The following is a 51,997-nucleotide window of genomic DNA, read 5'->3' on the forward strand; positions in this document are numbered from 1 at the left end:
ACACGGCCATCCGGGAGCGCGGTCGCCTCAACAATGAGGTCTCGGCCGCCATCATCAAGCTCGGCGAAGGGCTCATCAAGGTCGAAGGCGTCAACATCGAGAACATCAACTTCTCCGATGCCGTCGAAGCGGCTGCCGAACAGCGGGCCCAGGCCGAAATGCTCGTCCAGACGGAGAAGCAGAAGCTCGAACGCGAAAAGGTTCTCGCTCAGGTCGCCGTCACGCAAGCCCAGGCCGCGGCCGACAGCCAGCTTGCCACCGCAAAGGCGAACGCCGAGGCCGTCCGGCTGAACGGCGAAGCTGAAGCCGCAGCCATCAAGGCCAAGTCCGACGCCCTTGCGCAGTCACCGAACCTCGTCGAGCTGACGAAGGCGGAGAAATGGAATGGCCAACTGCCGACGACGTTCGTTCCCGGTTCGGCCGTTCCTTTCCTGAATATCAAGTAGGGGCGGGCAGCAATGGGTATTCCGCGCACTCTGCTTAAGGCCGCGCTCTCCTTTCTCAAGGGAGACGCCGGCGGGCCTGAGTTCTTCGCCGGCGAGAAACTTGTCGCCGATCGACCGGTCATCCTTCCGCCGGTGCCGGAATACCCGGCCTGGATGCATCAGCCGGGGCAGGACGAGACATTCGATGCCAGGTTCCTGCATCCGACAACGATCAGCAGCCATCGCCGCGTCAATCGCGTCTCGGCGATGGTGATCATCGGAGCGCTTATCGCAATGCCGCTCATCAATGCCCTGATGGGCTAATTCTTCGCTTCGAAGGAGCCGCGTCGCAATGCGCACCCCGAAATACCGATTCCTGACCTTGGAAGAGGAAAAGACAGCGTCGGTCGAGCAGCTTGTCCTATCCCACCGGCCTCTGGTTATGCACATCGCCAGGAATTTCTCCCGCTATGGCGCCGATATCGAAGACCTCCGGCAAGAGGGAAATATTGGTCTCATGATTGCGGCGTCCCGTTTCGATCCTTCGAAGGGCTATCGTTTCTCCACCTATGCCTTCTGGTGGGTTCGGACCTTCATGCGAGACGCTGTCATCCAGTCGCACTCGGTAGTTGGCCATTCGATGTCGAACGACGCGAAACGAAACTTCTTCAAAGGACGCGCGCACCGGGACGTATCGACTGAGCACAGGGTTTCCGAGGCCGGCCTCACCGTCGGCGATACCCTTGTCTGCCCCCAGCCGGCGCCAGACGAACTAGTCTTTGAGATCCTCGAAGCAGAAAGGGCGACCAAGGCAGTCCGCCGCGCCATGCGTGCTTTGAAACCTCGGGAACGGGAGATCGTGACGGTCCGCCACATGAGAGAGCCCAAGGAAGGGCTTGAGTCCATCGGCAATCGACTAGGCATTTCCAAAGAGCGCGTTCGACAGATCGAGGCGAGGGCCTTTTCCAAGCTTCGCGATTGTCTGTTGGATTTTCAACGTTCGAGAGCATTTTGAATGGATAGCGAGATGAGAGATACCTTCTGGACAAAACTCACAAAGCTCTTCGGAATCCGTAGTTTTCATCGGGGAGGCTTCGTCTCCGGCGATGCGGCTATGGGGCAAAAAAGCCAGCCCGCCGGGGTAGTCGGTCTCCAGCCTTACCATCATGGCGGAGTCATTTCTGGCGGCCCGGTCACTCCTCTACAGATCCTCAGAACGGAGAGCCTGCTTCCGTCGGGGAGGGTTGAGGCATTAGGGCAAAACCTGCAGGCGGTTATGAATGCTGCGCCAGGCGAACTGGCATCGATCGAAATGATGCGAGAAAGTGTCATTCGGCGCGCGATTGGTCCGACGATCCTTCTCGGCTCTGGCACATACTTTGACTTCGAGGCGCCAGAACTCTCCGAGATTACAATCGAGGACGTGGCCTACGGACTCGCATTTGAAGGGCGTTGCGCCGGTCAGTGTTTCAGCCGGATAACAGGTCGCCGGGTATTCTATTCGGTGGCCGAGCACTGTGTTCGTATGAGCTGGGTCGTCCCGGAAGATCTAGCCCTTGAGGCACTGATGCATGAAGTCGGGGAGGCTGTTTGCGGCGATATGACCGGGCCGCTGAAATCCATGATCCCGAGATTCAAGTCCATCGAAAAACGGTGTGAAGCAGCGATCCTCGACCGCTTTGGAGTTTCCATCGATCATCCGCTGGAAATCAAGATCGCTGACACTCGTATGTTCGCCACAGAGCGTCGAGACCTTCTCCCATGGCGAGGAGAGGCATGGTCCGCAGAAGATCGCAGCCAACCCTACGACTTCGAGATCGTGCCGTGGGCGCCTGAGGTGGCCGCTGAAGAGTTTCTTCGCCGATACCATGAACTGAGAGGGACTTGCCGTCGTGACTGACCAGATCGAGACAACCGAGTTGATGCGCGCGCTCGCGAAGACACTCGACGGAATCCTGAACCCACCTGGAGGGCGGAAGACTATCGGCTTCGCTCTTTTCACGTTTCCGATCGATGGGCCGGAGGGGGCCCGCACCAACTATGCCTCGAACTGCCAGCGTGCCGACATGGTCATCGCGTTGAAAGAAGTGGTGGCGCGTTTCGAAGGGCAACCTCATCTGCCGGGCCGGGCATGATGCGCGGTTGCCTCCGAACGAGCGACCGCAAATGAGCATCGAGCGGGTGACGATCACGGTCTGGCGGGTTTCCGACGGTCGCCACTACCGGAGCAGGCAATACGCGATCTTCAAAGACGCCTTGGCGAGGTTGAAACGCAAGCCTCGACACGAGCCAGACGGTATCCGAGACGAGCTTCGCGGCGGTGAGCACCACCAGACGATCTTCTATTCCGACGAGCAGTGGGCGCACTTCACCGAGATCGCGCGCCGATATCAGCGCAGGTTCGGTCGCAGGACACGAAAATGACCTATCAGACATGCCGCGGGTGCGTTCATGGCGCCGGCTTTTGCCAAGCCCGCGAGAACATCAAAGCGAAGGTGAAGGGCCTCGGCATCACGTCGATCAAGTGGAAGTGCGTATGGCGCCGCCCGGTCTACCTGCCTGGCGATGCTGTTTGGGCGAGGCTCTTCATCCAATACGAGGAGCAAGGACATCCTTATGGCATTGAGGAACCGGTCTTTGGCGACTTCCCCGCGACAGTCATCAAGATGCTCGGCTCGAAGGTGCTCCTCTTTGTCGAACCGCAGGCCCCTGACTCTTCGGAAGAATACGTGTTCGAGCCGAACAAGGGCGGCAACGGCCATGTGAAGATCCCAATCGGCCGGACGCGCCTCCGTGACGCAGGCCGAGAACCGATCTGCCCAGGATGTTCCTGGCTGACACGGCTGAAGGGGCACGAAGAATATTGTCGGTTCACGCCAAAGGATCTCATTGCATGATCAACGAACTCATCGCCGCGGCGAAAGACTCGCTCGGCCTGCGCTCCATCTGGCTCGACGACGAGGAATACGAGAAGATTGTCAGTGCGGTCGTTTCGAAGGTGCTCAGCTACGAAGAAAGCGACAGCCGGTTGCTCGCGATGGCTGCCTCAAGGCGCCTGAGCCGACTGATCCGGGTCTGCAAGGCCATCAAGTGGACCGATCTCGGAGCGCCGGCCGTGAAGGACGCAGCCACGCAGGCGGCTCTGCATGAGCTGGCGTGTTTCCTGTTGCAGGATGCCCTTGAGACTAAAGCGATCGATGCAGGCCAGCACGAGGCGCTTCAGCCCGGCGCGTTTGCGGTGCAGAGGGAAGACGGCACTTTCGAGCCGATCGCGACCATCGTCGACGTCGTAGTCGAATTAGGTGAGGGCAATCAATGATCTCGGCTGCCAGGCACAACGAACTCGTCGACTTCATCATGTATGGCTCGGAGGCGTTCGAGGGACGGAAGAAACTCGAGGATGCACTCGTCCAGAGGTTTCCGGAGATCACCTTTGAGGATCTCGACAAAGCGATGGCGGATGCCGCGGATCGGGAACGGGAGTTGGCTGCCGAGCTCGACGCAGAGGCCGAAGCACTGGCCGAGTTCATGCCGCTCTTTGAGGGGGAGCCGGAAGGTGCCCTCATGGGGGAGGTGGCAACCCGGAAGGCGATCGCCGGGGATCCTCTGGCCTTGAAGTTCCTCATGATGTGCTCGATCGATGACGACGACTAAGCGGACGCTTCCAGCCGATCGAAGTGAGTGGACGCCAGAAGAAACCAAAACCTTCCTCCGTTTCTATGCCGAAGTGCTGGCGCGCGAAGCTGCTGCCCGAGCCTCCAACCAATGCGAGTTCTCCGCCGAACTGCAATCATGGTCTGACAAGGCGCGCCGCGAGGCTGACGCGATTGATCTTCGGCCACCTCAGATGGAGCTGTTTTGATGAGTCTCTTTCGACTGAGGCCAGAGGCGCAAGAGCGCGCGGAAGCGGCGGCGGAGTGGCTTCGAGAGAGCCAGGACCAGTTCGTCAGAATGTCGAATGCGAGCCTCGTGGCCACCGCGAAATTCTACGCCCGGCAGATGGAGCCAATCCGGTTCGCACCCGGCGAGCCCGTATACGATGCCACCATGTGGCATGTGATTGTTCCGGAACTGATCCGGCGCTTGGAGGTGAAATGAGCAGCGTGGAGAAAGCCGGGCATCTCGAAAAGGAGATGCGGCGCTTGCAACAACGAATTGTCGAGCTATTCCAAGAGTGGAGGCGAGACCCATCCTCGTTCGAATATTGTCGGACTGTGATCTCGACTAGAAGCGACTTTCCGGGCCTACGGTCGCCAGCGTTTGATGACGGCTGCGCGATGCTCGACGAAATCGCCAGGACCACATGCGGGGAGCGCTGGGAGTACGAAATTCATCGCACCGCCTGCGGCGATCCCATCTGCATGCTTACACGCTTTATCGGAGGCCGACATGACTGAAGTGACTGGAAAGGATCTCATCGACGCCGGCGCCAAGCCCGGACGATGGTTTCCTGAGGCGATTGCGACAGCCAATAAGCTGATCGCCGAGGGTCTCGACCGAGAGAAGGTCATTCCGGCAGTGATCACCGAATATCAGCCTGCGCCGCAATTACCTCTGCGTGACGTCGTGCCAATGTTCCAGATGAACATCCGAGCTGAAAACCCCCATGAGGCGGCTAACGTCTCAGCGGTCTTCGACACGATGGAAGAACTGATGAGGACGCCCGTTGTCACGGCCGGCGCCGTGATGCCTGACGCCTGCCCAGCGGGGCCGCGCGGAACCATTCCGGTTGGAGGGGTGGTGGCATCCAGGGCGATCCATCCGGGCATGCACTCCGCTGATATCTGCTGTTCAATGGCTCTGACCGTGGTGAAGGGTGCAAGCCCGGCCGAACTGCTCGATGCTGTCCACCGCGTGACCCACTTCGGACCAGGTGGCCGGAAGGTTGGCGTCGGGAACGTGACGGAGCTCGACATCAACAATCCGTTCCTTCGTGACGCTCGCACTCTGTCTCCGACGCACTTCGGGACTCAGGGCGATGGCAATCACTTCGCCTACGTCGGCACGCTTCGATCGACTGGCGAGACCACGCTTGTCACCCACCATGGTTCTCGCGGCCCGGGCGCCGCGCTCTACAAGGCTGGAATGAGGGTTGCCGAGCGATATCGCCAGCAGCTTTCACCGGACACCTTGAAACAGAACGCGTGGATTCCGGCGAACACGCGCGACGGCGAACTCTATTGGGAGGCGCTTCAGGCGATCCGGCAGTGGACGAAGGATAGCCATTTCGCGATCCATGACATGGCTCTCCTCGAGAGCGGCGGGCGCGCGGGCGCACGCTTCTGGAACGAGCACAATTTCGTCTTCCGGAAATCGGATGGTCTCTTCTATCACGCGAAGGGAGCCACGCCGGCGTTCGATGGGTGGGCGGCCGACGCAACGGACCTGACCATCATCCCGCTGAACATGGCAGAGCCGATCCTCATCGTCCGCGGCCGGAACGCGGATAATGGGCTTGGTTTCTCGCCGCACGGCGCTGGCCGGAACTTCTCCAGGACGCAGCACAGGCGCCTGATGGAGGGGAGGACCGAGGCCGAAATCTTCGCCGAGGAGACGAAGGGGATTGATGCCCGGTTCTTCATGGGCATTCCGGATATCTCCGAGCTCCCGAGCGCCTACAAGAATGCGGCGGCGGTCCGTGCCCAAATTGATGAATTCGGGCTTGCAGACGTCGTCGACGAGGTTATCCCGTATGGCTGCATCATGGCCGGCGATTGGGAGAAAAACGCCCCTTGGAGGAAGAAATGAGCATCCGCACAATCGTCCGGATGAAGTTCGGCAGTCACCTTTATGGGACAGCCACGCCGGAATCGGACTTGGACTTCAAGAGCGTGTTCGTGCCGTCGGCGCGGGCTATTCTTCTGCAGCAAGCACCGAAGACGCTCAGCAACGCGCGGCCGAAGGCCACTGGCGAGAAGAATTACGCCGGCGAGGTGGATGAGGAGCAAATCAGCCTCCAGAAGTTCCTCCAGCTGGCTGCCGAAGGGCAGACGATGGCGCTCGATATGCTCTTCGCTCCAGAATATGCGATCGAGGGTGAGCCGGCATGGGAGTGGCGGGAGATCATCGCGAACCGGCACCGACTCCTGACAAGGAAATCGGCAGCCTTCATCGGATACGCTCGCACCCAGGCAAACAAGTATGGGATCCGGGGATCGCGTGTCGCATCCTCCCGCGCAGCCCTCGCCATGCTGAACGGTGCGATCGAAACTCACGGCGCCGCCGAAAAGCTGGCCGTCGTCGGCGCAAAGGTGAAAGCGATGGTCGGCTCCTATCAGCACATGTCGATCGTCGAAGACGTCACTCCGCACGGCCAGCGGGTTGAGCAATGGGAGGTCTGCGATCGCAAGATGCCGTTCACGGCCTCCATCAAAAACGCTCGAGACATCATGCAGCGGGTGGTCGATGAATACGGCCGGCGGGCTTTGATGGCCGAGACGCAGCAGGGAGTAGACTGGAAGGCGCTGTCCCATGCTGTCCGGGTGGGGGAGGAGGCTGTCGAGTTGCTCTCCACCGGTCATGTGACCTTCCCGCTGCCCAAAGCGACGCATATCGTCGATATCAAACTTGGAAAGCTGCTCTACCAGGATGTTGCTGCCGAGATCGAGAGCTTGCTCGAGCGTGTCGAGCAAGCTGCGGCAGAGTCGACTCTGCCGGAGGAGCCTGATCATGATTGGATCAGCGATTTCGTCGAATATGTCCACGAGGCGGAGGTGCTTCGTCGCGTTCCGCGGGCATATCCAGTGTCGCGTTTCAATGCCGAGTGAGGTGAACCCATGAAGATCGACAAGCGCGCGGCAGATATGGAGAAACACGCCTTACGGTTCGCCACGACGGCGCATGGCGCCCAACTGCGCAAGTACGATGGGCAGCCGTACATCGTGCACCCCGTCGCCGTCGCGGAGATCGTTCGATCTGTGCCGCATACCCCGGAGATGATCGCCGCGGCGCTGCTTCACGACACGGTCGAAGATACTGACGTCACCTTGCTGGACATCAAGGAAAGCTTCGGCGCCACCGTCGCGACGCTGGTCGCGTGGCTAACTGACGTCTCGACGCCCTTTCACGGCAATCGAGCCGCAAGGAAAGCGCTCGATCGCGCGCACACCGCTCTTGCGCCGCCGGCGGCCAAGACGATCAAGCTGGCGGACCTCATCGACAACTCACGATCGATTGGGTCCGCTGATCCGCATTTCTGGACGGTGTACCGAGAGGAAAAGAGGCTGCTGCTCCCGCTCCTGATGGAAGGCGATGCGACACTGTGGGCGATGGCCTCAGAGCTTGTGGCGTAAAACGGCGGCATTGATAGATGTTGCTGAAAGGCGTGCAGGATTTACCGCGTTTTCGCCGACACATGCGAGATTCAATAGAAATTAATTCGGCATGGTCGAAATCGACCCGAAATGCATGTCGCGTAACGTCCGATTTAATCTCGGCTACTTCATCAATCAAAATTAAATTCGAACCTGCTGTTGCGCCGCCGGCGAAACACGACTCAAATCACCCTCGAATCTACTGGTTTCCACGAGAACCGAATCAACGATCCACAAAACTCTGGAGCGTCGCCAAGCGGTAAGGCGCCGGGTTTTGGTCCCGGTATCGCTGGTTCGAGTCCAGCCGCTCCATCCAGGACACCGCCATGATCTTTTCGATGTCACCTTCTTCGAGCAGTCAGTCGTCCCGATAACGGGTTGATTGCGCTTGTGCGGAAGGTGCCGTCGAATGGCCGGCAACTGGTCTTGAAAACCAGGGTAACCTAACGGTTAGGGGTTCGATCCCTCCACCTTCCGCCACGGTATCGTGGCAGAGAGGTAATGCAGCGGCCTGCTAAGCCGTAGGACGGGCAACCGTTCCATGGGTTCGATTCCCATCGATACCGCCAAAGTTTCACGAGCGCCGGCACACTCCCCGGCCGCGACCAAGGCCCGTTTCCGGTTGAACGGTTTGGATGGCGATACTGAGAACCGGCAGGCAAGGCGCTCCAACAGGAGGTCACAAGCCTGATAGCGAGGCGCGGAACGGGTCACATACCGGTCTACGGCGCGGAGTGGGGAAGCCCCAGCCTCGAATCAACCAGCACCTCAGAGATTGAGCGCCTTCTTCTGTTCTTTTTTTGATTCGTTGATACGCGGCCTGTTGCGCGTGGTGAATTTGGCGAGTTCGGCGTAAACATCACTGGTTGGTATCTTCAGGCCGTGCGCGGCCTCAGTGAGCTCTATCACCGCAATGTAGTTCGCGAGATTCGCGGTCATCAGGGTAGATGCTGGCTTTGGTAGCAGCTGGTTATTGATGCCGTGCGATGCGGCTTCGAAGAAGTCGAGCGTCGATTCAAAAGCGCTTTTATATGTTTGCGAGTCCGTGGCGTCTCGGATAGCGGCGATATGCGATCGCGTGCGGTCGAGGAAATCGTAAGTTATTTGAAGGCTGTGCGCGTTCGCGGCGAGGGTGTTGGCGCGAGCGCTATACCAAAGCACGGCGATCGCGCCAACCGCAGTCAAAATCGTAGCCGCGTCAACTACGGAAAGCTTCGAGAGCCATTCGATCATTTCTTTTCGGACGCCTGGGGCTGAGGAGCCGGAGCGGCTGCCGGAGCCGCAGGTTCCGTCGGCCTGTTTTGCAGCGCCGCAGCCAAAGCGCTGGACGAAAAGGACTTTTGCTCCATCTGCGCAGGATTCATCGGGCGTGTTTCGCGCTCAGTCATCGGTTTGATGCCCCTATCTGAAGTTGAGGGTCAATAGAACAAATCTCCTCGCTGACGGCAAGACGGCGGAAGTCAAAGCGTAGATTTGACAACGCGGCACCAAAATCAACCCGAGCTCGGCGGTAACCGGGCCAACAAAGGAGAAGGCCGATGACGGCACGAGTCAGAGCAAAATTCACCTGCACGGGCAAGGAGGGCAACACGGTATTCCTCCAATCCGTCTATTCCGAAGACGTCCAGTCCGAGGACGGCCGTTTCACGACAGCGACCCCTTGGGGCGAGCTTCGAATGAACGTCGATAATCCGAGTGCGGCGATCCAGTTTCAACCTGGCAGGTCGTACTATCTCGATTTCACCCCAGCCGACTGAGGTCGCGTCGCCGGAAGGGTTCTCTTCCCGGCCTCCATGAGGTGTCGCATGTTCGATTGGATTGGCTGGTGGCTGGCGCCGTTCTTCATCACGGTGCTCGCTTGGATCTGGCATTTCTGGATCAACAGGGAGAATCCGTTTGGCTTCGCCCGTGGGTTCCTTGCCGAGATGCTGATCTACGTCGTGACCGGCGCGCTTGCGCTGATCGTGACGTTGCTCGCTTGGCTGGTTTTCCTCCTGCTGGCGTGATGATGCGCGAAACGGTCGTAATCATAGCAGGCGGCCCGTCCGTCACGGTCAATGATGTGCGAACGATCGGCCTCGCCCGCGCCGCGGAAAGGTGCAGCGTCATCGCGGTGAACGACGCCGTCTATCCGTGCTGGTTCGCCGACCATCTGCACGCCTGCGACGCCCGGTGGTGGATCGAGCATTTCGGCGTGCCAGGATTCGCGGGCGCAAAGACGTCGCTCGAGGCTGTTCCGTTTGATGACGTGATCACGCTGACGAATACGGGCATCGAAGGCTTCGATCCCAATCCAGGAGCAATCCGGTCTGGCTCGAATTCGGGGTATCAGGCCGTGCACATCGCGGCGAAAGCGGGCGCGCGACGTATCGTCCTGATCGGTCTCGACTACACCGACGACGGCGCGCGGATGCATTGGTTCGGTACCCACAAGCCGGGTTTTGACAAACATTCTGATGTCGTCGGTTGGCGCCGCCACCTCATGAAACTGACAGACGAGCTCGGCACGTTTGGCGTGACCGTGGTCAACGCTGGTTATCGTTCAACGTTGTCTTGGCTGCCGAGAGTGGATCTTGCCCTCGAACTCGCGTGAGCGACAGTCCGCAAACAGGAGCATTTCCGAAGTGAAAGCCGCCGTCTACCGGGTTCCAGGGCGGAGCCATGAGGACCACCTGACAGCGATGGCGCGCGGCTTGAGCACGCACGGCCTCCGAGTTGAATACTTCGAGGCGGCGCCGGCCGCCGACGCTGACTTCGCAGTGGTCTGGTCCTGGCGCGTGGGTCTGCGCATCCGGCCTGTCTTTTCCGGGCCGATCCTCGTCATGGAGCGCGGCTACCTTGGAGATCGTTTCCATTGGACGTCTCTCGGCTGGGATGGACTCAACGGTCGGGCTCGTTTCGCCCGCGTCGATGACTCGAGCCGCTTCGATGAGCATTTCGGTGGGATGCTCGCACCTTGGCGGCCGGGCGGTGGCTACGCGTTGATTGCCGGCCAGGTCGTCGGCGATACCGCGCTGATCGGGATCGATATCTTGAAGTGGTATCGCCAAATCGGAGTAGAGCTCTGGAGGCAGGGGTGGGACGTCAAGTTCCGCCAGCACCCTGTCGAGGTTCAGCGCGGCGTCGCGCCGCCTCACGTATCGTTCGCAGAGCGCCTCGAAGGTGATCCGACGGCGGCGTTGAGCGGGGCCGGCCTCGTCGTGACCTACAACAGCAATTTCGCCACGGACGCTCTCATGGCAGGCGTGCCGGTGCATGCGCAGGATCAAGGATCCATCGTCTACGACCTCGCCTCGCATGACCTGCAGGTGGTGAGGCCGGATAGGAAAGCTCGCCTCGAAGAGCTGGCGTGGCGCCAGTTCTCGCGCGACGAGATTTCCACTGGCGCCGCATGGGAAGTGGTGAAGGAAGCGATGCACGCATGACGCAACTTGGTTTTCGTTCAACGGGTCGCGGCCCCAATGCCGTCGACTACGAGGCGATGAAGAAGAACGCCTTCCACGACCAGGACATTCTGATCGTCAACATCCGAGACAGCAAATTGCCCTGGCAGGATCGAGAGCTGCTGGCCTCGATCGGCGAGCGCCTCTACGGCAGGAAGCGCGCAAGGGTGCAGCATGGCGGGAAATCGGAATAGCGGCGGGCAGAACCGTCTCTCTGATGCAGAAAAAAAGCGCCGCGGTACGTTCCGTCCGGACCAGTCGGAGGCGGTCTACGCCGCGCGCAAAGCGGAGAACGTCGTCACCGGCGTCTTCTTCTCCGAGATCCCCGTTCCGAGTCTGCCACTCGATGAACACGGCAGGGCCACCTTCCAGAAATGGGCGAAGCTTCTCCTCGATCAAGGGAAGCTGACTTCGGTCACCTCGGCACACTGCGAGTCGCTCGGCTTCATTGACATGCTCATCAACCAGAGGGTCACCGCCGGCAAATTGCCGACGGCCGACAGTCTGAAGCAGCGCACCTCAGTAATCAGGATGCTCGGAGTTGCAGAAGACGCGCCAATCATCGCGGGCAGCACGAAGAGCAGGTTCGAAGGGTCAGGATTCAGTAATTCTCGGTCTTCGCCGTTCCGATTGCGCCCATATCGAACCGCTGATCCTGGAAAACTCTGAGACCGGCGAAGTCGAGGAGATCCCGAATTACCCGGCCATCGCCGAGCTCTATGCGCAGTGCGTGGCATCGGGGAGGCTGCCGACGAACCGCTTTATGGTGGCGGCCGCAAAGCGCTATCTCCGTATGCTCGAGATGGCCGAGAACCCGAAGTGCGAGTTCTACTATTCGCCTGAGCATCTGGTAGACTTCTGCCGGTTCGGCGAGCGCCTGCGGCATTTCGAGAGCGGCAACTGGGAGATCAACCAGATCGATGCGGACGGGAACCCCGATCCGAGCATCATTCTCGAGCCCTTTGAGATCTGGATCGAGTCCTGCTGCCAAGGCTTCCGACGCCGTCTCAACGGCACGCGACTGGTGGAGACTGCGCTTGAACTGATCCCGCGAAAGAACGCCAAATCGCTCCGTGCGACTCGCGCCGCGCTCTACGAGCTTTGCTGCTCCGGTGGCCTGGCGCCGGAAATTCCGATTGCTGCCGCCACGGCGAAGCAGGCGGACGACACGCTCTTCGGCGACATCGTAAAGATGGTGAAGAACGACCCGGAACTCGTTGAAGAATTTAAACTTCGGGTCACGAGCGATGAGATCACGAAGGGCGAGGGAAGGATCTTCAAGCTCTCGTCACAGGGCGAGCGGCTCGACGGCTTAAACCCGAGCCTCGCACTGTTCGAAGAAGGCCACGCCGGCGCCGCCAGCGTCTATAAGGTCGTGGACTCGGCCTTCGGTGCGCGCCCCAATGCTCAGCGCCGAATGATCACCACGGCCGGCTACCGCCCTGAAGGGCCGGCGTTCGACCTCATGAAGCAGGCGGAAATGGTCCTCCTCGGCGGAATGGAGGATTACACCTTTTTTGCCGCGGTCTACACGCTCGACGTCGACGACTACCAGAATAGGGAGACCCGGGCGATTGAATGGGATCGCCTGCTCACCAACCCGGAGCTCATCGCCAAGGCCAACCCGATGTATGGGGTCAGCCTTGATCCGATCAAGATCAACGCATCCGTCGCGCAGGCCTTTAAACTGCGCCCAGACAAGCGGGGCGAGGTGGCGCGCACCCGGTTCAATATCTGGACCGGCGCCGGCACGACGCTGATTGAAGCCGCTGCTTGGGCAGCCTGCTACCAGCGCGGACTGTACCTATCGAGCTTCCACGGCAAGAAGTGCTGGATCGGCGTCGACTTGGCTGAAGTCCTCGACATGTGCGCCATCTCGCTCATGTTCGAACTGCCAAACGACACGCTCGCGGTGTTCGTCCAGTATTATCTGCCAGAGTTGTCGCCGACGGCCGAACTGCCCGATCTGGTCGATAATCTGTCCCTCTGGGCGGACGAGAACTACCTCTACCTCACGGAAGGTCCTTTGGCCGACCATGACCTGGTTCGAAGCCACGTCGAGCAGTTCTGTGAGATGTTCGATGTTCAGGTCATCGCCTGCGACCCGCGGCAAGCGCACAACACGGTCCGGCACCTTTGGGATGGGAACCTTCCGGTGAAGGTCTACCCCAACAATAAGGATACGATGACGCCGCCGACAGACGACATCATCGGCCGCGTCGCTACTCGCCGCATCTTGCACGACGGCAACCCCGTCCTCGCTTGGAACATCCAGAATGTCTACGGCGACCGGACAGGCAATGGCCAGATCCTGCCGCGCAAGGACAAGAAGGACTCGCCGCGGAAGATCGACGGGTTTGTCGCAACCTGCTTCGCCAATGGCTGCCGGATGAACCCTGATGAGGCGAAGCCTGCTGCCGAAGAGCAAGCGGCAACTGCCGATCCATACCAGCATCGCGGCCTGATCGGGTTCGATCAGATCGATCAGACGGTAGGTGACAATGCCTGAGAACTCGACCGATCTCTCCCTCATTGCGGGCGAGCACCAGCTTGAGCTCTTCGAGAAGAGCCATGGCGACACGATGACCATGACGCAGTTCTCGGAGTGGGTGGAGAGCAATCTCGCCGGCACGGGTGTCGTGGGCGCGCTGCAGATCGGCGCGCTGATGCTCTGCTGCGACGTCATCGCGCAGGATCTTTCGAAGGCGACCTTCCGCTATCGCCAGACGCTCCGGAACGGCACGTCCAGGATCATCGAACCGCGCCAGAACGAAATGGCGGCGTTCCTCAAGCTTGAGCCCAACCGGCGCCATACCTGGCGCAACTTCATGGAGATGATGGTCTACTGGTCGTGTCTCACGGATAACGCCTATGCCGGCATCATCCGCGCGAACGACGGTACGGTTCTCGAGTTGATCCCGTTCCAAACGGGGCGAGTGCAGGAGCGGATCAGCGGGCGCGAGGTCTTCTATGAGGTCACTGCCTCCACGATGCAGGAGCAAGCCCTCCTTGGCAGTGTCTCGCGCACGTTCTCCGAAGAGGACATGATCCACGTCCGAACCCGCATGCTCGACGGCATGGATGGCTTCTCGACGCTCGCCGCCGGCCGCGAAACCCTGAAGATCATGAACAATCTTTCGGACTACCGAAAGAACCTGTTCGGGGACGAGGGGCAGATGCGGGGCGTCTTCACCCGCGAGAACGAAGAGCCCATTCCTGATCTCATCTTCCAACGGCTGAGGCAGCAGTTCAAAGAGCTGCTGAACAGGTTCCGCAAGATCAAGGAACCGATTGTTCTTGAAGGTGGAATCAAGTTCGATCAGATCTCTTCCAATCCTCAGGAGATGGAGCTGGTCAAGGAATTCGAGGCACAGATCAACGAGGTCTGCCGCCTCTTCCGCATGCCGCCGCATAAGATCTTCCTGATGTCTGGCTCGAAGTACGAGAACCTCGAGACGCAGGAGAAAATGTACGTCGGCGACACGCTCATTCCACGCGCGGAAGCCTTCGAAGCTCAGTTCGCGAAGTCGTTGCTCAGCCGTGTCGATCGGCTGTCCTACTTCTTCCAATTCGATCGTGCGGAGATGACTCTCCGGGACACGAAGGCGGAGACCGAACGAACCATCCGGGCGGCCGAGCGGGGCATCATCCTGGTCGATGAGGCCCGAGCCGTCTTCGGGCTCAATCCTCTGCCAAATGGGGCCGGCCAAGTCCGGCTTCTGCCGGTGAACATGTCACTCATCGACAGCAAGAACCAGGTGGTGATCGGCGGCGCGTCAACGCCAAAGGATAGTGCATCCGACAACAAGCCGGACGAGGACAAGGCGGACGAAGACGCTGATCAATCAACCGAAGAAACGCCCCCAGAGAAGGCGGTTGGCCTCCGGGTCGTGAAATAGGAGGCACATGATGCTGAAATTCAAAAAGGCATCTGCAGACGAGGTTCGCGCGAAGCGCAAGGATCACGTCAAGGATCTTTCGAGCGGCACGGCCGTCCTGAAGGGGTTCAAGGCGCCGCCGTCGTGGAACGACGACACGCGCAGCGCCAAGTTCATCATGTCGTCGGAAAGCGTTGACCGCTATCGCGACATCGTCGTCCAGGGCGGCATCGATACGACGGCGTTCGAGAAGAACCCGCAAGGCCTCTTGTTCCACAATAGCCGGTCATGGCCAATTGGGCTCTGGTCGGACATCACGAAGGTGCTCACCGGCCGGCCGAAGCGTCTGGAGGGGGTTCTCAATTTCCTTCCGGAGGGGACCGATGAGGACGCGGACCGCGCCGCGCGGCACGTCAAGGCTGGCTCGATGCGGACGGTCTCCATCGGGTTCATTCCCGACTGGAGCGACGTCGACTTCATCCTCGATGAGGATGATGATTGGACGGGCGGCTTCAGGTTCAACAAGTGCGAACTGATCGAGTGCAGTCTCGTCCCCGTTCCAGCGCAGCCAGATGCGATGGTGAAGGACGCCGGCGGCGACTTCCAGCTTGCGCGGGATCTGATCGAGGACATCCTCGACACCTACACCAAGACGCCTGAAGGGCTGCTTGTCCCGCTCGATGCCTATGGCGCCAAGCATCGTGAGCTTAGCGGCAACCGCTCGTCGATCGTCGTGGAGAAAGCCCTCCTGCCTACGGTCAAGCACGTCGAGCGCAGCGCCCTTGCCATCAAGGCGAATACCGACGAGGAGGCGAGGGAATATGTTGGCGCGAAGGTCGCTTTCGATCCCGCGCATCCCGAGAACAAGGGTTCGCCGTTCGATGACGTACTCGCGAAGGCAACTGGCGAGGTCATCGGCAGTTGGATCGTCGACGACGGCGAATTCAAAGGCGTCCACGGACTCGCCGTCGAGTTTCTGACCAACGACTACAGCGGCATGTTCCGCGGCATCAAGGCCGAGCGTTTTGTCCTGGTCAAGGCGGCAGAAAGTGACGAGCCAGACGAAGAGCATAAGGCGATCGACGAAACCGACGGGCTCTCTGAAGAGGCCGTCGCCGGGCTGATCGAGCGAGGGATGGTCTTCCTCACTGAACGCAAGGTTGGCGACAAGACTCTCTCTGGCGCGATCATTGCGAAGTCCTTCGAGGAAGCCGAGGAGATCGCCGCGGCCCGCGGTCTGGGCGAAAAGGTCGTCGGGGAGAAAGTCGCCACGATCGATAAGGCGGTCGAGGTCGAGCAGGAACCCGAGCCGAAAGACAGCGCTTCAACGGAAGTCCAGCAGCTCTCGGTGAAGCTCAACGTCACGACCGACATCGCGGAAACGACCAAGCAGATCGAAGCGTTGGAAAGCATCACGGACCGCGTGATCGCGAAGATCGGCAAGATTTTCGGCTTCCACAAGGCGCCGGCCGCTACGGAAAGGCGAGATCCCGAGCTTACCGTCGAAGGTGACGAGAAGACTCCGCCGACCGAGGCCGAAATCGCTGAACTCAAGGCACGGGCCGCCGCCACGCGCGCGCGGCTCATCGCCAAAGGAATGATCGCGGCGGAGTAACCGTCACGACACGCAACTCCCTACCGGGCACCCCGAAGGGACACAAGCTGCCGAAAGGCGGCTTTTTTTATGCCAACAGGAGAAACAATCCATGAACATGGCACAGCTTCGCGCCCGGCTGAAAGAGCTGAACGGCGAACTCAGCGTCCTCATACAGAAGGACGCTCCCACCGCCGAAGACATGGCGGCGATCGAGCAGAAGCTCGCGGAAATCGAGGGTGTCGAGAAGGACATCAACACGCTCGAGCGCGCGACCGCCGCACAGGCACGCGCCAGCCAGCCGGCAAATGCACCGGCAGGCACCGAGGAGCGCACGGTCCCAGCGCAGGTGAAAAAGAACCTCTCCGCCGCCGAGAAGGTTGGCACGCTGGTCTTCTCCATGGCCAAGGCGCACAAGATGTACGGTAAGGGTACCGAACACGTCTTCAAGACCATGGAAGACGCCGGTTATGCGGCCGTCGCTGAAGAGTTCACGACCGCCCGCGCCCTGAACTCGTCCGCTGCCGCCTCGGGCGGCGTTCTGGTGCCGGAGGACATGTCGAGCGAGATCATCGATCTCCTGCGTCCCCGCACCACGTTCCTCCGCGGCAATCCGCGCAACGTCAGCCTGGTGTCCGGCTCCTACAAGCTGCCGGCGGCTGCCGCTGGCGCCACCGCGCAGTGGCGCGGTGAAGGTGACGCCATCCAGGCGAGCCAGCCGAGCTTCAAGGACATCAACCTTGTGGCCAAGTTCCTCGACTCGCTCGTGCCGCTGACGAACCAGCTGATCCGCTGGTCGCTCGCCGATGTTCGTTCGTGGGTCGAACGTGACATGTCGCTGGCCATGGGTGTTGCGCTCGACGGCGCCGCATACTTCGGTCCGGGTACTGTCCACTCACCGCTCGGTATCACCCGCATTCCGGGCGTTCACCGTGTCGGTGCTCTTGGCGGCACTGCACCCTCGATCGCGGAAATCGAAGGCACCGCACGCGGCCTTGAACTCTCCATGGAGAACAAGGACCTGATCATGAACAGCACTGCCTGGGTCATGGCTCCGCGCACCCTGCGCTTCCTGTCCGACCTTCGCGGTAACAACGATCAGCTCCTGTATCCGACCCTCCAGGGCGAGAATCCGGTCTGGCGCGGTCGTCCGGTCTTCAAGACCACGCAGGTCAAGATCAACGGCGGGGCCTCCACCGACGAGAGTGAACTGCTCCTCGTCAACTTCGACGACATCTACTTCGGCGAGGGCGCCGGCATCAGCTTCGCCGTTTCGACCGAAGCCACCTACGTCAAGAACGGCAAGACGATCTCGGCGTTCCAGAACGATCTGACGCTCATCAAGGCGTCGATGGAGGCCGACGTCGACGTCGCCTACACGGAAGCCGTTGCGGTGGCCGAAAAGGTTCGTTGGGGCGCGTAAGCGCCCCTCTGACCCTCCAAGCAAGGAGCAGGTGATGAAAGTCGTAAAAGCGACCGGACTCGTTCCGGTCCATACCGCCACCGACAAGCGGGTGTTCGGGGTCTATCCCGCGCAGGCTGCCAAGGGCATTCAGGACGGCACCCTGATCGCCGTCGAGATCCCCGATGACATCGAGACCTTCGAAGTCGCTCTTGCACCGGCCCCGGCCTCTGCCCCGGCCGAGACTCCGGAAGACGCCGAGGAGGTCAAGATCCCGGATGACTGGGAAGCGCTCCATTGGGCAACGCAGGTCGTCATCGCAAAGGGGATCCTCAAGGCAGAATTGCCGGACCTCTCCGACAAGAAGCCTGCCGACGTTGCGCGCGACATCATTCGAGATGAACTCGCTCGTCGCGCCTCTGGCGCCAAGTCTCCGGACGGCTCCGGCGACACCACCCAAACGACCGGCAACGCCGGCGAGAACGCATAAGGAGATCCTCAGTGCGCGATAAATTTCTTCTCGGCGGCTCCTATAGCCGTTCCGACCGGCAGTTGGGCAGCGTGACTGCCGAAACCGAACAGAACGGCGAGTGGGTCGGGCGCCTCGGCGACAAGGGTATTGCCCTTTCTGCCAAGCTCATCGTCAGCTACTCGGCGGTGCTGTCCGCTGGCGAGACTCTCACGCTCGCCGGCAATTTCCAGGATGCTCTTGATGCCGCCGGCACGGGTGCTGCGGACTTTGGTGAAGCAGTGCCTGCCACTGTGGTCGCCACCGGTGACTCGGGCGGCTCGACGGAGGAGGGCACCGCCGAGATTGACGTTGACCTGTCCGGCGCCCGGGAATTCGTCCGCTCCCAGGTTACCGTCGCAACGTCCGGAGCCGGCACGCTGGCCTATAGCGCGGTCATCGTCTTCTACGGCGATCATCGCCAGCCGAATACCAAGGCCATCGCCGCGGTCGGCACGGCGGACAGCATCTGAGCCGTGCGCTCGGCAGGGAAGGGCGGTTCAGTCCGCCCTTCAAATTCCCGGAGGTGGCAATGGCTACTGACAAGGCTGAGAGTGGGCCGAAGCCTGCTCCGCAGGGTAAGGATACCCCGCGCGTGACGCGTGACATGGTCGTCGGCCGGCGCGGCTCTTACAGCACCCGGTGACCCATGCTCGATATCGAGATCATTGAAGGGCCAAGTGATACTGGCCTCAGTGTCGTCACCCTGGATGAATTCGCGCGTCATCTCCGCCTTTCGGCGAGACTGCGGACGAATCCCGACTGGATCCTGAACATGACGGACGCCTTGAATGAGGCGGTCGACAAGCTCCACGGCCTATCCGGAGAGCTCAATCGGATGGTGCTCCCCTGCAAGGTGAGGCGCTATCTGCGTTCTTTCCCTTCGACGGGCCGGCCAATTCTGCTTCCATACCCAGATGTGATCTCGGTCGAGGCGATCACCATCGAAGACGGTGGGAGCCCGGCCAACGATCTGCCTGCGGCCGCCTATACGGTGGAGAAGGGCAAACTGATCCCAGAAATCCACGCGATAGGCTCTTGGCCGAGTGTGGTGGCAGGTCCGCGCGCGGTTTCCGTCACCTATCGCGCCGGCTATCGGGAGTACCCCTTTCGCCTGAAGCGACTGGTCAAGACGTTGGCGGCGCATGCGCTGGAGAACCCAGAGGCTACGATCAACGAGCCTCGGCAGATGGCGGTCAACCGCAAAGTCGATTTCGGTGTTTCTGACGACCGAGCGGCTCTCCGAATCCCAGTCAGTTACGATGACTGGATGTAGCGAAGTTGCCGGGCGCCGGCGAGGAATGATGCATGCGCATTGGCAGCCAACGTTGTCTCTTCACCGTGATGCGTCGCGTGCAGGTCGGCGTCACCCGAAGCAACGAGCCGAATTTTGTCTGGCAGGATTGGCGGCCAGACGTTTTCGGCGAAGTTGCGGTCAAGCGCGGCAAGGAGCAGTTCGATCCGGTCGGCAAGAAGCGGTACGCTGAGGATGTTTGGCAGTTCCGAACCAGGTACGACGAGGTGGCCGGCATCGATGCAACGATGAAGGTCAGTCACGAAGGCAACGTCTACGACATCAAGGCCATCCTGCCCGACGGCCAGCGGCATATTGACTGCCTCATTGAAGCCACCCTGCAGGATGGAACCCTCGGCGGAAAGCCCGTCACAATAGCGATCACCGGCGCTATCGAACCGGGCATTGTTGGGCAGGCTTATCCCGGCTTGAAGATCAGCGTGGCTGGCGGCATGGCGCCATACTCCTTCATCGTCGAGAGTGGGGCCATTCCGCCTGGTCTTGAGCTCGGTACCAACGGCGAGCTCGCCGGCACGCCGACGCAGGCCGGAACCTATTCCATTTCGTTGGATGTGGTTGACGCCAACGGCGCGCACGAATCCTTCCCGACTTTCGAACTGGTGATTGGGGATCCCTGATGTCGTCGATCATCATCGTGAACCGGCTGCTGTCACGTCATCCAGGAGTGTCGGGCTTGGTGCAGAACAGAATCTACCCGATCCAGGCTCCGCAGATGGTCGATGGCCCGTACATCGTCACGAACGAGACCTCCATCAAGGACCATCCGACGACGGAAGGCGCGGGCGGCTACTACAAGGATCGTGTGACGATCGAGACGATCGCTCCGAGCGGTGATCTGGCGCTCGAAATTGCTCAACAGGCGATGGTTTGTTTGGACGCGGTCCTTGATCTGAAGGTTGATCGGTACAGGGACGTCACCTGTCTTTTTGCCGGCGTGGGCATGACCGACTCGAATGATCGCAACAATGAAGCGCGGCGCATCCTTCGACAATATTTCGTGTGGTGGAGGCTTCCCTGATGGCGCCGTTCCGAAAATCCGGAGTCACGGGTGACAAGGAGCTTGTGGCCAATCTACGCGAACTCGCGAAGGGCTTCACGCCGGCTGAGATTGACGCCGCAGCGACCCAGTCGCTTCGGCCTATGCTGGCAAAGACGAAGAACAGGCTGAAGAAGGCTCGAAACTTCGTCGGGAAGTATCCCGGGTTCCCGCAGCCGAAGGTACCACGTTCTGGTGGCCACGTTGACGAAGGCATCGTGGTGCGCAAGCAGAGGGTCCAGCGGAAGAACAAGCGCTCGTATCGTCTCGGGGCGACGCGGCGCTCGCGGTATCTTCTCCATCTCGTGGAATTCGGCACAGCTCCTCACTTCCAGCCCAACTTTCGCGGCGGGTGGCAACACCCGGGCGCGCGGGCACATCCCTCGCTCATTCCCTCGTTCGATGAGGAAGCGAGCAAGGTTCCTGGCACATTCGGGAGGCTTATATGGAGCACGATGGCCAAGAAAATCTCCAGGATGAAGAAGGCGCCGCGACGCCGGCGCTAACCCTGGACGAACAGCCGCAACTGCGGCGCCGGCGGGCTTCGAAGGCCGAGCCGGCACCATCAAGAGACGTTGGTGACTGGAAGTATCGGCCGTGGAACGGGATCGACCATTGGGTCAATCCGGCGACCGGCGCCAGCACCTTCAATCCGAAAAACACCCGCTAACGCACGAGGCCGACGGCCCCGTTTAGGCAACCGGAAACGGCGGCCTGCGTCCGCGCGCCTTCACGGCGCCAACGACCAACAGGAGATTTTCCCAATGAGCCAAAAGTCGACCGGTAAGGCCGGTATCGGCGTCACCCTGCAGCGCGGCGACGGTGCCTCACCCGAGGTGTTCGCCACCATGGCGAACGTCACCCAGATCTCGGCCGGCGGCGTGACCGTCAACATGATTTCGGCCACCCACCTCGATTCCCCGAATTTCTATGCGGAATTCATTCCGGGCCTGAAGACGGCTGACGAGTGGACCGCGACGATGCAGTGGGATCCGTCTGATCCAACCCAGAACGGCACCACCGGTCTGCGCAAGCAGATGGAGGACCGCACGAGCGCCACGTTCCGCATGAACACCGCCGCGATCGGCCTCGCGGAATCGCTTTATGCCGAGTGCTACGTCCAGCAGATCGGCAATATCGAAATCACCCCGGAGGGCATCATGACCCAGCCGGTCACGTTCCGGCCGACCGGCGCGCCGTACATGCTTCCGAATACCCCGTGAGGTGATCTATGTCCGACGCTATCACTAACCGTCATGCGGGTACGGTCGCCCTCCCGGAGGCGGGCGAGGGCGTCTATCTCCAGTTCGACGTCAACGCCTTCGAACAGCTCGAAACCGCCTTCTCAGCACAAGAGGACCATATCGCCCACATCATGAAGGGCATGGTCCAGATGAAGGTCAGCGTCTTCGCCAAGGTTCTGTCAGCAACGCTCAAGGGCGAGACATCGAAGGTCATGCCGTATGGCCTGAAGTGGGAAGAACTCACCGATCGCGTCATGGATGCGCTCTGCCTCGCCATCCACGGCCGAACTGCAGCTGAGCAGAAGGAAGTGGAGATCGAGGAGATCAACAAGCGCATGATGGACCGGCTTCAGGGAATTGAAGCCCACCCCCAGGCGGCGGCGATTCTCTCCTTGATGTCTGCTGGTCAGCCGGTGCCAGAGCAGGACTCAAACCCGGAGAAATCCGCCGCCTAACTCCCCACGACCTCCTCCGTTTTGCAAAACATGTCGGCATCCGCCGGCAGGAGGATCAGGTCCACGCTTCATGGCTCACCGCCATGCTTACCGGCACGGCGACTAATGCGCCGAAGAGCTTCCCCAAATCTCCCGACGAGTTGCTGAAGAAGGCGACCCCTGCCGAGCCGATGACGCCGAAGCAGTGGGCGACGATGATTCAGTACCTGAGCGGAGGGAACCGGACGAAGCCGAAGAAGAAAAACAAGGGCTCCGCCCCGAGGCAGTGAGACATGGCGACTGAAGTCGGCAACATCCACATTGGTCTTTACGTGGATGTTGGCGAGAGCCGGCGTTTCACGGACGTAGCGAACATCGTCGAGCGAAGCTCAATGCGGATGAACTCCGCGTTGGGCAACACCTCGTCGGCTGTTCGTTCGCTCCGTGGGCACATGAGCCAGACGATGCAGTTCCGGATTGCGCAGAATTCACTGCGCGACCTGACTCGTGCCACGGACGCTGCCACGCAACTGCGCGCCGCAATCGTCGGCCTGTCGACCGTCGCCACCGGCAGCCTGACCGGTGCATTTTCCGCGGCCTATCTGATCAACCTTGCTGACAAGGCTCGGCTGCTCAACAACCAGATCCGAACGGTCACGGACACCTCGTCGAATTTTGGGGCGGTCCAAGAGTCGCTCTTCGACGTCTCGCAGCGCACGCGCTCGTCGTATGAGGCTACGACAGTCCTCTATTCGCGCATGGCGCGCGCGACTGAGCATTTCAGCTTCTCCCAGCAGAAGCTGCTCCGCACGACAGAGACCATTCAGAAGGCGTTCGCAATCGGTGGCGCCACGCCACAGGAAGCGCAGGGCGCTGCAATCCAGCTCTCTCAGGGTATCGCATCCGATCGTTTCTCGGGCGAGGAATTCCGATCCGTAGCTGAGAACGCCCCTGTCCTCCTGCAAGGTATTGCCAAGAGCTTGGGCGTGAATATCGGCAAGTTGCGCGAAATGGCGCACGCCGGCGAGCTCACCGCTCAGACCGTCACGGAGGCAATCCTTCAGTCAAGCGATGCGATCGACGCGGCCTTCGCCAAGATGACGCCGACAGTCGCACAGTCTTGGACGCTGCTCGACAATGCGCTGATCCGCTATGTCGGCGAGGCCGATCAGGCATATGGCGTCACCAAGACGATCGCCTCGGCAATCCAGGGACTGGCCGATAATCTCGAAGAGGTGATGTATTGGATCACCCGTGTCACGGGTGGTCTAGCGCTCGTCTACGGTGCCCGAAAGGCAACCATGGCGACGCAAGGCGCGATTGGTGGCGTTCGCGCCGGCAACGCAGCCGCGCGCAATGTCGTCACCGGCATCATGGACGAGAGCCAAGGCATCTCGAACCGCTTGCTCGCCATCGAGAAGGAGCGGGCCTCCGTCACGTCTCGAGTAGCGAGCGCCAACGCCGCAGTCGTTTCCAGCCTTCAGCGCCAGGTTGAGGAAGGCAAGAAGCTCGTTCGGGACAACGCGCTGCGCGTTCTCCAAACCTCGGACGGGTCCAAGGCTCAACTACAGGCTATCGCCCGATACGAAAAATCGATCGCGAACCTCGAAACTCGCATGCAGCGCCTTTCGGCGGTGCCGGCGGCTTCGTCACAATCGGCCGCCGTGCAGAAGCAGTTGAAGGATCTGGACGCCGAGCGCGCAGTCCTCATTGAGCGGCAGGTGCTGAACACCGAGAAGCTGACGGCGGCCCAGAAGCGCCTCAGTGTGGCGCGCCGTGGCTGGGATGGGTTCGTCGGCGCCTTCGGCGGTGGATGGGGTCTCGCGATCACGGCGACGCTGGCGATCGCTGGCGCCGCAATGGCGAAGTTCGCCGCTGACGCACAGCGCTCCGCGGAAGAGTCCGCTCGGATCACCACTCAGCTCAAGGACCTCGGCTATCTCGCCCAGGACGCTGCCACGGCGATGGACGGCTTCGCCCAGAGCGTCGCCGGCCGGCAGGTGTCGAAGCTTCAAACCGAACTGCAGGATCTCCAGAAGGACGTCGACAAGACCGTCGAGGCGCTTCGTGAACTCGACATCTCCACTAATGGGCTGTTCGACAAGATCAAGTTCCCTGAGTTCGACGCAAGCGTCGATGACGCTTGGAATGCGCGCACGGACTACGACATCAATCGCGGCAATGCCGCGACCGCGGTGGGCGAGGCGCTCGCGAAGCTTCGCGACGAGATGATCCAGACTAGAGGATTGTCTGCCGAGCTCCGCAAATCCTTTGAAGAGATTGCACTCGCCAATCCTGACCTGTCTTCGATCGTCCTCTCCTTCATCACAATGGGCGAACGCCTGAATGCGCTGAAGAAGGCAACTGACGACTGGCGGGAGTCGATCAAGAAAATCCGCGAGGACGCCGACAAGCTTCCTCAGGAGAAATACTGGAACAGCCGGACGGAGGCCGCTGAAAACCAGAGGAAGATCGCGGCGGCGCAAGAGCTCGTCGTTACCCATCTCGTCGACGAGGCGAACCTATCCGACGCGGAACGTCGAATTCGCGCGATCATGGATAAGATCGTCAAGGACATGGAGAAGGCTGGCGCGGTCATCAACAGCGCCGCAGTTCGCGCCGATGCAGAGCGGATCTATTCGTCGGAGAAGACGAGCGAAGCCGTCGACGGTTTCACCGACCGTATCATCAAGGGGGAGTCAGGCGGGCGAAAGAAGGCTCGGCCTCTTAACGCAGACGGGTCGCAGCGTTCGACTGCTTACGGGCTTGGTCAGTTCATCGAAAAGACCTGGCTCGACCTCTTCAAGAGGTACTTCCCGGATGAGGCGGCGAACCTCTCGAGGTCTCAAATCCTCGAACTCCGGACGAACACAGAGAAGTCGCGCGCGCTCATCGATGCCTATGCTCGTGAGAATGCGGCCGTCCTTCAAAAGGCCGGCCTCAGCGTCGATGAGGTTGCTCTCCAGCTTGCCCACTTCCTCGGGCCCCAGGGCGCGGTGAACGTTCTCAAAGCTGCTCCGGGGACCGCTGTCAGCAAGGTGCTTTCGGCGGACGCCATCAAGGCGAATCCGGAAGTCCTCGGTGGCGGCGCCACGGTCGACGACGCCATCGCCTATGCGCAGCGCCGGGCTGGAATGGATACGGATGGCACCCGCCGTCTAGACTCCCGCGACGCGTTCAACAACGCCCTCGGCCAGCAGCAGAAGATGCTGGAGGCGCTGATCGCGGAGACCGGCATCCGCTCGACGCTCAACCCGATGGTCAATGACTACGGGAAAGCGCTCTCCACCCTTGAGGCCGCGCAAAAGCTTCTGAACGAAGCCCAGGAGCAGGGCACGGCCGCCGGTCAGGAACTGAAAGACGTCCAGCAGCTTCTGAAGGGCGACTTTAGCGCGCTCACGCCTGAGGCTCGGGCCCAGGCCGAGGCCATGCTTCTGGTGGCCACCAAGATGGGTGAGGCGGCTGCTGCCGGCAAGCAAGTCGAGGAATCTCAGGAGCGCCTGCGAGAACGCTTCCAGATGTCCTCCGAGCTCGGGAAGGACATCTTCCGAGGCGTCATCAGCGACCTGAAGGATGGGGCATCTCTAGGCGACATCCTCTCGAACGTCTTCGACAAGCTCATCGACAAGATGATTGAGATGTCGCTCATCAACCTGTTCGATGGCACCGAGGGCAAGGCCGGCGGTGGCATGCTCGGCGGCATGTTCAACGGCTTCTTCGAGTGGTTGGGCTTTGACGACGGTGGCTACACGGGCCACGGCGGCAAGAAGGAAGTCGCCGGGCTCGTCCACAAAGGAGAGGTAGTCTGGTCGCAACGTGACGTTGCCCGTGCGGGTGGCGTTGCAGCGGTGGAGTCTCTCCGCCGCGGCTACGAGGACGGCGGTCCAGTTGCCGTCCAGATGCCGTCGACCCCGCAACAGTGGGCCGAACGCAACCAGTCGATCCAGATCACGATGCCTATCAACATCGATGCGGCCAATGCGGACGCCGCCGGCTTGGCGCTATTGCGCCGGCAAGTGGAGGCTCTCGAGCGAAGCCTTCCCAACCGCATCGTCCAAACTGTCCAGAACGCAGAGAAACGCGGGGGGCTGTGATGACCATTCAGTTCCCCCGCGATCTTCCGGCCGTGGGTTACCAGCAGTGCGACTTGATTCTTCGGGACGGCGTCGTGGCTTCTCCATCGGGAAGCGCGCCCGCCGGCCGAATGCTGATCAACTACACCCAGGTGTCGCCGACCGTATGGGAGGCGACGCTTGGAACGGTGCCAATGACCTTCGACCAATTCTCGGAGTTTGAAGCTTGGTGGCTCACGCTCCGTGGAATGCGCGCCGCGCGCTTCCGGCGGCCTTTCAATGGATATCCTCGTGCTCATCGCGAAAATCACGCGCCGGCCGAGGTGACTGGCCTGCTCGGGAGCGTAACGAACGGCAACGAGCTTGTGGTCAACGGCGTCTCCCCGGGCCTCGTGCTCTCGGTAGGCGATCAAATCGGCCTTGAGCGGCTCAACCGGTTCTACCTCGGTCGCGTCGTTGAGGTTTCCGGCTCGGGCACTACGAGGAACCTCACGGTCGAGCCTCCGCCATTTGCGACCGTGTCTCAACCGAATGCGGTCGTTCGGTTTGTCCGCCCGGTGCTCATCATGCGGCCGGTACCCGACAGCTACGAGGTCTCCGTATCCGGTGACTTCCTTTACAGCGTCACCTGTAAGCTGATGGAGAGTGCGTAATGCTCTCAAGCGAGGTGAAGGACCTCTATGACGCCGGCCGCATCGCGACCAGGCAGATGATCAGGTTCGACTTCGGTACCGGCACCTATGGTTACATCGCCGACAAGGACGAATTCACCCATGGGGGCCTCACCTATCAGCCGTTCGGCCTAATCGAGGTCTCCGATCTCGGCGGTGGTGTTGGCACTACCGCCGACGGCAACTTCACCCTTCGTCTGGCAGCGAGTGAGGAATTTGACCTCACGCCAGAGATGCTCACGCAGATCGAGGACGAGGACTACCGAGACCGTCCTGTTCGCGTGATGGATGCCCATTTTCATCCAGACACTGGAGCTCTGCTCCAGGTCGAAACGGTTGCTCGTGGCTACATCGACACGATGGAGCATTTCGAGAGCCCGGAGGGTGGCGCCTACATCGAGGCCGCCTGCGAAGGCCGGCAGCTCGACTACACTCGTAAGAACGGCCGATTTCGAACGAACGCTGATCAGAAGAAGCGGGACGAGGGCGACATGTTCTTCGAGCATTCGGCTCTCTCCGGCCGAATCGAACTGATCTGGGGGCGCTCCGGTCCTTCCGGCGCACAGCCCGCCCCAAACCGCACTTCGTGGCAGGGGACCGTATCCCGCGGCTTCCTTGGCTTGTTCAGGCGCTAAATTCTCAACTCGATAGGTATTCCTATGAAACGCAGGTCATTCCTAGCGGCGCTCTTCGCTGCGCCTATTGTGCCGGCCTTGGGCAATCGTCCCGTTGGCCAGATTGATACCTCCGCACCGGTGGTCTCGCCAGACCTTCATAAAGAGCTCGGCGAGTGTTCGCAGCGACTCTCGATGAGGATCGCAGATCTGGGAAAGGTGAGGGCAGGGGTATTGTCGTCGCGCGACGGCAGTTTCGTCCTCGACCTTGGCGCCGGTCGGCTTTCGTTCCGCTCCTGACATGCCAAGGCATCTCGATTGGCTCAAGCGCCTTCACGATGTGATCGCGCGACACCAGGCGTTGCCAGCAAGCTTCGGAATTTCGGATTGCTTCGTCATCGCCGATGACTCGGTCGAGGCCGTGACCGGCCGACGGATGTTTCCTGATGCGAGGGGATACACGACCCCTGCCGGCGCCGCCAAACAGTTGCGGCGCCACGGCTTTGCATCTCTCCGCGAGGCATTCGCGTCGAAGTTCCAGGAAGTGCCGGTCCTCATGGCGCAGCGCGGAGACATCGGCGTCTACGACAACGATGGCGAGATATCCGGCGGCGTCTTCACCGCTGTCGGCTTCATGACGCGCGGCGCCGAAGAGATCGTCTTTCTCCCGCCAAGTGCAGCGCTCGCAGCTTTCAGGGTTGAATAATGGGTTTTCTTGGTCCGCTCATTGGCGCCGTCGGGACCTTTATCAGCAGTCTCGGCGTCTTCGGCAAGCTCGCGCTCGGCATCGGTCTGCAGCTCATCAGCTCCAAGATCCAGAAGAACCGTGCGAAGAAAGCTCAACAGCAGGCCGGTGGCGTCCAGTTTGAACGCCAATATGGGGAGAACGTTTCGCGCCAGGTGGCGCTTGGCCGCGTCGGGATTGCCGGCCATGACGTCTACGTCAACACCTATGGAAGCGCGAACAATTATCTGCAGCAGGTCTACGCGCTTTCTGATTTCCCGTGCGATGGCCTCGTTAAAATCTGGGCTGGCGGCAAGGAAGTACCGCTCAGCGATCAGGGCGGCGGCTTCTATACGGTGACGAGCGGCGACTACGCCGGCCGCATGTCCTTCCAGTTCTATGACGGCACCCAGACGTCTGCCGATGCCAAATTGATCTCTGGCTCGAACCCCGGCGGTCGCTGGACGGAAAATCACATCGGGACTGGTATCTGCTACCTCGTGGCCTACCTGACCTACAATCAGGAAAAGCTGGCTCAATTCCCGGACTTCTTCTTCGAACTGCGCGGCGCTCGACTTTACGATCCGCGGCGAGACTCGACGGCGGGCGGTAGCGGGCCGCATCGCTGGGGGGACTATTCGACCTACGAGTTCACGGAAAATCCCGTGATCATGGAGTACAACTATCGCCGCGGCTTCGCCGTGAACGGTGACGTGTTCCTGGGCATGGAGATGTCGCCGCTTGATCTGCCGGTGGACCGCTACGCGATCGCCGCCAACATCTGCGACGAGATTACCTCCTACGGTCCCCGGTATCGCTGCGGCGTGATCCTTGATGCGGATCTGGAGCATCGCGACAACATCGAAGGGCTGATGCAATCCTGTGGAGGCATCATCGTCGATAACGTTGACGGCTCCTGGCCGCTCATCGGGACCGAACAGCCCATCGTTGAGGTCATCACGGACGACGATTTGGTCACGGCCGAGCCGGTGCGCTTTCGCCGTTTCAAGTCTATGTCCGACATCGTCAACTCGGTCCAAGGCACGTACCCAGAACCGTCGAACCTCTGGTCGCCCGTTGGCTACGACACGCAGACCGATGCCACGCAGGTGGCCCTTGATCGCCGTTCACGCGACTTCAAACTCGATTTTCCTGCCGTTCCCTACAAGGCGCAGGCCAATCAGTTGGCGGCGATCTATTACAAGGAGAACCGCTTCGAGCGAAGCGCCGAGATTGTGCTTCGACCGCGGTTCCAGACCATCAACGGCGGCGATTGGATTTTCTGGGACTCGCGCAACGAGAAACGGCGCGGCATCTACATGGTGTCGAGCAGGTTGATCAAACCGCTTGGTAGTGACGGGCCGCGCAACGTGGCGCTTAAGCTCGTTGAGCGTGACGGCTCTATCTATGACAGCGTCGGTGTTCTGCCGCCTGTTGTGCCATTCCCTCCCGGAGAGCCGGTCTACGTGAACGAACTGCCGGACTATGCCGTCATCCCGGTAATCGCCACCGGTGCCGACGGTCGAACGTATCCGGCATTCCGCGTGTCCTGGTCGACCATCGTCGATCCGACCGTGGTCACGGTCGAGGTGCGTTGGCGGATCAAGACAGAACCCACGAACATCTTCACGCGGTCGGTCGCGGCGGACGCAAACATCGCGTTCGTTCAGGAGGGCATCGTCAGCCTGACGGAATACGAATTCCGGTATCGGCTGATCGTCGAGGGCCGGGCGCAGCCGCCGGCGACGGGCTGGGCAACTGTCACGTCGCTGGACGGCGGCAACGCCGATCTGGAAGTCGGTCTGAACAATCTCAAGCAGGAGGTAAAGGACCGCTTCGCCGAGTTGCAACAGGGGCTCGATGACACGCGGCCTCTGCTGGAGCAGATCCTGACGAACCAGCCGACGCTTGCCCTCGTGGCCGATGAAGCGCGTCGTCGTCTGGCTGTGGAAGTCGGTAACAACCGCGCGGCTTTTGACGAGCAGGTCGTCGTTGTCGCGACGGAACTAAATGCGCTGGCCGAGCAGATCACCGACGTCACCGTAGCTGTCGATGACCGCTTTGCGCAGGGTCGTATCCGCTTCACGGCAGCCGCCGATCAGACTGGGGCGCTTGCGCGCTTCTCCGTGCAGCTCCGCGTCACAGAAGGCGATGCCTGGAACGATTCCGGCTTCTACCTCCAAATTGTCGACGTTGGTGGCGATATCCAGTCCGAGTTCGCCGTCATGGCCGACCGGTTTGTGGTGCTCAATCCGGGTGATCTCGACAACAACTTCCTGCCGATGGTTTTCGAGGACGGTGAGTTGAAGCTCCAGATCGCCAATATCGGATTGGTCCGATCCGGGAGACTGCTCTCTCAGAACGGAAAGGTTGATTTCGATCTCAACGCAGGAAGGTTGGTCTTCAAGTCATGAAAGAGGTTCTATTCGGCCGCGACTATGAGGGCATTCAGTCGGTCAAGATCACGAAGGACGGCATTGTCGCCGCCGAAGAGCCCGACGCGAATGTCGGGTCCTTCCTCTATAATTCGAAGTGGGCGGCAGATTTGCGGCTCTCTGGCATGGATTTCACCATTCGGAAAGCTGTGGACACCCTGGAGCCGCCGGGGTCCACGAACGGCACTTATACCAAGCGGACGATTCCGTATTCGATTAGCAACAATGACATCTTTATCCGAAATTCCCGATTTCCCTCCTTGCTGTACGATCTTCCTCTTTCGGATATGAAGACCAGGGATCTGAGCACGGGAAGGTTTATTGGTGTTCGATTTAACGAGACCCTTCATCATTATGATCGTCGAGGAGGAAACTGGCAGACGATTTCTTCCTGGCTAGGCTGGGGTAAAGATATAACAGCGAGCGCAAGCTCGACGTATATGGCTTATGGCACGTATATCAGGGAAGATTTCACTGGAGTTTCGGTCGAAGGTAGGGGAAAGCAAACTCTCGTAGCCTGGAACCTTCCCGGTGATGAAAGCCCGATCCTCGATAGTACGCCCGGAACGGCTCCGGAAGGCACCCCGGCTATCATGATCGACAATACGGGAGTGCGGGTCGCCAAGCCGGGGTATGACGTCAACAACATCACCCGACCCACGCAGTTAGCGCTGGACACAGCCAATAGCCCCACCAAGATCATCGGTGCGGCAGATATCGAATGCCCTTCCGGTCTCTCTTCCTATGACATTGGGATAAGCATCCCAACCGACGCCGTTGCAGACGTTTTCGCGTATCAGGGGTCCACGATCACGTTCCCGGCGAGTCCGATTGCCGTGCTGACCGAGAATGCCAATCAGTTCGGTGTGGAGTACTCGTTTAGCGGAACCTCCATTCAATTCTATAATCCCTATGGCCCGTGCCGCGTTCGTTTCATGGTGTATGCAGTCGGCACTGATGCGCCTACGGCGGGAGATAACGACGTCCTTCGGCAGTTCGAGGTTGGCGGCGAGAATGTCGTCCAGATCCTGCGACCGGGCGCTGGCGAGAACCCGAACTTCTCCGACATCGTCATAGATAGCCGGTGGCCGTGCATTCAGATTCTGAAGCAAGGGTACATCCCGGTCGGCACGGGCGAACTCACACACGTCGTCGACTTCAACGGAAGCGGCTGCTTTCCCATCGTGAAGTGGATGACGGTTCACGGCCCGAGAGGCACTTTTTGGAGCAAAGGCGTTTCGCCTCCCAAGATCAATGTCTGCGGCGCAAAGAAAACCGTTTGGACTACAAAGATTGGTGGCGATACGACGTACTGCGAGATCGAGCCGAACAGGGCAACGTTTTATACTTTCAGAGGGAATCCCATAGAAATGTATTACGCAAATGTACAGGATCTGGACTACGGCATAATTTCAGTCACTAACGATCCTGTTCCGATACTTGGCCTTCGCTACTACATCCTCGGCATCCCGGCTTAGCTAGCCCCGCAAGGAACCTCACAAAATGACCACTCCTTACACGACGGGGACGATCTCCCTGACGAACGGCAGCGCCGTGATTATGGGCACTGGAACGGCATGGCAGATCGCCCTCATCAAGGGCGGCATCGTCTATCCCGAAGCGGCCGGCAACGGGTTGCCGATCGCCACCGTCGATAGCGACACGCAGATCACCGCAGCAGTCGATTGGACCGGATTGACCGGCACCTACAGTTATGCGCTCGTGCGCGATACTGCCTACGATGCGCAGATCGCGCAGAATGCGGAGGCGCTGGCACGCCTGCTGGCGGGGCTCGAAGCCGGCACGATCTGGAAATACGATATGTCCGGCGATACCGCCGGTCGCGATATCTATGATGCGAAGCCGAAGGGCTTTTCTTATCTCGATGTGTCTCAAGTTCCGGCGCAGCTTTGGGTGAAGGCATCGAACACGGAAGGCGACTGGGCTGGACCGCATTCTTATGGCCAAGGCGCTAAAGGCGAACCCGGTCCGGTAGGTGCCGCTGCAAATGTCGTATTTGAGGAACCGGAGACCGGCTTGCCCGGCACTGACGTCGAAATGGACGTCACCGGGGCAGGAACGACGGGCGACCCCTATCGTGTGACGTTTACGATCCCGCGCGGCAACCCCGGCGAGGATGGTATGGGCACAGGGGATGTGGTCGGGCCAGCTGGAGCAAGCGACGGGCATCTTGTCGTGTTCGATGGGGCAACCGGCAAAGTGCTGAAAGATGGAGGCGCGCCGTTCAGTGGCGCCTACGTTGACCTTTCCGGCAAGCCCGCGCTCGGCAGCGCAGCGGCCATGGATGTCGGGACCACTGCTGGGGCGGTTGCGGCCGGTGATGATAGTCGCCTCGTCAATGCCGTGTCTCGAGAGGGAGATACCGCGCTCAAAGGGTACTCGGCGACGGGCAAGGACCTCGGTACGCTGAGCGGGTCGGTAACGCTCACATTTGCCTCCGGCAACATCCAGCATGGAGCGAACGGCGGCGCCGTCACGATCAATGCTCCCACGGCGGCCGGCGTCTACACGATTATCGTCGAGATCGTAAACGGCGCTTCGGCCGGAGCAGTTACGCTCGCCGGGTTCACCAAGGTTGATGGTGATGCCTTCACGACGACGAACGGCCACAAGTTCCATCTGCACATCGCAAAGACGAACAGTGCGGTTACGGCAACAGTGAAGGCGTTGCAATGACCTTTCCTTTCCCGACTTTTGGACCGCTGGTTGCGGGGGGCAATGACGCGTTTACCAAGCTTCTTCTTCACTTTGATGGGGTGGATGGGGCAACGAGCATTGTTGACTCTTCGCCGTCAGGAAACCTCATAACGAGCGTCGGCGGTGCTCAAATAGATACCGACCAGAGTAAATTCGGCGGTTCGTCTCTTTTGCTAAATGGCTCCAGCACATATCTAACTGCGCCGGACAGCCCCGATTGGGACTTCACGGCCGACTTTACGATTGATGCGTGGGTTAGGCTGTCAAGCATCTCCGGCCCCAGAGTTATTGCCAGCGTTTATTCCGGTTCGTCGCTTGGATGGTCATTCCAGTTTCGCGGAGACAGGGGCTCAACATTACTCTTTGGTTCTGGAGACACTGTGATTATTGAAAGACCATGGGGTCCATCCATTAACACTTGGTATCATGTTGCGGTCGCGAGGATATCGGGAACGCTTCGCCTTTTCATTAACGGCGTCCAAAGCGGGGCTGTGCAATCAAATACGGCAAGTTTTTCGGGAACAACTACGCCTCTTCAAATCGGGAGGCTTAGCGGTCTTGGTTTTGTCTTCGCAGGCTGGATTGATGAACTACGCGTATCAAACGGAATAGCAAGGTGGACGGAAAACTTTTCGCCGCCATCGAGGCCTTACGGTTAAGGAGGAAAAATGCTTGCGCTAATTAATGGTGACACGGTTATCAAGCAGGTGGCGTCGGATGGGTGGGTGGACATACCCGGAGTGGGCGCGGTCTCGCCTGCACAGGACGGCTGGTCCGATGGCGAATTCCGCCTCGCTGAAATCCTTCCGGCTGACAACGTGCCGGATGGAGCGCTGGTGATTTCAACATCCGTCGATCTTATCGATGGGCAGCCCAAATATGTCCACTTTCTTCAGGGCGATCCGACGCCGCTTGAGGAGCATAAGCGGGTAGCGAAGGCTCGTATCGACGAGGCCGCCGAGCTTGCCCGGCTGAAGTACATCACGCCAGGAGCCGGGCAGGCGATGACCTATCAGCAAAAGGCGGCCGAGGCGGCGGCGTGCATGGCGGATGAAGATCCGCAGCCGGAGCTCTATCCTCTGCTCGCTGCGGAGGTCGGGATAACCGCCTCGACCCTCGCCGGCGTGGCGTTGGCGGTCTCGCAAGCATACGCGCAATGGGCCGTCATCGGCGCCGCCATCGAGGCCGCCCGCCTAGGCGCGAAAGCTGCCGTGGACGCGGCCATTGATGCCCCGGCAGTGTATGCTGTGGCTGGAACCATCGTTTGGCCGTGATCAGAACCGCATGCCGAGCCCGACACTCACCTCGGTCTTTCGATAATAGGTGCCGAAATCCCTCCGAATACGTCGATACTCTACTTCGGCGCGCGCGAAATAACTCTCAAAGTCGTATTGTAGCCCGCCACGAACGGATTGAGTGACATCGGTTTCTTCATAACTGTCCGAAAAGACAAATCCTGGAGGGGTGTAGAGGGATTCAACCTTAATCCGGGAGAGACCGAGGGACGCTCCGACATACGGAGTGAATTTCCCGATTTTCATACCAATATTCGCCCCGATCGATGCCCCAATGGGCTCACGGAACGTCAATCGGTCGGTAGTCGTGTGGTTGGTGAGCGGGTCTATGTATTTGCTATCCATCCGGACCTGATCATTGGCGCCGCCATACACCCGAACTTCCGGCGAGATGATCAGACCGCCAGCCTGAAAGCCATAACCAGCGAAGCCGCCAAGCATCGTTGATTTGCGGCTTGAGCTAGGGCCCGTCCAGCCCATCTCGCCATATGCGCCTCCACTGACGAAGCCGCCGACATATGGGCCATCTGCCATTGCTGGCGATGCCAGCAGGCACAATACCGCTACCGCTGCGAGTTTCATTTCGCCCTCCACGCCAACCTGCGCGATCAAAGCGCGGAACGCTTAGGAGTGCAATAGCAATCCCCAAGGACACCCCATGACCATCACGACCACGTCCCCGCGTGGCCGCGCGTTTCTGCGTAGCCACGAAGGCAATCCGCTTACCTGCTACCTCGATCCGGTGAACGTGCCGACGATCGGGCAGGGTTTCACTTTCCGCAGCAAGGCCGTGCGTGCGGCTTTTGCCAAGCGTGGGATCACGAAACTGGTCCCCGGAAAGACCAAGATCACCGCCGAGCAGTCTGACGCAATTCTCGCCGAGGTTCTCGCCGAGGAGTTCGAGCCGGCCGTCGTCCGCGGCAGTCCGGACAATCGGAAGCAGCAGCAGATGGATGCAGCGACGAGCGCGATTTACAACCTCGGCGTCGGCGCGATGGAGTGGCAGTGGGCGAAGCTCTGGCGCGCCGGCAAGCCGGCGGCGGCGGCAGACTACCTCGGCAGCCATTACAACACCGCCGGCGGCAAGAGGTTGGGCGGGCTCGTGCGCCGCCGGCTGGAAGAGGCGAACCTGTTCGCCAACGGCATCTATGCCGGCACACCGGCGATGAAGGAGGTAACGCCGGCGGCGCCGGCTCAACCGGATCCGGACGTGAAGGAAGCCCAGGAAATCCTGACCTCCAAGGGGTTCAACCCTGGCGCCATCGACGGATGGATGGGCGAGAAGACCAGGAAGGCCATCATCGCCTATCAGAAGGCGCATCCTCACCTACAAGCGGATGGCATTCTCGGACCGGCGACGCTCTCTCAGCTACGGCGCGACGCTGCCGGCGTCCGGGAAGCGGTGGAGAAGGGGGCTGGCTCTGCGGTCGGCTCTGGCGCGCTGGCCTTCGCGACCGGCCTTCCTTGGGGCTGGATCGCGCTCGGAGTCGGCATCGCGGTGGTCGCCTACGTCGCCTACCGCAAGCGAGATGTCATCCAGCGCTGGTGGAATACCAGGCTCGGCAGGGAGGCGATCGCGTAATGGGCCTCTGGGTCAAGATCAAAGGCTGCTTGGCCATGGCCGGTGTGGCGCTCGCGGTTGTCGCGGGCGCCTTTGTCTATGGCCGGGCAGACGGCAGGGCAGCCGCCGCCGCGGCCCGCGAGAAGCGCGACGCTGATGCTCGCAAGAAGGCGAGGGGAGTTGAAGATGAAGTTCGTCGCATGGATGAGGGGGCCGTTGGTTCTGTTCTCTCTAAGTGGATGCGCGACGGGAGGTAGCTATTGCGAGCTCGCCCGCGTCATCCGCCCCTCGGTCAATGACCGGATGACGCCCGAGACCGAGAAGCAAATCCTCACCGAAAACGAAAAGCTCGCCGCAATCTGCGGCGTGAAGCCGTAACCAGCAATCATCGAAGGGCGTGCTAGTCGCGAGGCAGTGCGTCCCTGCCAGCATCAAGGATCGACACATGGCGCCTACCGAATCCGAGATCAGCGCCTCCGTGCACCACAAGCTCGGGGAGCTCTTCGGCACGCTTCGCGCTGTGCAGGAAACGCAGCGGCGCATCGAAGACACCTTGCGTCGCTCTGATGAGAAGTCCGATGCGAGCCGGGCCAAGCTCCATAATCGTGTCGATGAACTCGTGGACCGGGTCGGCTCTATTGAGATTAACGTCTCGACACACGCTGCAGACCTCGATGGTGTCCGGAACGAAATCAAGAATGAGATCAAGCCGGTCACCAACGATGTAAGGCGATGGAAGATCGTCGGGATGACCACGATTGCGATCATCGGACTCGGTGGCGCGGCGATGGGGGTGACCTTCGCCGAGGCGATCAAGCGGTTGATTGCGGTCGTTCTCGGCCGTGCGATATAATGGGCGCTCCGGCGCCAGTGAAGTTTTAGCCCCTCGCTTCGGCGGGGGGCCATTTTTCGTTTGTGCTATGGCCGTATGAAAACGCCGGCCTCCTTGTCCGCCTTCAGAAAGGCGACCCAAGCTGTCTCGGGTTTATTCCTTCCTTCTAGGATCGCCAGGCACGCCTTAGTCGATGTCCTCGTGCAGGAGCGAAATTGCCAACGCCGTCTCCTCCAGGAAGGTCAGGTGCTCATCTACCTGAGTGGCATGCCGTTTGAAGTCGTCGATGTTGATGTCCTTGGATTTTCCCTCGCGATCAAGGGCTATGATGCGACCGTGGAGCTTGCCGTCTATTACCTGGAGGCGACTGCTGAAAGGCTCATGCACGATTTCATTTCTTTTCCGGTAGAGCACACCGATTTGCTTCATTCGATCGATGATCGCCTTGCGTGTGGCGGCGTCCAGGCTGGATGTTCCGATCACTCTCTCGAACGCTCGGAAGCGCTGCTGTCCCGCGTTTTGCTCCGCGAAGATGATCTGTTGGGCCGCGACTCTGTTCCTCAGCACTTCGCCGAGTATCTGAACAAGCAATAGATCGAGCGCCGCCCACCTGATGGTTATCCATCCGATCTCGGCCGCAAGTTCCGGCCGGTCGTCCATAAACCACATGCTTGCAGGCTTCATTCCGTTGCGTCCTCATCGTCGCTCTCGGCGCGGAGAAGCCTTTGCCCGATCAGCCAGTCGCGGGCGATGAGTGCGAGCGCCTCCTCGCGCGTAATCTCCTGCTCCAAGGCGAAGCGGTTCAACGCCTCTTCAATCTCCGGCGCCATCTCCATCTTTCCCTCCATTAAGATTCCCCTGTTCACCGGCTTGTTCCGATCAGAGTGAATTTACGATTGGCTCTGGCTTGCCGGCAAATGTTGCTTTGTTCACCTCGCGGCTCACCCTATGCATTTGCATTTGTCCGTCGAGATGATGGGTCAGAATGCCCTTGAGGTTTTCCTTCGGCGTATTCGGATTGAGCCAGCCATCGAACATGTCCGGCTCGAGAATGATCGGCATCCGGTCATGTATCTGACTGATGGGGACAATCGACGGCGCGGTGATGATCGTGCAGCTCGTCACGTCCAGCGCCGTATTGTGTGCCCACAGGCCTGCGAAGGCGTAGGGGGCGCCGCCGGGCAACTGGATGAGCCAGGGATCCTTGCCGCCGTCATCCGCTTTGGTCCATTCATAGAAGCCGTCAGCCGGGATCAGGCAGCGTCGCATCCTGAAGGCATCGCGGAATGCCGGCGAGGTGTCCACGGTTTCGATGCGCGCATTGAACATCGCCGCCTTTGGCATTTCCTTTGCCCAGTGCGGAACGAGCCACCAGCGGCCGTCCTCGACGACTTGGTTCCCCTCGCCATCGACCCGGATGAACGGGACAGTCTGCGTCGGGGCGATATTGTAGCGCGCCTCGGTATTCTTGATCAGGTATTTGTCGGTCAGGCGGTAGAGTGCGACAAGTTCCCGCCAGGACATCATTTGCGTGAAGCGGCCGCACATGTTGGTCAGCTCCCGTAGAAAAGCCGCAAAAGCGGCGCGGCCACCATCGAAATTGCAAGCAGCGCGGAGAAGATCAGGACCATCAGGAAGCTCGCGTCCTGTCTCATCGGCGTGGCGCCCTGATGACGATGCCGGACGGCCGGCGGCTGGCTATCTCGCTCATCATGCGATTATTGGCATCCGCGGCGAGGATGCGATGGTCCGCCAAGGAAGCGATCGCCGTGCAGGCCTCGCTCTCACTCCATCCCGCCAGCGCGGCCCGTCGAAGAAGTTCATGGAATTCCGCCTCAAGATCCTCCTCGCAACGAAGGAGCCTGTCTTCGGGGCAACCGGTGCGATGAGGGCCCTTGAGCGCCATTTTTTTCTCCTCCACCCCTGGGAGAATAGTGCGCGGCCTTCAGGCCGGCAAGGTGCCGTCCGGTTTCGGTAATCCATACTCCTGCTCGAAAACGATATCCCACCAGCCCCCGGGATTGTTGGCAGGCATCGCCGGAAGAGCGACCAGCCGATACTTTCGGTCGACCGCCTCAAAAACCTGCTTGGCGATTTTGTGGCGGGTATCTGTATCACCTTTGGCAAGGAGGACACGTTCAGGGATAGGTACGGTGATGAGGGCTTCCCGGACTGTCGGCTCCACGATCCGCCATTGGTTGGCGTCCTCGCCCGAGAAAACGGCGAAGGGGGCGAAACGTTGGGCCATCTGCGGGGCTATGGCATCAATGCCGACCACCTCCATTCTGCCTGCAATCGCCGCCGCCCGCCGAGACGAACTGATCCTGGCGTAATATTGGAGTTTGAATTTTGGCGTTACTGCCAGCGCAACGCCTAGCGAGACCAGGACTATTTCTCTTGCGCGCGCGTCCCTTCGGCTCATTGGGCCGCCGCCTTTTTGTTGCTCCATCATCCGCTTCATTCTCGCTCGGGGTTGGGGCGCCAGCCGCGGGTGAAGCCGGCGCCCATCACCCGGCCGGCAAGATCGAGCTGCGAGCGCAGGTAGGCGCAATCCGCCAGAAGGGTAGCAATAGCGGCGCGGGCGTCCCCGTCGTGCCAGGCCAACGCCTCATCGATCTCGCTTGGGTTTTCAGGTGGTCTTACGAGCGGGCGCACGTCGTCGTTCTCCTGTGTCGGTGCCACAGCAGGCGTGTTGAAATGAATGTTGGCTGGCGGCCTCGTGCCGTCTGTTCTTACTATGTTCTCATCGTCGCGGGAGTCAATGCCATTGTGCTCACGCTATGGGAGCGGGCGTCTTGGGTTCCTCCCAACGGAATTTGATGCTTTCGAGGAAGTCCTGTCGGCGCTTGAGCTCGGGTCCGTCGCCGTAGACCGGACGGCCAAACTCGTGGCCCATGAGGTTGGCCTGCATTCGATCCGAGGCGCCGGCGTTCTCGATCCTGTCTTGGAAGGTGTGCCGCAGGGAGTAGAGCGTGTGGCTCATAGTAGGGCATAGTTCGCGAGATCGAAGCGCCTTGTTGATCGTAGCCGAGGCTGTGTTCGCGTTGTCCTGGTATTTGGGAAAGCCGTTCGGCCGCTGCTTCATCGCCCACAGCGCGACGCCGACGAGGGGAACTTGCCGAACTGAGTATTCGGACTTTTGACGACGGTCGGTTCGGTCAGCGACCTCAAGGTGGGGCACGGGATCATCGAGTTTGATGTCGACCGGGCGAAGATTGCAAATCTCGTTCGGACGCATGCCCGTCTCGACCATCGTGTAGACGATCAGCTTCGCGTCCTCATCCATGCCGTCGAGCGCACCCGGCGCGAGGATGCGATTCTGCACGAAGTCTGGAGAGAACGGCCGGCGCTTCTTCCCCTTCGTCGCGTTGGTCGTCTTGATGCGGATGTCGAGCCACGGCTCTCGGTACCTCGTCCTCAGGGCATCGTCGATGGCGCCGAGCATACCCTTCATGTCGCTGAAGGAGCGATTGGCCGTGTAGGCTGTCAGGCCTTCGTCCAGGATCTTCTGATTCCACCAGTCGCGAACGCGGAGGACGTCTTCCCGGGTGATGGAACTAAGTTCGACGTCCCCGAGGACATCGGAGCAGTACCGGATCGCTCGCTCGCGAGATGTCTTGTGGAGATCCAGTTGCCCAGCCGACATCCCGGTCAGCCCCGCCTGGTTATGCTTCTCGTAGAGCTCCCAAACCTCACTGAGGCGAGGCGCTGGCGGCGGCGCAACACCGAACGCCGCGTCAATGACGAGGGCGCTGGTAGACAAGGGTTTTTTCCTCGCTATCGTTACCGCACGGACGCGCTGGAAGAATTCAAGGGAGTCCATTTCGGCGACGACCGCGGCAGGATGATAGGTGAAGTTGAGGGACTGTGCAGCCCTCACTGCCGCCTCGTATTGCTTCACGGCGTCATTTCGCTCCGCGCCGGACAACATCGCTCTCCAGTAAGTTTCGCAGGCGGCATGGACCGCCTGGGCCCGTTCGAGAGCTTCCTTGAGGTCCCGGGTCTTCAGCGACTGTTTTATGTGCCGCCGAGATTCGAACGATGCGGCCTCGATCGGAACCTTCCGATAGTAGCGGTAGATTCCGCTCACTGGATGCCGGACGACGTATTTTTGAAAGGCCGCGGATTTCATCTTCGCCCTGCTTTTTGGCTACTGGTACCCAAAAAGTAGCCAAAAAGTATCCAAAAAAGCAACGGCCGCTGGATTACTATTCGTCTGGATCGATGGTGCCGACTTTGCAAGAGATTGATTTGGCGAAGAAAAAGGGCCTGCGCTTCTCAGCGCAGGCCCTCGAATAAGTGGCTCGCCGGGGTCGACGAAGATGCGAACTATCTCTTTCAGATTCCCGCCGCGACCCCGAAAAACCCGCCCCAGCAGAGGAAGCGCGATCGTGACCGTGCTGAGCGCATGCGTCTGGCGGGCGGTCCGATGCCGTCGCTGCGGGAGAAAGCCTACGCATTCGCCCGCCAGCGTACGATCGTGAGGACAAGCGATTTTACCGCCATCGGTATCCCGCGGCACTATCTCGCCTGGATGTGCGAGGAGGGCTGGCTGGTGAGGGAAGGCTACGGCCTCTATCGCGCAGCCGAGCGAGAAGCTGCCTGATGGAAGCTTCGTCCGCGGAAATGTCAGGCCGCGCCGTGTTCGCCGTGGGCCCGAGCGGCTTTGACGACATCGACAATCCGGCCTTCGCGCAACGCATCGATCGGGCGCTGGCCGCCGAGGCGAGCGTCGTCGGTCAGCATGAAGTTGACCCGCATCCAGGGCTCCTCGATCGTGAACGCCTCGACCACGGCGCTCATACCGGGAAGCAGTCCGGTGCCGGTGATCTGGAAGGCGGGATAGGCGCGCTCGCCATCGACATCGAGCCAAAGGAGGGGCTGGGCCTCAAGTTCCTCGGGCGTCAGGCCGATCCGACCTGCGAACTCATCGCGGGACAGAACCCCGCCTTCCATGACGAGCATGCCGCGCTTCATAGCCGAACCGCGGGTGAAGGCCTCAGCCAAGACGGCGGTGTCAGCTATGGTTCCTGCTTGCATGGATGATCCTCCTGACCTCATCGGCCTTTGATCCCGACGAAGCCTACGAAAGAAACGGAGCCAGAGCCAGGATCGTTCATGGGCACGCCGTTTCTGGCGACGCGCCCACGAACTTCTCAGCCTATGTCGTTAGCGCCTATCCCGGTTCGCCGCATTCGGCACACGGATCGCTTCGTTGTTCGGATCGAAGGTTGGCCTGCCCCTATTGAGTGGTCCGGGTTCAGTCTAATGCATTGTCGGCCTTTGGGCCTGGTCTGATAAGGCCGGAAGCAGAGGCACGATAGCCTCTGGAGCCGGCGGCTTGTACTTGTGACCGACTCGCGTGGAGTGTCCGCTTCCGGCACTGAACCCAAGTTCCGCTAGTGACTCGTTTCGGACCTTCAGCATGTCAGCTTCGCGTCCGCACGATAAGCTGACATGCCCGGGAGCTTCAGTCTTTTCTGGCGGAGTGCGCATTGCCCATCGGCCATATCCAGGTGTCCAACTCCGATGGCACGCAAACGCTGAAGCGGCAGCGCGACGCGGTGTTCGCGACCAACCTTTCCGGTCGATAACGTCCTGGTCATTTTGCCGAGCTTGCGGATTAGCCGCGAACCACCTGCTCAAGACCAGCCCCGGCGAGCCGGGCGGCGGCGAGCAGGCGATCGAGATCGTGCCCGTTGCGAGCGCTGGCGGACAGGCCGGCCATGACGGTGCTCATATAGTCGGTCACGCGCTCGGCCTGTTCGGGATGGCGCGCGGCGACGAAGCGATGGATCGCCTCCTCCGCCGCCGCAAGGAACGTTCCGGCCGCCTCGCGTGCCTCGCGGTCGGTGCAGCGCACACCCTCGATAACGAGGCACCCCGCCGCGTCCGGATCGGCGGCATAGCGCCGCGCCGCCGCTTCCAGCACCGCGACGAGGCATTCCGCGACCGGGCGATCGGCGTTCAGCAGATCGAACAGCGGGATCGCGCCGGTACCGGCATAGCGATCGAGAATGCGGCTGTAGAGCTCGGCCTTGCTGCCGAAGGCGGCATAGAAGCTGGGCGGGTTTATCCCGATCGCCTGAGTCAGGTGCGCGATGCTGACGGCATCATAGCCACGCGAATGGAACAGCCGCTGGGCGGTCGCGACCGCTTCGTCCGGGTCGAACAGGCGCGGTCTGCCGCGTGCGCGGGATAATTTTGTATGAACCACTACAAATACCTTGACGGGTCTTTCAAGTCGTTTATGTAGCGAGTCGTAAGTTATTGATCAAGGAAAGTCCGATGGGTGTGTTTGAGGCGAAATCCGTTCTCGTGCTGGGTGGCAGTCGGGGGATCGGCGCGGCGATCGTTCGGCGTTTTGTGGCAGATGGCGCGAAGGTGACCTTTACCTATTCCGGTTCGCCTGACGCGGCCCACGCGCTGGCGGCCGAAACGGGCAGCACCGCTGTCGAGACGGACAGCGCGGATCGCGACGCGGTGATCGCGCGCGTGAAGGACAGTGGCGCGCTCGACGTGCTGGTCGTCAATGCCGGAATCGGTGTTTTCGGCGATTCTCTGGAGCAGGATCCGGACGCAATCGACCGGCTGTTCCGGATCAATATCCACGCGCCCTATCATGCCTCGGTCGAGGCCGCGCGCCAGATGCCCCAGGGTGGCCGGATCATCGTCATCGGATCGGTGAACGGCGACCGGATGCCCGTTCCAGGCATGTCCTCCTACGCGCTCAGCAAGTCTGCGCTGCAAGGGATGGCGCGCGGGCTGGCACGCGACTTCGGGTCCCGCGGGATCACGATTAATGTGGTGCAGCCCGGCCCGATCGACACCGACGCCAATCCGGCGGACGGACCGATGAAGGAGCTGCTGCACAGCTTCATGGCGATCAAGCGCCACGGGCGGCCAGAGGAAGTCGCGGGCATGGTGGCGTACCTCGCCGGCCCGGAGGCGGGGTTCGTTACGGGCGCCATGCACACCATCGACGGCGCGTTCGGTGCCTGATCCGACCTCGCCCGCGCCGATGACCACCATCGGCATCATCGGCGCGGGCGAGGTCGGCAGCCAGATTGCCCGCGCCGCCATCGCCAACGGCTATCGGGTTGTCATCGCCAACTCGCGGGGGCCCGAAACCCTGGCCGGGCTGGTCGCGGAGCTCGGGCCGCCTGCCCGCGCCGCGACCGCTGCCGGTGCGGCGGAGGCGGGAGAATTCGTCGTGATCGCGGTCCCGCTCAAGCTGGTCAACGACATGCCCGTGGCGCAACTGGCGAACAAGATCGTGCTCGACACCAACAACTATATGCCGTGGCGCGACGGGCGCTATGCCCTCGTCGATACCGGCGCGAAGACCGAGCACGAACTGCGGCAGGATCAGCTGCCAACGTCCAAGGTCGCGAAGGCGTTCACGCATATCCAGGCACCGCGCCTGTTGCTGTCGGCGCGGCCCGCTGGCACGCCGGGGCGGCACGCGCTGTCGGTGTCGAGCGACTATCCCGAAGCGGTGGCGCTGGTCACGCGACTGTACGACCAGTTCGGCTTCGACACGGCGGACAACAGCCCGCTTAGCGAGTCCTGGCGGAGCGCTCCGGGTCAGCCCGCATGGCACGCGCACGACCATCAAACGCGTCCCGCGCTGATTGCGAACCTTGCCAAGGCGACACCGCTCCCACCGAGATAGGGCAGACTGCCTCTGCCCGACCACACCGCCCATGCCTACGAGGTCTTCGCCGTTCTCGCCCGCGCCGGCATCACGTTCATGTCGGCCTGCGCCTGCCGCGGTCGGTATCGCTGAGAGGGCAGCAGCGATCCGCGATCCCGCCGACAAGGCCTATCTGCCGGCGCGTCCGACCGGACAAAGCCCTGGTCGACCTGGTCGACGCCGCGCAACGCCTGGAACACTCCCTCTGTGCACCAATGGCATCCCCCTCCAAAGCCGGCCTTCGCCATCATCACCTCGCACGCCCAGGCGTCATTCCTGACGTAGGTTTGCCCGGTAAAGCGCTAGCGGCTGATTTCGAAGAGGAACCAGGCACGGCGCTCAGCCTCGTCCGTCCAAGCATCGATCAGGCCGGACGTCGCATTATCCTTCGCCTTGTCCGCGACGTCCTTTGCGCGGCGAAACGACTCGACCATGTGGAGATTGTCGGCGCGGAGCTCACCCAGCATGTCCTGCGGCGTCACGAACTCAGCATCATTGTCCTTGATGGTCTGGTGGCGCGCGATATCGCCGATCGATCGTATGGTGGTGTTGCCCGTTTTTCGGGCGCGCTCGGCGATCGCATCGGTGGCGGCGAGGATCTCTGCGGCCTGCTCATCAAGAAGCAGGTGATAGTCCCTGAAGTAGGGTCCGGAGACGTGCCAGTGGAAATTTTTTGTCTTCAGGTAGATCGCGTAGCTGTTCGCCAAAATAATCTTCAGAGCGTCGGCGACAGTCATCGCCGCGCATCCGTCAAGATCAGAAGGTGTTGGAAGGGTGGCGTCATTATTGTTCGTCATCGATTAGACTTTCTCAATCTGGCTTACACGGGATCCAGCGCCGATTCCCCCACGGATGGCGATGTATAGAAGATGAATTCATCGCCAGACGAAGTCCAATGATCAGCGGCTATAGTTTCGATGCCTTTGAGCGACATGCGCAATCGTTGGGGGGCGGGTGTCGCAGGCGGACCGGTCGGCCTGGACCTCCACCTGCCCGTCAGGGGTCCGGTCGGAAATCCAGCACGAACGCCACGACCTTTTCGGCGGACATCTCGCACGGCTTCAGCAAGGTTTTGTCTGACGTAACGCGGTAGAGGTTGAAGCTGACAATGTCGGTCCCGGCCAACTCCCTGGCGAACAGGCTGTTGCGGCGCCCATCCCCGGATCGCCGGACAGTCAGGCCGAAACGCCGGCCTTCGTAGGCGCCTTCGCTGTATCCCTCCGCAAGCTTGGCGAAAGCGGCATCGAACCCGGCATGCTCCATCTCAATCCACCCGTCTTGATCCGGCAGAGACGCAAGGATTCGACGCTGTTGGCGCCGAACGGCCCGGGGCAGTGTCCTTCAGCCGAGCCGCTTCGGGATGGGCGGAAGATCTGAGATGCCGGCGCTTGCACAGGGCCATCAGCGAAGCCGCCGCCTGACCAGTCTGCTATGCAACGTCCACGCCCTTCCAGAAAGCGACGTGATCCCGAATGCCCTCGGCTTCCGGCGTCGGATCGGGATAGGTCCAGGCCGCGTTCGCGTTGAGCGCATCGCCCACACGAACATGGAAGTAGCGCGCGGTGCCCTTGATCGGACAGACGGACGTGTGCGGGCTCATCTCAAGCAGGCTAAAATCGACCGCCGACGGTGGGAAGTAGTGGTTTCCCTCGACGACGACCGTCTCGTTGCTTGTGGCGATGGTGGCGTCATTCCAGATAGCTGAGACCAACGGACTCTCCTTTCCCATTCAAAAACCGGCACGAGGTCATGGGGTGTCTGCCCGGGCCGCGCCCCCTCAGTTGGCGCGCGGCGTGCGCCCGAGGAGTTTGTCGAGTTCGCCTCTGACATCGAGCTCGAAAAGCTCGTCGGAGCCACCGACATGCGTGCCGTTGATGAAGATCTGCGGCACGGTGTTTCGACCCGACGCTTCCGTCATGGCCTGCCGGTGAACCGGATCCGCCTCGATATCGAGTTCCTTCCATTGCACGCCCTTCTCCTTGAGGAGCGTCTTCGCCCGGCGGCAGAACGGGCACCAGTTCGTGATGTACAGCAGCACATCAGTTGTCATATCGCGTCTCCGACAGTTGGAAGCGGATCGCTGTCATGGCGTTGATCTACCGTCAGCCGCGTTCGAGGAGGGCGACTGTGCCTTGACCGCCGTCGGCGCAGATGCTGACGATTGCGCGCGATCCGGGCGGCATGGCCCAAAGTTCCTTCACCGCTTGGCTGAGGTCGCGCGCGCCTGTAGCGCCGAACGGATGACCCAGGGCGACCGAGCCTCCATTGGGATTGACGCGGTCCCAGTCGAAATCGCCCATAGCCGCCTGGACACCGGCTGTCGCGCGCACCCACTCCCGATCGGTGATGGCCGCGACGTTCGCCAGGACCTGGGCTGCGAAGGCTTCGTGGATTTCCCAGAGTGCGATGTCGGAGAAGCTGAGTTGATGCCGCGCGAGCAGGCGCGGAATGCCATAGGAGGGCGCCATCAGCAGGCCCTCAGTGTGGAGATCGACGGCAGAGATCTCGTAGTCGACGAGCCGCGCGTAGGGGGTGCCCGCCGGGAGTCTCGCCACACCGGCTTCGGTAGCGACCCAACACCCGGCGGCTCCATCCGTAATCGGTGAGCTGTTGCCGGCGGTCAGGGTTCCCCTCCCGCTGTCGCGATCGAAGGCGGGCTTGAGTGCGGCCAGCCGTTCGGGCGACGTATCGGCGCGCGGGTTCGCATCGCGCGCCAGCTCAGGCAGCGAAATCACGAGATCGTCGAAGAAGCCACGTTCCCAACCAGCGACTGCCCGCTGGTGGCTCTTGAGCGCCCAATCATCCTGCGCGACGCGCGAGACCCGCCAAGCCTTGGCGGTCTCCTCCATATGATCACCCATCGTCCTTCCGGTGATCCGGTTGGCCCAGCCCTTTGTGGGGAGCACGTAGTCTCGTGGCGTCAGAGACTGGAGGGCGGCAAGCGCGGCGGTCGCATCCTGCGCAAAGAGGTCGGTGAGCCGCTTCGATGCATCGGCCGTCAGGGCGATTGACGGCCGGCTCATGACTTCGGATCCGCCGACCATGGTGAGGTGGGTTCCTCCGCCCAGCATCCCTGCCGCAGCGAAGGTCGCCGTCATGCTGGTCGAGCATGCCAGGACGACGGAGAACGCCGGAACAGTCGGATTGAGCTTGGCATCAAGCCAGGTTTCGCGAGCAATATTGCTCCAGCCCAAATTCGGAATCACGGTTCCCCAGACGAGGAGATCGGGCTCCGCCTGCGCCGCCATCGCCTGTACGACAGGCACGGACAGAGAGATGGCGTCGTAAGCCGCCAACGCGCCTCCACCGCGGCCGAAAGGGGTCCGAAGGCCGGCTGCAACGAAGACGGGTTTGGCAAAGCGGCTCATTATGATCTCCAAACTATTTCTGGGCTGCACTTCCGCGACGGCGGAACGCGCAGTCGCTTGGGCCGCTAACCACCGTAGCGCTCGGTTTTGATAATGGTGGGGTCCAGGCCGGCCAGCAGCGCGCCCTCGGTCGCGATGTTGACGAAACCGTTGGACCCGCAAACGAATACTTGTGTGGGCTTTCGGTGAAGCCGGGCCAGAATTTCTTGGACCATCACGCCGTCGATCCGTCGCGCAAAGTCCGATGCGCGGACCGGGTTCTCGCGCGTAATTGCCAGCGCCAAGACGAATGCCGGATCGCTGACTTCGATGGAATGAAGCTCTTTTGAGAAGAGAACGTCTTCAGCGGTTCGTGCGGACAGGAGCAGCGCTGTCGGCACGACCTGGGCTAGTGCGCGGCGCTGCCGGATCATTGCCATCAACGGCACGAGGCCCGAGCCTGCCCCGATCAACAGCACTGGGTCTATGGCAGGTTCAGGCCATAGAAAATGGCCGCCGAGCGGACCACGAAGCTCGATTTCGTCGCCGATCGCTGCGACATCGTGAAAGAACGGCGAAACTTCGCCATCCGGTAGGCGCTCGATAGCGAGCTCGACGATCGGAGACGAGATTGCCGAAGACGCGATCGAGTAACTCCGCATCGCACTGTAGCCACCGGGCGCGGTCAGCCGGACATCGACATGCTGCCCTGCGATGTGCGCGAACGGTTTGCTCAACCGAAGGAAGAAGCTCTTGATACTCGGGGTCTGTTGGACGATTTCGTCGATTACGCATGGCTGCCACGCGATTTGCGCGCCGTTTTCAGTCATTGGTGTATCGTTGCTCGCGCCACGGATCGCCGTAGATGTGATAGCCGCGCAGCTCCCAAAATCCGGCCTCGTCACGCGTTGTGAATTGCAGCGCGTTCACCCATTTGGCGGACTTCCAGAAGTAAAGGTGCGGAACCAGAAGACGCGCCGGCCCTCCATGATCGCGGGGAAGCGGCTTGCCCGCATAGTTGAGGGCGACCATCGCTTTCCCGGAGAGAAGATCCGCCAGCGGGATGTTTGTCGAGTAGTTATCGTAGCAGTGCGCCAAGACGAAATCGGTGGGCCGATCGAGCCCTGCATCTGCAAGGATGTCTTCTACGAGTACGCCCTCCCACGCGGTATCCAGCTTGGACCAGGACGTGACGCAGTGAATGTCTCGGGTCACCTTGGTCTTCGGTAGAGCGTTGAACTCGCTCCAATTCCACACTTTGACCGGCTTCGGACCGATCTTGACGGTGAATTTCCAATCGGAGGGCTCCACGTTCGGCGTTGGCCCGGCCGTCAGAACAGGGAAATTCTCCACGAGATGCTGACCCGGCGGAATCCGATCGGACCGGTCGCCGCCTGGACCGCGGCCTGTGAAACCTCTGGTGACCATAGCGAAACCCCCTTGCTTGTCACGACAGACCAGAACCGGATTCAGTTCAGAATTCTGTAAAAGATCTTTGCGCGCACAACCGCCGAACGAGCCAATTCACTGAAAATCAGAATACCGGATTCTCTATTAGCGTAGAGAAAAGTGTTGGACCATTTTGAGTCGTGGTTATGCGTGAAGACTATAGCGTCAGTCCAGTATGATTTCCCAATACCCTGTCGCTATAGTTTCGATAGCTTCGAACCGGCATTGCAGGCGTATCCCCGTCAGCGGATTTCGAGCGGACGCCGTCGCTTGCCAACGTTGGTGTGAGACCGGCGGGCGAGATCGCCCCTGCCAACGCGACCGCTGAGAGGTCGACTCCTCAACCGCTTGGGCGCTTATCGCCTCCATCCGGATGCTCACCCGCCGAACAGCAATAAACCGCTATTTTCGATAAAGTTCTGAATCCGGCTCCGAGGTATGGAAACTATGTCGTACCGCTATTGGATATGTTGCGCGCATACCTTCATAGTCTGACACGCGAAATCTTTGCATCCTGAGTATATTTCGGAGGAAATTTCGATCTGATCGATAAGACTTCAGGATACAGCAAGCTGGAGACACCGATGAAAGCCGTTGGTTACAAGGTTCCGGGACCCATCGCCGAGGACGCCTCTCTGGTCGACATTGATCTGCCTCGGCCTGTCGCTGAAGGAGGCGATATCCTGGTTGAGGTGAAGGCTGTCTCGGTCAACCCGGTCGACTACAAAATCCGCAGCAGCACGCCGCCCGCTGATGGCGATTGGAAAGTGCTGGGATGGGATGCGGCCGGGATCGTGCAAGAGGTCGGCCCCGAAGTGACGCAGTTCGCGGTAGGCGACGAGGTCTATTATGCCGGATCGCTCATAAGGCCGGGCACCAATGCGGAGTTCCATCTCGTCGACGCCCGGATCGTCGGTCGTAAACCCGCGTCGCTCGACTGGGCGGAAGCGGCGGCGCTGCCACTCACGACGTTGACGGCCTGGGAAGCCATGTTCGATCGCCTGGACGTGACGAAGCCCGTTCCCGGGGCGGCGCCGGCGATCCTCATCATCGGTGGTGCGGGTGGGGTCGGGTCGATCGCCATCCAGATCGCTCGACAGCGCACGGATCTCATCGTCATCTCCACCGCCTCTCGGCCGGAAACCCAGGAGTGGGTTAAAGGGCTTGGGGCTCATCATGTCATCGACCACTCTCGGCCGCTCGCGCCACAGATTGCCGAGCTCAACATCGGCGCTCCCGCTTTCGTGTTCTCGACCACGCATACCGAGCAGCATGCATCCGACATCGCCGAACTGATCGCCCCGCAAGGACGGTTCGGATTCATCGACGATCCCAAGGCGCTCGCCGTCATGCTGTTCAAGCGCAAGGCAGTGTCGATCCACCACGAGCTGATGTTCACACGGTCGCTCTACGGCACGCCCGACATGGATGAGCAGGGCAAGATCCTCAATTCGCTGGCGGTGCTGGTGGACGACGGCAAAATTCGCACGACGCTAACCGAAAAATTGTCGCCAATTAATGCCGCCAATCTGAAGACGGTGCACGCACTGATCGAAAGTGGCGCAGCAAGAGGCAAGATTGTCCTCGAAGGCTTCTGATGACTGCCACCGCCGAACGTCTTTTCTAACCTCAAGAACGCCGGACGGATTACGCCACGGCGAAGGAAATTCCATGACGAAATCCATTGCCACCGCCTCGATCAACCGCGAAACCGCCGTCGCCCTCATCGACGCGGCGATCGCCGCGGCACGTACAATCGGCATCCCGGCTGCGGTCGCCGTCGTCGACGCCACCGGTAACCTGCGCGCGTTCGAGCGCACTGATGACGCGCCGTTTCTCACCGTCGATGTTGCCATCGACAAGGCTTGGAGTTCCGCCTCGTTTGGGTATCCGACCCATGTCTGGAACGACTATGTTTCGAACGATCCGAAAGTGGCGCCGCTAGCCTATCGCCCCCGGATGGTCGCTGTCGGCGGAGGCTATCCGATCC

At 60.7% G+C, this 51,997-nt stretch carries 70 protein-coding genes and 3 tRNA genes (2 of these 73 only partly in view); 53 read left to right on the forward strand and 20 right to left on the reverse strand.

From position 1 onward, the window contains the following. The 17 genes from ShzoTeo12_RS05535 to ShzoTeo12_RS05615 all read left to right on the forward strand — a co-directional run. Positions 1 to 446 carry the 3' portion of a prohibitin family protein gene (locus ShzoTeo12_RS05535; protein WP_318911589.1) on the forward strand. Its footprint begins 409 nt before the window's first position, so only the last 446 of its 855 coding nucleotides appear in the window; the start codon falls outside the window, past its left edge; the stop codon is at positions 444 to 446. A 12-nt stretch (positions 447 to 458) separates the two neighbouring features. Further along, positions 459 to 749, forward strand: a complete 291-nt coding sequence (locus ShzoTeo12_RS05540) for a hypothetical protein (protein ID WP_318911591.1) — start codon at positions 459 to 461, stop codon at positions 747 to 749. A gap of 28 nt (positions 750 to 777) precedes the next feature. Beyond that, complete coding sequence (locus tag ShzoTeo12_RS05545; protein WP_318911592.1) at positions 778 to 1,440, forward strand: sigma-70 family RNA polymerase sigma factor; 663 nt, start codon at positions 778 to 780, stop codon at positions 1,438 to 1,440. Between the two features lie 12 nt (positions 1,441 to 1,452). After that, positions 1,453 to 2,325 (forward strand): hypothetical protein, encoded by an 873-nt coding sequence (locus ShzoTeo12_RS05550; protein ID WP_318911594.1) that lies wholly within the window; start codon positions 1,453 to 1,455, stop codon positions 2,323 to 2,325. Then, positions 2,318 to 2,560, forward strand: coding sequence for a hypothetical protein (locus ShzoTeo12_RS05555; RefSeq protein WP_318911596.1), 243 nt, complete (start codon positions 2,318 to 2,320; stop codon positions 2,558 to 2,560). The genes ShzoTeo12_RS05550 and ShzoTeo12_RS05555 overlap by 8 nt, the downstream gene beginning before the upstream one ends. Before the next feature lie 31 nt (positions 2,561 to 2,591). Beyond that, entirely contained in the window at positions 2,592 to 2,849 is a 258-nt protein-coding gene (locus ShzoTeo12_RS05560) for a hypothetical protein (protein ID WP_318911598.1), read from the forward strand. Continuing rightward, entirely contained in the window at positions 2,846 to 3,322 is a 477-nt protein-coding gene (locus ShzoTeo12_RS05565; RefSeq protein ID WP_318911599.1) for a hypothetical protein, read from the forward strand. The genes ShzoTeo12_RS05560 and ShzoTeo12_RS05565 overlap by 4 nt, the downstream gene beginning before the upstream one ends. Next, positions 3,319 to 3,744 carry a hypothetical protein gene (locus tag ShzoTeo12_RS05570; RefSeq protein WP_318911601.1) on the forward strand — a complete coding sequence of 142 codons (426 nt, stop codon included), beginning with the start codon at positions 3,319 to 3,321 and terminating at the stop codon, positions 3,742 to 3,744. The genes ShzoTeo12_RS05565 and ShzoTeo12_RS05570 overlap by 4 nt, the downstream gene beginning before the upstream one ends. Then, entirely contained in the window at positions 3,741 to 4,079 is a 339-nt protein-coding gene (locus ShzoTeo12_RS05575) for a hypothetical protein (protein WP_318911602.1), read from the forward strand. The genes ShzoTeo12_RS05570 and ShzoTeo12_RS05575 overlap by 4 nt, the downstream gene beginning before the upstream one ends. Next, complete coding sequence (locus ShzoTeo12_RS05580) at positions 4,066 to 4,287, forward strand: hypothetical protein (protein ID WP_318911604.1); 222 nt, start codon at positions 4,066 to 4,068, stop codon at positions 4,285 to 4,287. The genes ShzoTeo12_RS05575 and ShzoTeo12_RS05580 overlap by 14 nt, the downstream gene beginning before the upstream one ends. Next, complete coding sequence (locus tag ShzoTeo12_RS05585; protein WP_318911606.1) at positions 4,287 to 4,523, forward strand: hypothetical protein; 237 nt, start codon at positions 4,287 to 4,289, stop codon at positions 4,521 to 4,523. Before ShzoTeo12_RS05580 ends, ShzoTeo12_RS05585 begins: the two co-directional genes overlap by 1 nt. Positions 4,524 to 4,823: 300 nt before the next feature. Next, a complete protein-coding gene (locus tag ShzoTeo12_RS05590; protein WP_318912376.1) occupies positions 4,824 to 6,173 on the forward strand; it encodes an RtcB family protein in 1,350 nt (449 codons plus the stop codon). Beyond that, positions 6,170 to 7,192 (forward strand): DNA polymerase beta superfamily protein, encoded by a 1,023-nt coding sequence (locus ShzoTeo12_RS05595; protein ID WP_318911607.1) that lies wholly within the window; start codon positions 6,170 to 6,172, stop codon positions 7,190 to 7,192. The genes ShzoTeo12_RS05590 and ShzoTeo12_RS05595 overlap by 4 nt, the downstream gene beginning before the upstream one ends. Positions 7,193 to 7,201: 9 nt before the next feature. Then, positions 7,202 to 7,717, forward strand: a complete 516-nt coding sequence (locus tag ShzoTeo12_RS05600) for an HD domain-containing protein (RefSeq protein WP_318911609.1) — start codon at positions 7,202 to 7,204, stop codon at positions 7,715 to 7,717. 263 nt (positions 7,718 to 7,980) lie between these two features. Then, a tRNA-Gln gene (locus ShzoTeo12_RS05605) sits at positions 7,981 to 8,054 on the forward strand. A 78-nt stretch (positions 8,055 to 8,132) separates the two neighbouring features. Continuing rightward, positions 8,133 to 8,218, forward strand: a tRNA-Ser gene (locus tag ShzoTeo12_RS05610). 1 nt (position 8,219) lies between these two features. After that, positions 8,220 to 8,307 (forward strand) — tRNA-Ser (locus tag ShzoTeo12_RS05615). A 199-nt stretch (positions 8,308 to 8,506) separates the two neighbouring features. Here ShzoTeo12_RS05615 and ShzoTeo12_RS05620 read toward each other — a convergent pair. Continuing rightward, positions 8,507 to 8,971, reverse strand: coding sequence for a hypothetical protein (locus ShzoTeo12_RS05620; protein ID WP_318911611.1), 465 nt, complete (start codon positions 8,969 to 8,971; stop codon positions 8,507 to 8,509). Positions 8,972 to 9,276: 305 nt separating this feature from the next. Between ShzoTeo12_RS05620 and ShzoTeo12_RS05625 the strand changes: the two genes are divergently transcribed. The 28 genes from ShzoTeo12_RS05625 (at position 9,277) to ShzoTeo12_RS05760 (ending at position 35,101) form a co-directional block, all read left to right on the forward strand. Then, on the forward strand, positions 9,277 to 9,495 hold the full coding sequence (locus tag ShzoTeo12_RS05625) for a hypothetical protein (protein WP_318911612.1): 219 nt from the start codon (positions 9,277 to 9,279) through the stop codon (positions 9,493 to 9,495). Between the two features lie 48 nt (positions 9,496 to 9,543). Next, positions 9,544 to 9,744, forward strand: coding sequence for a hypothetical protein (locus tag ShzoTeo12_RS05630; protein WP_318911613.1), 201 nt, complete (start codon positions 9,544 to 9,546; stop codon positions 9,742 to 9,744). Further along, a complete protein-coding gene (locus ShzoTeo12_RS05635; RefSeq protein WP_318911614.1) occupies positions 9,744 to 10,331 on the forward strand; it encodes a hypothetical protein in 588 nt (195 codons plus the stop codon). The genes ShzoTeo12_RS05630 and ShzoTeo12_RS05635 overlap by 1 nt, the downstream gene beginning before the upstream one ends. A gap of 31 nt (positions 10,332 to 10,362) precedes the next feature. Beyond that, positions 10,363 to 11,163 carry a hypothetical protein gene (locus ShzoTeo12_RS05640; protein WP_318911616.1) on the forward strand — a complete coding sequence of 267 codons (801 nt, stop codon included), beginning with the start codon at positions 10,363 to 10,365 and terminating at the stop codon, positions 11,161 to 11,163. Beyond that, on the forward strand, positions 11,160 to 11,375 hold the full coding sequence (locus ShzoTeo12_RS05645) for a hypothetical protein (protein WP_318911617.1): 216 nt from the start codon (positions 11,160 to 11,162) through the stop codon (positions 11,373 to 11,375). Before ShzoTeo12_RS05640 ends, ShzoTeo12_RS05645 begins: the two co-directional genes overlap by 4 nt. Beyond that, on the forward strand, positions 11,356 to 11,850 hold the full coding sequence (locus ShzoTeo12_RS05650) for a hypothetical protein (protein WP_318911618.1): 495 nt from the start codon (positions 11,356 to 11,358) through the stop codon (positions 11,848 to 11,850). The genes ShzoTeo12_RS05645 and ShzoTeo12_RS05650 overlap by 20 nt, the downstream gene beginning before the upstream one ends. A 133-nt stretch (positions 11,851 to 11,983) precedes the next feature. Next, entirely contained in the window at positions 11,984 to 13,690 is a 1,707-nt protein-coding gene (locus ShzoTeo12_RS05655; RefSeq protein ID WP_318912378.1) for a terminase TerL endonuclease subunit, read from the forward strand. Beyond that, complete coding sequence (locus ShzoTeo12_RS05660; protein WP_318911619.1) at positions 13,683 to 15,080, forward strand: phage portal protein; 1,398 nt, start codon at positions 13,683 to 13,685, stop codon at positions 15,078 to 15,080. Before ShzoTeo12_RS05655 ends, ShzoTeo12_RS05660 begins: the two co-directional genes overlap by 8 nt. A gap of 7 nt (positions 15,081 to 15,087) precedes the next feature. Next, a complete protein-coding gene (locus tag ShzoTeo12_RS05665) occupies positions 15,088 to 16,674 on the forward strand; it encodes an HK97 family phage prohead protease (RefSeq protein ID WP_318911621.1) in 1,587 nt (528 codons plus the stop codon). A gap of 91 nt (positions 16,675 to 16,765) precedes the next feature. Then, positions 16,766 to 18,076: a phage major capsid protein gene (locus ShzoTeo12_RS05670; protein WP_318911623.1), complete on the forward strand. Its 1,311-nt coding sequence runs from the start codon at positions 16,766 to 16,768 to the stop codon at positions 18,074 to 18,076. A gap of 31 nt (positions 18,077 to 18,107) precedes the next feature. Beyond that, positions 18,108 to 18,545 (forward strand): hypothetical protein, encoded by a 438-nt coding sequence (locus ShzoTeo12_RS05675; RefSeq protein ID WP_318911624.1) that lies wholly within the window; start codon positions 18,108 to 18,110, stop codon positions 18,543 to 18,545. A gap of 11 nt (positions 18,546 to 18,556) precedes the next feature. Further along, a complete protein-coding gene (locus tag ShzoTeo12_RS05680) occupies positions 18,557 to 19,036 on the forward strand; it encodes a hypothetical protein (RefSeq protein ID WP_318911626.1) in 480 nt (159 codons plus the stop codon). 176 nt (positions 19,037 to 19,212) lie between these two features. Beyond that, entirely contained in the window at positions 19,213 to 19,839 is a 627-nt protein-coding gene (locus tag ShzoTeo12_RS05685; protein ID WP_318911628.1) for a hypothetical protein, read from the forward strand. A gap of 32 nt (positions 19,840 to 19,871) precedes the next feature. Next, positions 19,872 to 20,495 carry a putative Ig domain-containing protein gene (locus ShzoTeo12_RS05690; protein ID WP_318911629.1) on the forward strand — a complete coding sequence of 208 codons (624 nt, stop codon included), beginning with the start codon at positions 19,872 to 19,874 and terminating at the stop codon, positions 20,493 to 20,495. Beyond that, the gene (locus ShzoTeo12_RS05695; RefSeq protein WP_318911630.1) at positions 20,495 to 20,896 is read left to right on the forward strand and encodes a DUF3168 domain-containing protein; all 402 of its coding nucleotides are present in this window, start codon (positions 20,495 to 20,497) and stop codon (positions 20,894 to 20,896) included. Before ShzoTeo12_RS05690 ends, ShzoTeo12_RS05695 begins: the two co-directional genes overlap by 1 nt. Next, positions 20,896 to 21,420 carry a hypothetical protein gene (locus ShzoTeo12_RS05700; protein ID WP_318911632.1) on the forward strand — a complete coding sequence of 175 codons (525 nt, stop codon included), beginning with the start codon at positions 20,896 to 20,898 and terminating at the stop codon, positions 21,418 to 21,420. The genes ShzoTeo12_RS05695 and ShzoTeo12_RS05700 overlap by 1 nt, the downstream gene beginning before the upstream one ends. 258 nt (positions 21,421 to 21,678) lie before the next feature. Beyond that, a complete protein-coding gene (locus ShzoTeo12_RS05705) occupies positions 21,679 to 22,137 on the forward strand; it encodes a phage tail tube protein (RefSeq protein ID WP_318911633.1) in 459 nt (152 codons plus the stop codon). Positions 22,138 to 22,145: 8 nt separating this feature from the next. Then, positions 22,146 to 22,613: a hypothetical protein gene (locus ShzoTeo12_RS05710; RefSeq protein ID WP_318911635.1), complete on the forward strand. Its 468-nt coding sequence runs from the start codon at positions 22,146 to 22,148 to the stop codon at positions 22,611 to 22,613. A gap of 83 nt (positions 22,614 to 22,696) precedes the next feature. Continuing rightward, positions 22,697 to 22,882: a hypothetical protein gene (locus ShzoTeo12_RS05715; protein ID WP_318911637.1), complete on the forward strand. Its 186-nt coding sequence runs from the start codon at positions 22,697 to 22,699 to the stop codon at positions 22,880 to 22,882. Between the two features lie 3 nt (positions 22,883 to 22,885). Next, on the forward strand, positions 22,886 to 26,686 hold the full coding sequence (locus tag ShzoTeo12_RS05720; RefSeq protein WP_318911638.1) for a tape measure protein: 3,801 nt from the start codon (positions 22,886 to 22,888) through the stop codon (positions 26,684 to 26,686). Continuing rightward, positions 26,686 to 27,318 carry a hypothetical protein gene (locus ShzoTeo12_RS05725; RefSeq protein WP_318911639.1) on the forward strand — a complete coding sequence of 211 codons (633 nt, stop codon included), beginning with the start codon at positions 26,686 to 26,688 and terminating at the stop codon, positions 27,316 to 27,318. The genes ShzoTeo12_RS05720 and ShzoTeo12_RS05725 overlap by 1 nt, the downstream gene beginning before the upstream one ends. Continuing rightward, positions 27,318 to 27,971 (forward strand): DUF2163 domain-containing protein, encoded by a 654-nt coding sequence (locus ShzoTeo12_RS05730; protein WP_318911640.1) that lies wholly within the window; start codon positions 27,318 to 27,320, stop codon positions 27,969 to 27,971. Before ShzoTeo12_RS05725 ends, ShzoTeo12_RS05730 begins: the two co-directional genes overlap by 1 nt. 280 nt (positions 27,972 to 28,251) lie before the next feature. After that, the gene (locus ShzoTeo12_RS05735) at positions 28,252 to 28,656 is read left to right on the forward strand and encodes a DUF6950 family protein (RefSeq protein ID WP_318911641.1); all 405 of its coding nucleotides are present in this window, start codon (positions 28,252 to 28,254) and stop codon (positions 28,654 to 28,656) included. Then, a complete protein-coding gene (locus ShzoTeo12_RS05740; protein ID WP_318911642.1) occupies positions 28,656 to 31,088 on the forward strand; it encodes a phage tail protein in 2,433 nt (810 codons plus the stop codon). The genes ShzoTeo12_RS05735 and ShzoTeo12_RS05740 overlap by 1 nt, the downstream gene beginning before the upstream one ends. Continuing rightward, a complete protein-coding gene (locus ShzoTeo12_RS05745; RefSeq protein WP_318911643.1) occupies positions 31,085 to 32,587 on the forward strand; it encodes a hypothetical protein in 1,503 nt (500 codons plus the stop codon). The genes ShzoTeo12_RS05740 and ShzoTeo12_RS05745 overlap by 4 nt, the downstream gene beginning before the upstream one ends. A gap of 25 nt (positions 32,588 to 32,612) precedes the next feature. Then, the gene (locus tag ShzoTeo12_RS05750) at positions 32,613 to 33,806 is read left to right on the forward strand and encodes a hypothetical protein (protein WP_318911644.1); all 1,194 of its coding nucleotides are present in this window, start codon (positions 32,613 to 32,615) and stop codon (positions 33,804 to 33,806) included. Continuing rightward, positions 33,803 to 34,486: a LamG domain-containing protein gene (locus ShzoTeo12_RS05755; RefSeq protein ID WP_318911646.1), complete on the forward strand. Its 684-nt coding sequence runs from the start codon at positions 33,803 to 33,805 to the stop codon at positions 34,484 to 34,486. The genes ShzoTeo12_RS05750 and ShzoTeo12_RS05755 overlap by 4 nt, the downstream gene beginning before the upstream one ends. Before the next feature lie 9 nt (positions 34,487 to 34,495). Continuing rightward, a complete protein-coding gene (locus tag ShzoTeo12_RS05760) occupies positions 34,496 to 35,101 on the forward strand; it encodes a hypothetical protein (protein WP_318911648.1) in 606 nt (201 codons plus the stop codon). Here the strand turns inward: ShzoTeo12_RS05760 and ShzoTeo12_RS05765 are convergent, their stop codons facing one another. Continuing rightward, positions 35,102 to 35,704, reverse strand: coding sequence for an outer membrane protein (locus ShzoTeo12_RS05765; RefSeq protein WP_318911650.1), 603 nt, complete (start codon positions 35,702 to 35,704; stop codon positions 35,102 to 35,104). It lies immediately after the preceding gene. Positions 35,705 to 35,780: 76 nt separating this feature from the next. Here ShzoTeo12_RS05765 and ShzoTeo12_RS05770 point away from each other — a divergent pair, with 76 nt between their 5' ends. The 3 genes from ShzoTeo12_RS05770 to ShzoTeo12_RS05780 all read left to right on the forward strand — a co-directional run bounded on the left by ShzoTeo12_RS05770 (position 35,781) and on the right by ShzoTeo12_RS05780 (position 37,536). Then, positions 35,781 to 36,704 (forward strand): glycoside hydrolase family protein, encoded by a 924-nt coding sequence (locus tag ShzoTeo12_RS05770; RefSeq protein ID WP_318911652.1) that lies wholly within the window; start codon positions 35,781 to 35,783, stop codon positions 36,702 to 36,704. A 165-nt stretch (positions 36,705 to 36,869) separates the two neighbouring features. Next, positions 36,870 to 37,061, forward strand: coding sequence for a hypothetical protein (locus ShzoTeo12_RS05775; RefSeq protein WP_318911653.1), 192 nt, complete (start codon positions 36,870 to 36,872; stop codon positions 37,059 to 37,061). Between the two features lie 67 nt (positions 37,062 to 37,128). Beyond that, positions 37,129 to 37,536, forward strand: a complete 408-nt coding sequence (locus ShzoTeo12_RS05780; protein ID WP_318911655.1) for a DUF1515 family protein — start codon at positions 37,129 to 37,131, stop codon at positions 37,534 to 37,536. Positions 37,537 to 37,601: 65 nt separating this feature from the next. Here the strand turns inward: ShzoTeo12_RS05780 and ShzoTeo12_RS28220 are convergent, their stop codons facing one another. From ShzoTeo12_RS28220 to ShzoTeo12_RS05815, 8 genes are all read right to left on the reverse strand, one after another. Beyond that, a complete protein-coding gene (locus ShzoTeo12_RS28220; RefSeq protein ID WP_413251141.1) occupies positions 37,602 to 37,694 on the reverse strand; it encodes a hypothetical protein in 93 nt (30 codons plus the stop codon). A 7-nt stretch (positions 37,695 to 37,701) separates the two neighbouring features. Then, positions 37,702 to 38,199, reverse strand: a complete 498-nt coding sequence (locus ShzoTeo12_RS05785; protein ID WP_318911657.1) for a hypothetical protein — start codon at positions 38,197 to 38,199, stop codon at positions 37,702 to 37,704. After that, complete coding sequence (locus ShzoTeo12_RS05790; RefSeq protein ID WP_318911658.1) at positions 38,196 to 38,351, reverse strand: hypothetical protein; 156 nt, start codon at positions 38,349 to 38,351, stop codon at positions 38,196 to 38,198. The genes ShzoTeo12_RS05785 and ShzoTeo12_RS05790 overlap by 4 nt, the downstream gene beginning before the upstream one ends. Positions 38,352 to 38,394: 43 nt before the next feature. Continuing rightward, positions 38,395 to 39,063 (reverse strand): SOS response-associated peptidase, encoded by a 669-nt coding sequence (locus ShzoTeo12_RS05795; RefSeq protein WP_318911660.1) that lies wholly within the window; start codon positions 39,061 to 39,063, stop codon positions 38,395 to 38,397. A gap of 103 nt (positions 39,064 to 39,166) precedes the next feature. Then, on the reverse strand, positions 39,167 to 39,421 hold the full coding sequence (locus ShzoTeo12_RS05800) for a hypothetical protein (protein WP_318911662.1): 255 nt from the start codon (positions 39,419 to 39,421) through the stop codon (positions 39,167 to 39,169). A 39-nt stretch (positions 39,422 to 39,460) separates the two neighbouring features. Next, positions 39,461 to 39,976: a hypothetical protein gene (locus ShzoTeo12_RS05805; protein WP_318911664.1), complete on the reverse strand. Its 516-nt coding sequence runs from the start codon at positions 39,974 to 39,976 to the stop codon at positions 39,461 to 39,463. Further along, positions 39,973 to 40,197, reverse strand: a complete 225-nt coding sequence (locus ShzoTeo12_RS05810) for a dehydrogenase (protein WP_318911665.1) — start codon at positions 40,195 to 40,197, stop codon at positions 39,973 to 39,975. The genes ShzoTeo12_RS05805 and ShzoTeo12_RS05810 overlap by 4 nt, the downstream gene beginning before the upstream one ends. A gap of 91 nt (positions 40,198 to 40,288) precedes the next feature. Next, positions 40,289 to 41,647, reverse strand: coding sequence for a DUF6538 domain-containing protein (locus ShzoTeo12_RS05815; RefSeq protein ID WP_318911666.1), 1,359 nt, complete (start codon positions 41,645 to 41,647; stop codon positions 40,289 to 40,291). 297 nt (positions 41,648 to 41,944) lie between these two features. Here ShzoTeo12_RS05815 and ShzoTeo12_RS05820 point away from each other — a divergent pair, with 297 nt between their 5' ends. Beyond that, positions 41,945 to 42,121 carry a type IV toxin-antitoxin system AbiEi family antitoxin domain-containing protein gene (locus ShzoTeo12_RS05820; protein WP_242222561.1) on the forward strand — a complete coding sequence of 59 codons (177 nt, stop codon included), beginning with the start codon at positions 41,945 to 41,947 and terminating at the stop codon, positions 42,119 to 42,121. A gap of 23 nt (positions 42,122 to 42,144) precedes the next feature. On the opposite strand, the gene ShzoTeo12_RS05825 is transcribed toward ShzoTeo12_RS05820, so the two are convergent. Together ShzoTeo12_RS05825 and ShzoTeo12_RS05830 are read right to left on the reverse strand one after the other, a co-directional pair. Then, positions 42,145 to 42,555, reverse strand: a complete 411-nt coding sequence (locus ShzoTeo12_RS05825) for an Rv2175c family DNA-binding protein (RefSeq protein WP_242222563.1) — start codon at positions 42,553 to 42,555, stop codon at positions 42,145 to 42,147. Positions 42,556 to 43,138: 583 nt separating this feature from the next. Next, positions 43,139 to 43,732 carry a TetR/AcrR family transcriptional regulator gene (locus ShzoTeo12_RS05830; protein WP_018429645.1) on the reverse strand — a complete coding sequence of 198 codons (594 nt, stop codon included), beginning with the start codon at positions 43,730 to 43,732 and terminating at the stop codon, positions 43,139 to 43,141. 71 nt (positions 43,733 to 43,803) lie between these two features. Here ShzoTeo12_RS05830 and bdcA point away from each other — a divergent pair, with 71 nt between their 5' ends. Further along, positions 43,804 to 44,517, forward strand: a complete 714-nt coding sequence (gene bdcA / locus ShzoTeo12_RS05835) for an SDR family oxidoreductase (RefSeq protein ID WP_026227545.1) — start codon at positions 43,804 to 43,806, stop codon at positions 44,515 to 44,517. Beyond that, complete coding sequence (locus ShzoTeo12_RS05840; protein ID WP_018429643.1) at positions 44,510 to 45,190, forward strand: NADPH-dependent F420 reductase; 681 nt, start codon at positions 44,510 to 44,512, stop codon at positions 45,188 to 45,190. Before bdcA ends, ShzoTeo12_RS05840 begins: the two co-directional genes overlap by 8 nt. Positions 45,191 to 45,225: 35 nt before the next feature. Here the strand turns inward: ShzoTeo12_RS05840 and ShzoTeo12_RS28225 are convergent, their stop codons facing one another. From ShzoTeo12_RS28225 to ShzoTeo12_RS05875, 8 genes are all read right to left on the reverse strand, one after another. Continuing rightward, positions 45,226 to 45,462, reverse strand: a complete 237-nt coding sequence (locus ShzoTeo12_RS28225; protein ID WP_347342754.1) for a peptide-methionine (S)-S-oxide reductase — start codon at positions 45,460 to 45,462, stop codon at positions 45,226 to 45,228. Between the two features lie 51 nt (positions 45,463 to 45,513). Continuing rightward, on the reverse strand, positions 45,514 to 46,008 hold the full coding sequence (locus ShzoTeo12_RS05845; RefSeq protein WP_311936293.1) for a DNA starvation/stationary phase protection protein: 495 nt from the start codon (positions 46,006 to 46,008) through the stop codon (positions 45,514 to 45,516). A 199-nt stretch (positions 46,009 to 46,207) separates the two neighbouring features. Continuing rightward, positions 46,208 to 46,474 carry a hypothetical protein gene (locus ShzoTeo12_RS05850; RefSeq protein ID WP_242222565.1) on the reverse strand — a complete coding sequence of 89 codons (267 nt, stop codon included), beginning with the start codon at positions 46,472 to 46,474 and terminating at the stop codon, positions 46,208 to 46,210. 166 nt (positions 46,475 to 46,640) lie between these two features. Further along, positions 46,641 to 46,922 (reverse strand): DUF427 domain-containing protein, encoded by a 282-nt coding sequence (locus tag ShzoTeo12_RS05855; protein WP_242222566.1) that lies wholly within the window; start codon positions 46,920 to 46,922, stop codon positions 46,641 to 46,643. A 66-nt stretch (positions 46,923 to 46,988) separates the two neighbouring features. Then, positions 46,989 to 47,261, reverse strand: coding sequence for a glutaredoxin 3 (gene grxC, locus ShzoTeo12_RS05860; protein ID WP_242222568.1), 273 nt, complete (start codon positions 47,259 to 47,261; stop codon positions 46,989 to 46,991). 52 nt (positions 47,262 to 47,313) lie between these two features. Continuing rightward, positions 47,314 to 48,579, reverse strand: a complete 1,266-nt coding sequence (locus tag ShzoTeo12_RS05865) for a thiolase family protein (RefSeq protein ID WP_242222570.1) — start codon at positions 48,577 to 48,579, stop codon at positions 47,314 to 47,316. 65 nt (positions 48,580 to 48,644) lie between these two features. Next, positions 48,645 to 49,388 (reverse strand): ferredoxin reductase, encoded by a 744-nt coding sequence (locus ShzoTeo12_RS05870; RefSeq protein ID WP_242222572.1) that lies wholly within the window; start codon positions 49,386 to 49,388, stop codon positions 48,645 to 48,647. Next, complete coding sequence (locus tag ShzoTeo12_RS05875) at positions 49,381 to 49,986, reverse strand: sulfite oxidase-like oxidoreductase (RefSeq protein WP_242222574.1); 606 nt, start codon at positions 49,984 to 49,986, stop codon at positions 49,381 to 49,383. The genes ShzoTeo12_RS05870 and ShzoTeo12_RS05875 overlap by 8 nt, the downstream gene beginning before the upstream one ends. 605 nt (positions 49,987 to 50,591) lie before the next feature. Here ShzoTeo12_RS05875 and ShzoTeo12_RS05880 point away from each other — a divergent pair. Together ShzoTeo12_RS05880 and ShzoTeo12_RS05885 are read left to right on the forward strand one after the other, a co-directional pair. Then, positions 50,592 to 51,605, forward strand: coding sequence for a zinc-binding alcohol dehydrogenase family protein (locus tag ShzoTeo12_RS05880; RefSeq protein WP_242222576.1), 1,014 nt, complete (start codon positions 50,592 to 50,594; stop codon positions 51,603 to 51,605). Positions 51,606 to 51,678: 73 nt separating this feature from the next. After that, positions 51,679 to 51,997, forward strand: the 5' portion of a protein-coding gene (locus ShzoTeo12_RS05885) for a GlcG/HbpS family heme-binding protein (RefSeq protein ID WP_242222578.1). Its footprint extends 113 nt past the window's final position; only the first 319 of its 432 coding nucleotides appear in the window; it begins with the start codon at positions 51,679 to 51,681; its stop codon lies off the right edge, out of view.

The organism is Shinella zoogloeoides (assembly GCF_033705735.1).
Lineage (GTDB): Bacteria > Pseudomonadota > Alphaproteobacteria > Rhizobiales > Rhizobiaceae > Shinella > Shinella zoogloeoides_A.

Coding starts and splice junctions, on each gene's coding strand:
- ShzoTeo12_RS05540 (WP_318911591.1), top strand. CDS start 459: ATGGGTATTCCGCGCACTCTGCTTAAGGCCGCGCTCTCCTTTCTCAAG.
- ShzoTeo12_RS05545 (WP_318911592.1), top strand. CDS start 778: ATGCGCACCCCGAAATACCGATTCCTGACCTTGGAAGAGGAAAAGACA.
- ShzoTeo12_RS05550 (WP_318911594.1), top strand. CDS start 1,453: ATGAGAGATACCTTCTGGACAAAACTCACAAAGCTCTTCGGAATCCGT.
- ShzoTeo12_RS05560 (WP_318911598.1), top strand. CDS start 2,592: ATGAGCATCGAGCGGGTGACGATCACGGTCTGGCGGGTTTCCGACGGT.
- ShzoTeo12_RS05565 (WP_318911599.1), top strand. CDS start 2,846: ATGACCTATCAGACATGCCGCGGGTGCGTTCATGGCGCCGGCTTTTGC.
- ShzoTeo12_RS05570 (WP_318911601.1), top strand. CDS start 3,319: ATGATCAACGAACTCATCGCCGCGGCGAAAGACTCGCTCGGCCTGCGC.
- ShzoTeo12_RS05575 (WP_318911602.1), top strand. CDS start 3,741: ATGATCTCGGCTGCCAGGCACAACGAACTCGTCGACTTCATCATGTAT.
- ShzoTeo12_RS05580 (WP_318911604.1), top strand. CDS start 4,066: ATGACGACGACTAAGCGGACGCTTCCAGCCGATCGAAGTGAGTGGACG.
- ShzoTeo12_RS05585 (WP_318911606.1), top strand. CDS start 4,287: ATGAGTCTCTTTCGACTGAGGCCAGAGGCGCAAGAGCGCGCGGAAGCG.
- ShzoTeo12_RS05595 (WP_318911607.1), top strand. CDS start 6,170: ATGAGCATCCGCACAATCGTCCGGATGAAGTTCGGCAGTCACCTTTAT.
- ShzoTeo12_RS05600 (WP_318911609.1), top strand. CDS start 7,202: ATGAAGATCGACAAGCGCGCGGCAGATATGGAGAAACACGCCTTACGG.
- ShzoTeo12_RS05620 (WP_318911611.1), bottom strand. CDS start 8,971: ATGATCGAATGGCTCTCGAAGCTTTCCGTAGTTGACGCGGCTACGATT.
- ShzoTeo12_RS05625 (WP_318911612.1), top strand. CDS start 9,277: ATGACGGCACGAGTCAGAGCAAAATTCACCTGCACGGGCAAGGAGGGC.
- ShzoTeo12_RS05630 (WP_318911613.1), top strand. CDS start 9,544: ATGTTCGATTGGATTGGCTGGTGGCTGGCGCCGTTCTTCATCACGGTG.
- ShzoTeo12_RS05635 (WP_318911614.1), top strand. CDS start 9,744: ATGATGCGCGAAACGGTCGTAATCATAGCAGGCGGCCCGTCCGTCACG.
- ShzoTeo12_RS05645 (WP_318911617.1), top strand. CDS start 11,160: ATGACGCAACTTGGTTTTCGTTCAACGGGTCGCGGCCCCAATGCCGTC.
- ShzoTeo12_RS05650 (WP_318911618.1), top strand. CDS start 11,356: ATGGCGGGAAATCGGAATAGCGGCGGGCAGAACCGTCTCTCTGATGCA.
- ShzoTeo12_RS05655 (WP_318912378.1), top strand. CDS start 11,984: ATGGCCGAGAACCCGAAGTGCGAGTTCTACTATTCGCCTGAGCATCTG.
- ShzoTeo12_RS05660 (WP_318911619.1), top strand. CDS start 13,683: ATGCCTGAGAACTCGACCGATCTCTCCCTCATTGCGGGCGAGCACCAG.
- ShzoTeo12_RS05665 (WP_318911621.1), top strand. CDS start 15,088: ATGATGCTGAAATTCAAAAAGGCATCTGCAGACGAGGTTCGCGCGAAG.
- ShzoTeo12_RS05670 (WP_318911623.1), top strand. CDS start 16,766: ATGAACATGGCACAGCTTCGCGCCCGGCTGAAAGAGCTGAACGGCGAA.
- ShzoTeo12_RS05685 (WP_318911628.1), top strand. CDS start 19,213: ATGCTCGATATCGAGATCATTGAAGGGCCAAGTGATACTGGCCTCAGT.
- ShzoTeo12_RS05690 (WP_318911629.1), top strand. CDS start 19,872: ATGCGCATTGGCAGCCAACGTTGTCTCTTCACCGTGATGCGTCGCGTG.
- ShzoTeo12_RS05695 (WP_318911630.1), top strand. CDS start 20,495: ATGTCGTCGATCATCATCGTGAACCGGCTGCTGTCACGTCATCCAGGA.
- ShzoTeo12_RS05700 (WP_318911632.1), top strand. CDS start 20,896: ATGGCGCCGTTCCGAAAATCCGGAGTCACGGGTGACAAGGAGCTTGTG.
- ShzoTeo12_RS05705 (WP_318911633.1), top strand. CDS start 21,679: ATGAGCCAAAAGTCGACCGGTAAGGCCGGTATCGGCGTCACCCTGCAG.
- ShzoTeo12_RS05710 (WP_318911635.1), top strand. CDS start 22,146: ATGTCCGACGCTATCACTAACCGTCATGCGGGTACGGTCGCCCTCCCG.
- ShzoTeo12_RS05715 (WP_318911637.1), top strand. CDS start 22,697: ATGCTTACCGGCACGGCGACTAATGCGCCGAAGAGCTTCCCCAAATCT.
- ShzoTeo12_RS05720 (WP_318911638.1), top strand. CDS start 22,886: ATGGCGACTGAAGTCGGCAACATCCACATTGGTCTTTACGTGGATGTT.
- ShzoTeo12_RS05725 (WP_318911639.1), top strand. CDS start 26,686: ATGACCATTCAGTTCCCCCGCGATCTTCCGGCCGTGGGTTACCAGCAG.
- ShzoTeo12_RS05730 (WP_318911640.1), top strand. CDS start 27,318: ATGCTCTCAAGCGAGGTGAAGGACCTCTATGACGCCGGCCGCATCGCG.
- ShzoTeo12_RS05735 (WP_318911641.1), top strand. CDS start 28,252: ATGCCAAGGCATCTCGATTGGCTCAAGCGCCTTCACGATGTGATCGCG.
- ShzoTeo12_RS05740 (WP_318911642.1), top strand. CDS start 28,656: ATGGGTTTTCTTGGTCCGCTCATTGGCGCCGTCGGGACCTTTATCAGC.
- ShzoTeo12_RS05745 (WP_318911643.1), top strand. CDS start 31,085: ATGAAAGAGGTTCTATTCGGCCGCGACTATGAGGGCATTCAGTCGGTC.
- ShzoTeo12_RS05750 (WP_318911644.1), top strand. CDS start 32,613: ATGACCACTCCTTACACGACGGGGACGATCTCCCTGACGAACGGCAGC.
- ShzoTeo12_RS05755 (WP_318911646.1), top strand. CDS start 33,803: ATGACCTTTCCTTTCCCGACTTTTGGACCGCTGGTTGCGGGGGGCAAT.
- ShzoTeo12_RS05760 (WP_318911648.1), top strand. CDS start 34,496: ATGCTTGCGCTAATTAATGGTGACACGGTTATCAAGCAGGTGGCGTCG.
- ShzoTeo12_RS05765 (WP_318911650.1), bottom strand. CDS start 35,704: ATGAAACTCGCAGCGGTAGCGGTATTGTGCCTGCTGGCATCGCCAGCA.
- ShzoTeo12_RS05770 (WP_318911652.1), top strand. CDS start 35,781: ATGACCATCACGACCACGTCCCCGCGTGGCCGCGCGTTTCTGCGTAGC.
- ShzoTeo12_RS05775 (WP_318911653.1), top strand. CDS start 36,870: ATGAAGTTCGTCGCATGGATGAGGGGGCCGTTGGTTCTGTTCTCTCTA.
- ShzoTeo12_RS05780 (WP_318911655.1), top strand. CDS start 37,129: ATGGCGCCTACCGAATCCGAGATCAGCGCCTCCGTGCACCACAAGCTC.
- ShzoTeo12_RS05785 (WP_318911657.1), bottom strand. CDS start 38,199: ATGAAGCCTGCAAGCATGTGGTTTATGGACGACCGGCCGGAACTTGCG.
- ShzoTeo12_RS05790 (WP_318911658.1), bottom strand. CDS start 38,351: ATGGAGATGGCGCCGGAGATTGAAGAGGCGTTGAACCGCTTCGCCTTG.
- ShzoTeo12_RS05795 (WP_318911660.1), bottom strand. CDS start 39,063: ATGTGCGGCCGCTTCACGCAAATGATGTCCTGGCGGGAACTTGTCGCA.
- ShzoTeo12_RS05800 (WP_318911662.1), bottom strand. CDS start 39,421: ATGGCGCTCAAGGGCCCTCATCGCACCGGTTGCCCCGAAGACAGGCTC.
- ShzoTeo12_RS05805 (WP_318911664.1), bottom strand. CDS start 39,976: ATGAAGCGGATGATGGAGCAACAAAAAGGCGGCGGCCCAATGAGCCGA.
- ShzoTeo12_RS05815 (WP_318911666.1), bottom strand. CDS start 41,647: ATGAAATCCGCGGCCTTTCAAAAATACGTCGTCCGGCATCCAGTGAGC.
- ShzoTeo12_RS05820 (WP_242222561.1), top strand. CDS start 41,945: ATGCCGTCGCTGCGGGAGAAAGCCTACGCATTCGCCCGCCAGCGTACG.
- ShzoTeo12_RS05825 (WP_242222563.1), bottom strand. CDS start 42,555: ATGCAAGCAGGAACCATAGCTGACACCGCCGTCTTGGCTGAGGCCTTC.
- bdcA (WP_026227545.1), top strand. CDS start 43,804: ATGGGTGTGTTTGAGGCGAAATCCGTTCTCGTGCTGGGTGGCAGTCGG.
- ShzoTeo12_RS28225 (WP_347342754.1), bottom strand. CDS start 45,462: ATGATGGCGAAGGCCGGCTTTGGAGGGGGATGCCATTGGTGCACAGAG.
- ShzoTeo12_RS05845 (WP_311936293.1), bottom strand. CDS start 46,008: ATGACGAACAATAATGACGCCACCCTTCCAACACCTTCTGATCTTGAC.
- ShzoTeo12_RS05850 (WP_242222565.1), bottom strand. CDS start 46,474: ATGGAGCATGCCGGGTTCGATGCCGCTTTCGCCAAGCTTGCGGAGGGA.
- grxC (WP_242222568.1), bottom strand. CDS start 47,261: ATGACAACTGATGTGCTGCTGTACATCACGAACTGGTGCCCGTTCTGC.
- ShzoTeo12_RS05865 (WP_242222570.1), bottom strand. CDS start 48,579: ATGAGCCGCTTTGCCAAACCCGTCTTCGTTGCAGCCGGCCTTCGGACC.
- ShzoTeo12_RS05870 (WP_242222572.1), bottom strand. CDS start 49,388: ATGACTGAAAACGGCGCGCAAATCGCGTGGCAGCCATGCGTAATCGAC.
- ShzoTeo12_RS05875 (WP_242222574.1), bottom strand. CDS start 49,986: ATGGTCACCAGAGGTTTCACAGGCCGCGGTCCAGGCGGCGACCGGTCC.
- ShzoTeo12_RS05880 (WP_242222576.1), top strand. CDS start 50,592: ATGAAAGCCGTTGGTTACAAGGTTCCGGGACCCATCGCCGAGGACGCC.